Consider the following 56977-nt stretch of genomic DNA (forward strand, 5'->3'; position numbering starts at 1 on the left):
AGTAGGCGCGGCTCAGCGGCAGGTGTTTCAGGGCAAGCAGCCAGCAGAGCATCGACAGCGCGTAGGCGAGCACCGCCCCGGCCAGCACCAGAAGTGCGGCGATGTCGAGTTGCGCCAGGTCGAACGGCCAGTGCGAGGGCAGCCGCGACATGCTCCAGCGCATGCCCAGCTGTGCACTGCTCACCAGCAGCACGCTGCCCAGGGCGAAAGCGATGCCGCGCTTCACGAGTGCATCCCCAGCAGGGCGACGCCGCCGACGATCAGGGCCACGCCGAACCAGTGGCGGCCGTCGATGCGTTCGCCGAACAGGCGGCTCGCCAGTAGCGTCACCAGCACGAAGTTCAGGCTCAGCATCGGGTAGGCGACGCCGACTTCCAGGCGTTGCAGGACCAGCAGCCAGAGCAGCAGGCCGGCGCCCAGGCAGGCGACGGCCAGGATCAGCCAGGGCGAGAAGAGCTTCGCCGTCAGGCTCGAGGGCGCATCGCGCCAGCTTTCCACGGCGAACTTCTGCGCCAGCTGGCCCAGGCAGGTGAGCAGGCAGACGCCCGCCAGCAGCAGGGCAGTCATGGCGCGGCCTGCGGAATCAGCAGGACCACCAGGTGGTTCTGCCGGTAGCTGATGGCGTCGCTGGGCAGCATGGCCAGTTCCGCTTCGTCGCTGGCGCTGTTGACCCGCATGATCACGCCGATGGAGCCCTCGGCGCGGGTCCGGTCGATCCACGCGTGGATGCCCTCGGGCGGGATGCTGCGGCCCTGGCCTTCGGGGTAGCCCAAGCCGAACTTCAGCTCGCCTTCGGTGTTGAACAGCGTGATGTCGCTGCGCCGGGTGCGCCAGGCGAGCGCGGTGGCGGCGCCCAGGTCGTTGCTCAGCAGGCTGCGGGCGTCCTTGAGCTGGTCCAGGTGCTCGGCGATGAACTGGTCGGGCATCTTGCTGTTGACCATCTTGTTCGGCATCGCGTTGGGCACCAGGGCCACCAGCAGCCAGGCCGCGAAGGCCGGCGCCGCCCAGAAGCGAGCGGGGCGCAGCAGTTGCAGCAGGCCGGCGAGCAGCCAGACGATGCACACCAGGGCAACCATCAGCACGCTGGGCAGTTCGTCGTGGTACTGCGGGTGCCGTGCCTGCATGAACAGCAGCCCGGCCAGCGCACTGCTACCCAGCAGAAGATTGAGCGCGCCGTTGAACTTCAGGGCGACTTGCCGGTGCTGCTGCAGCGCACGGCCGAGGGCATCGGCCATCAGCAGGGCGAGCGGGGCAAAGCAGGGCATGATGTAGGTCGGCAGCTTGCCCTTGGCCAGGCTGAAGAACAGGAAGGGCATGACGAACCACAGCAGCAGGAACAGCAGCTTCGAGTCGCGCCAGCCCTGGATTGCGTTACGCAGCGCAGGGAAGACCAGCACCGCCCAGGGCAGTGCGCTGGCGAACAGCAGCGGGACGAAGAACCAGAATGGGCGGCCGTGCTGGGCGTCGTCACCGGCGAAGCGGCGGATGTGCTCGTGCCAGAAGAAGAAGTCCCAGAAGTCCGGCTCGCGGGCGTGGATAAGCAGTACCCAGGGCGCGCAGACCAGCGCGGCCACCAGCACCGCCAGCGGGCCGTAGCGCAGCAGTTCGCCCAGGCGCTTCTGCAGCACGGCGTAGGGCAGGCCGACGATCATCGGCAACAGGAAGGCGAGGAAGCCCTTGGTCATGAAGCCGAAGGCGCAGGCGGCACCCAGCAGGCTCCAGGCAGCCAGGCGCCCGCGCGGGGTGCTGGCATCGAAAGCGAACCACAGGGCACCGAGGCTGAGGTTCACGCAGAAGGTGAACTGTGGGTCGAGGTTGGCGTAGCCGGCCTGCCCCGCGATCAACCCGAAGCTCAGGTACAGCAGACCGGCGGCCCAGGTGCGGCGCGGGTCGTTCCACAGGCGGCGGGCGACCAGGATCACCAGCAGGGTGCTCAGCGCGGTGACCAGTGCGGAGGCAAAGCGCACGCCGAACAGGTTCTGCCCGAACACGGCCTGGCTGGCTGCGATCAGCCAGTAGCCGCCGGTAGGCTTCTCGAAGTAGCGCAGGCCCAGCAGGTGCGGGGACACCCAGTCGCCGCTCTGCAGCATGGCCTGGCTGATCTGCGCGTTGCGCGACTCGTCCGGGATCCACAGGCCGTGGAAAGCCATCGGCAGCAGGATGCACAGGACGAAGGCGGCGAGCAGTGTCGGGTAGGCCAGGCGCTTCATGCGTGCTGCACCCCCAGCCAGCCTTCGCGGCCAGCCAGTTCGCCGCGCACCAGGCTGGCGACGGGCAGGGTGGTCGGGTCGTCCGGCAGCAGCCGGCCCAGCGGGACGAAGCGGATGCCGCCGGCCCGTGCCTGGGCCAGCAAGCGGCGGAAGTCGTGGGCCATGAGAATGCCCTCGACCTCGGCGTGAATGGTGTACAGGTTCAAGGCGTCCATGTCGAAACGGGAAAGGATGTAGTCATTGAAGGCGGACGGCGCCACCTGTGGGCCGACGACTTCGTCGAAGGTGGGCATGTCCACCGGGATCTGCGGGGTGCCGGCGCGACCGTCGGCCAGGCGCGGGCGGAACAGCGAGCGGCCGCGGCAATCGCTGTTGTAGCGAAAGCCGAAGCGCTCCTTGGCTTCCACGGTGCGTTCGTCGGCGCGCCAGCCGGCCACCGCCGAGCACTCCACCGGGTTGCCGAGGATGTCGGCAAGGGTGTCGACGCCACGGCGGATCTGTTGTTCGAGCTGCTCGGTGCTCCAGCGGCCGGCGTTGGCCTGCCAGCCGTGGTGGTCCCACGCATGCAGGCCGACTTCATGGCCGGCGTCCTGGGCGCGCCGCATAAGGTGGCCCAGGTCGCGGCCGATCGGCTTGCCCGGCCAGGCGGTGCCGGCCAGCAGGATGTCCCAGCCATACAGGCCGGCGGCGTTGGAGCGCAGCATCTTCCACAGGAACTGCGGGCGGATCAGGCGCCACAGGTGGCGCCCCATGTTGTCGGGGCCGACGCTGAAGAAGAAGGTCGCCTTCACCTCGGCCTCGTCGAGCATGTCCAGCAGCCGCGGCACACCGTCACGGGTGCCGCGGTAGGTATCGACGTCGATGCGCAGTCCCGCTCTCATCAGGCGATGCTTTTCTGCAGCGGGAAGGCGTGGGGCACCCCACCGGCACGTTCGGCCAGGGCTTCGCGGAGGAAGAAGTCCAGGGTCTTGCCGATGGTGGCGGAGAGCTCCACGCTCGGCTGCCAGTTCAGCAGGCGACGGGCGTTCTCGATGCTAGGCTTGCGGTGCGACACGTCCTGGTAGCCGTCGCCGTAGAAGCTGCGGCTTTCCACTTCGCGGAAGCCGGCGAAGGGCGGGAACTGGTCGCGCAGCGGGTGCGCCTCGAACTGACGCAGCAGCTCTTCGCCCAGTTGGCGGATGCTGGCTTCGTTGTCCGGGTTGCCGATATTGACGATCTGCCCGTCGCAGCGGCTGCCTTCGTTGTCGATGATCCGCGCCAGCGCCTCGATGCCGTCATCCACGTCGGTGAAGCAGCGCTTCTGCTCGCCGCCGTCGACCAGGCGGATCGGCGTGCCTTCCACCAGGTGCAGGATCAGCTGGGTGATGGCGCGGGAACTGCCGATGCGCGCCGAGTCCAGGCGGTCCAGGCGCGGGCCCATCCAGTTGAACGGACGGAACAGGGTGAACTTCAGGCCCTTCTGGCCGTAGGCCCAGATAACGCGGTCGAGCAACTGCTTGGAGACCGAGTAGATCCAGCGCTGCTTGTTGATCGGGCCGACGATCAGGTTCGACTTGTCTTCGTCGAAGTTGGCGTCGGTGCACATGCCGTACACCTCGGAGGTGGACGGGAAGATCACGCGCTTGTTGTACTTCACGCAGTAGCGGACCAGCTTGAGGTTTTCCTCGAAGTCCAGCTCGAACACGCGCAGCGGGTTGCGGGTGTATTCGATGGGCGTGGCGATGGCCACCAGCGGCAGGACCACGTCGCACTTCTTGATGTGGTACTCGATCCACTCGGTGTGGATGCTGATGTCGCCTTCGACGAAGTGGAAGTCCGGGTTGCCTTTCAGGCGCTCGATGGCGTCGGAGCCGATGTCCAGGCCGTAGACCTCGTAGTTGCCGTCGCGCAGCAGGCGCTCGGAGAGGTGGTTGCCGATGAAGCCATTGACGCCGAGGATCAGTACGCGGGTCTTGCGCTTGGGTTTGCCGCTGGCGCCGTGCAGGCGCGAGCCGTCCACCAGGCCCATTTCGCGGGCCAGCTGCGGGCCGGCGAGGAACAGGCCGCTGTCGCCCTGCTGGCCGGAGAGGATTTCCAGCGAGTCAGCACCGCAGGCGATGCGCAGCGGGTCGACCGACAGGACCGAGCCGGCCGGCAGGCCGTTGTTGCCGGCGACCACGCGCGAGCTCCAGACGATCAGCTTGCGATCGCCCACCGGGGCGAAGGCGCCGGGGTACGGCTGGGTCACGGCGCGGACCAGGTTGTGCAGTTCGCTGGCAGGGCGCTTCCAGTCGAGCTGGCCGTCCGCCGGGGTGCGGCGACCGAAGTAGCTGGCGCGGGATTCGTCCTGGGCGACTTCCTGCAGTTCACCCCGAGCCAGGCGGGGCAGGGCAGTGGCGAGCAGCTCGCGGGTGGCTTCGCGCAGCTTGCCGTGCAGCACCAGTGCGGTGTCGTCCGGGCCGATGGCGACGCTCTGCTGGGCGAGGATGCCGCCGGCGTCGGCGCGCTTGACCATGCGGTGCAGGGTCACGCCGGTCTCGCTTTCGCCGTTGACCAGCACCCAGTTGGCCGGGGCGCGGCCACGGTAGCGCGGCAGCAGCGAACCATGCAGGTTGTAGGCGCCCTTGGCGGCGCAGGCCAGCAGCTCTTCGCTGAGCAGGTGGCGGTAGTAGAAGGAGAAGATGTACTGCGGTTGCAGTTCGCGGATGCGCGCAACCCACAGCGGGTGGTTGACGTCTTCGGGCGCGTGCACCGGGATGCCCAGGCGCGCGCAGAGTTGTGCTACGGAACCGTAGAAGCGGTTTTCCTTGGGATCGTCAGCGTGGGTGAACACGGCGTCGATCTGGTAACCGGCGGCGAGCAGCGCTTCGATGCCGGCGCAGCCGAAGTCGTGGTAGGCAAAGACGATGGTCTGCTGGGTCATGGCTGGATGGACTCGAAAGAAGGGGAAGAAGTAGTGATCTGGGCGCGCGGTGCATCGACGCGAACGATGCGCTCGATGAAGAAGCGGGGGCGGGCGCGCACGTCGTTGTACATGCGGCCCAGGTACTCGCCGAGCAGGCCCATGCCGACCAGCTGCACGCCGGTGAACATGAACAGCACGGCGAACAGCACGAACACGCCGTGGCCGGCCCAGGCGGCGCCGAACAGCAGGCGCAGCATCAGCAGCATCAGCGCGAAGGCGAAGCCGGCCACCGCCATGCCGCCGCCGACGAAGGACAACAGGCGCAGCGGCGAAGTGGTCATGCAGGTGACCAGGTCGAACATCAGGTTGATCAGGCGCAGGAAGTCGTACTTCGACTCGCCGTGCTCGCGCTCGGCGTGGGCGACGAGGATCTCGCTGGTATGGCGGGCGAAGCTGTTGGCCAGGATCGGGATGAAGGTGCTGCGTTCGCGGCAGGCGAGCATCGCCTTGACGATGCTGGCGCGATAAGCGCGCAGCATGCAGCCGTAGTCGTTCATCGCCACGCCGGTGGAGCGCTGCACGGCGAGGTTGATCAGCTTCGACGGCCAGCGACGCAGTGCCGAGTCCTGGCGTTGCTGGCGCACGCTGCCGACCACGTCGTAGCCCTTGGCGGCTTCTTCGACCAGGCGCGGGATTTCCTCCGGCGGGTTCTGCAGGTCGGCGTCGAGGGTGATCACCAGGTCGCCCTGGCATTGCTCGAAGCCGGCCATGATCGCCGCGTGCTGGCCATAGTTGCGGTTGAGGATCACCGCCACCACATGGCTGCCGGGCGCTTCGGCGGCTTCCTGCAGCAGGTCGGCGGAGCTGTCGCGGCTGCCGTCGTCGATCAGCACGATCTCGTAGTCGCGGCCCAGTTGCTCGCAGGCGGCGGTGGTGCGGCGCAGCAGCTCGGGGAGGCTGGCCTCTTCGTTGTACACCGGGATGACGATGGACACACGGTTGATCGGATAGGCTTTCACGGTGGCGTTACCGAAGCAGGGTTTCGATGGCGTCGACCACGCGGTCCTGGTCGGCCTGGGTCATGTCGGGGAACAGCGGGATGGAGACGATCCGCGAGGCATTCCACTCGGTGTTGGGCAGGTGCACATCCGGGTAGTGCTGGCGGTAGTAGCTGTGCAGGTGGCTGCCGATGAAGTGGATGCCGCTGCCGATGCCGCGCTCCTGCAGCCCCTGCATGAAGGCGTCGCGGTCGATGCCGCAGCGCTCCTGGTCGATGCGCAGGACGTACAGGTGCCAGGCGTGGTGCTGCGGGTAGTCCGGCAGCGCCAGCGGTTGCACCGGCAGGTGCGCCAGGCGACTGGCGTAGCCGGCGGCCAGTTCGGCGCGGCGGGCGTTGATCGCTTCGAGCCTGGGCAACTGCACCAGGGCGATGGCGGCGTTGATATCGGTGAGGTTGTACTTGAAGCCCGGTTCCACCACCTGCGCCTGCGGCTTGCGGCCGTGGGTCAGGCGGTCGTAGGCATCCACGCCCAGGCCATGGAACTTCAGGGTGCGCACGCGGTTGGCCAGGGCCTCGTCGTCGGTGACGAACATGGCGCCCTCGGCGCAGGTGAGGTTCTTGATCGCGTGGAAGGAGAAGATCGCGGTGCCGCGCGAGCCTACCGGGCGGCCGCGATAGAAGGTGCCGGCCGCGTGGGCGGCGTCCTCGATCACCGGGATGCCGTGGCGCAGGGCGAGCTCGTTGATCGGGTCCATGTCGCAGGCCGCGCCGGCGTAATGCACCGGAATGATGGCGCGGGTGCGCGGGGTGATTGCGGCTTCGATGCGCGCGGCGTCGGTCATCAGGGTGTCACGGTCGACATCGACGAACACCGGCGTGGCGCCCAGCAGGCTGATCATGTTGACGGTGGAGACCCAGGTCTGCGACGGGGTGATCACCTCGTCGCCCGGGCCGATGCCCAGGGCCAGCAGCGCCAGGTGCATGCCGCCGGTGGCCGACGACAGGGCCACCGCGTGACGGCAATCGATGGAGTCGGCGAAGCGTTGTTCCAGTTCATGGTTCTTCGGCCCGGTGGTGATCCAGCCCGAACGCAGGACTTCGTTGACTGCCTGGATCTCTTCTTCACCGATGCTGGGACGGGAGAAGGGGAGGAAGGGCATTTCCATGTGGTGTTCCAAAGGCCATGGCGGCTCTGTCAGGGGGTGAGAGAACGCTACGGGGGTGATCGTTAAGAAGCCGTTAAGTGGATGTCGTGATTCCGTTCGTCGGTCGAACATGCGACAAGCAGCACCCGAAGATGGGAGGGAGGTGAGTGAACGGTCTGAAAACGACATGTCTGATGTCGGAAAACGCTGTTGAACACTCGTTCATCCTTGGCTATGGTGGCCCAACGCTCCTGCGGACCCTTCTGCAGGACATTCCGTCATTCGGATGAGGCCCTTGCATGCGTTATTCGTCGCTTGTGGACAGGATGGTCGGACCCGGCGTTGCCGCCTGGGATATTCACTACGCCGCCATTGCCGCCCAACGCGCCGGCCGCGACGTGATAGTGCTCAGCGTCGGCGACCCCGATTTCGCAACCCCGGACTTCATCACCGATGCCGCCGTTTCCGCCTTGCGCGACGGCGACACCCACTACAGTGATGTGGCTGGCCGCCCGGCACTTCGCCAGGCGATCGCCGCACTGCATGAGCGACGATTCGGCCAAAAGGTCGCCGCCGAGAACGTCATTGTTGTCGCCGGAGCGCAGAACGGCCTGTTCGCCGCCGCGATGTGCCTGCTGGAAAAAGGCGACGAGGTCATCACCTTCGATCCGGTCTACGTCACCTACGAAGCCACGCTGAAGTCCACCGGTGCCGTGCTGGTCGGGGTTCCTACCCGTCCGGAGAACGGTTTCCGCCCTCTGGCCGGTGATATCGCGGCTGCCATCACGGCGCGCACCAAGGCGATCTTCCTCGCCAACCCGAGCAACCCCACGGGCGTCGTGCTGACTCGCGAGGAGTTGCTGGCGATCGCCGAACTGGCGCAGGCCCACGATCTCTGGGTGGTGGTGGACGAGGTCTACGAGGGCCTGACCTTCGAGCGCGAACACCAGAGCTTCGCCGCGCTGCCGGGCATGGCCGAGCGCACCCTGAGCATCGGCAGCCTATCGAAATCCCATGCCATGACCGGCTGGCGCGCCGGCTGGATAGTCGCCAACCCGACGCTGGTCGGGCATCTGGAAAACCTTGCGCTGAACATGTTCTACGGCCTGCCGGGCTTCGTGCAGGAGGCCGCGCTCGCTGCGGTGGAGCGCCATGATGAAGTGGTGGCGTCGATGCGCGAGATCTACCGCCGCCGCCGCGACCTGGTGGTGGCGGCGCTGAGTGATTGTCCGCGGGTGAAGGTCCTGTCGCCCGAAGCCGGGATGTTCGTCATGGTCGATGTACGTGACACCGGCCTCAGCTCGCTGGACTTCTCCTGGCAGCTGTTCCATGCCACCGGCGTCTCGGTGCTCGACGCGGCAGCCTTCGGCCCGCAGGCGGAAGGTTTCGTGCGGTTGTCCTTCGGGTTGAGCGACGAGAGCATGGCGGAGGCCTGTGCGCGGATCATTCGGTTTGTCGAATCCCTTCCCGCACGTGCCGAATCAACTGTAGGAGCGAGGGGGGCGCCTCAGCCATTGCTCGCGAACGCTCTTGATGTTTCTGACGCTGCGGCCGGTTCGCGAGCAAGCTCGCTCCTACGGGAACAGCCCACCACTAAGCCGGTGATCGAAGTGCGAGATATCCACAAGCGCTTCGGCGACTTCGAGGTGCTCAAGGGCGTTTCGCTGTCGGCCCGCGAGGGCGAGGTGATCTCGCTGATCGGCGCCAGCGGCTCGGGCAAGAGCACCCTGCTGCGCTGCATCAACATGCTGGAGATTCCCAACCAGGGCTCGGTCACCGTCAACGGTGAAACCATCCGCCTGGCTCAGAGCCGCCAGGGCGAGCCGATGGTGGCCGACCAGAAGCAGCTCACCCGTATCCGCTCGCAGCTGGGCATGGTGTTCCAGAGCTTCAACCTGTGGCCGCACCGCACCGTGCTGGAGAACCTGATCGAGGCGCCGACCTTCGTCCTCCACGAGAGCAAGGCCGAGGCCCGCGAGCGCGCCGAGGCGTTGCTGGAACGTGTCGGCCTGGCGGAGAAACGCCACGAATACCCGGCCTTCCTTTCCGGCGGCCAGCAGCAACGCGTGGCCATCGCCCGCGCGCTGGCCGTGCGACCGAAAGTGATGCTGTTCGACGAACCGACCTCGGCGCTGGACCCGGAGCTGGTGGGAGAAGTGCTGCGGGTGATCCGCTCGCTGGCCGAGGAGGGGCGGACCATGATCCTGGTCACCCACGAGATGGCTTTCGCCCGCGACGTGTCGAGCCATGTGGCGTTCCTGCACAAGGGCCTGATCGAGGAAGAGGGAACGCCCGAGGAAGTGTTCTCGCGCCCGCGCAGCGAGCGCTGCCGGCAGTTCGTCAACGCGCACCAGAATCGCTGACCGATGCCGCGCTGCCGGCGCATCGATGAGCGTGACCCATAACAAACGAAAACAACGCAGGGGATCACGATGAGCAAGAAAGGTCTGTGCAATCTGATGGTGGGTGCGGCGATGCTGATGGCCGGCGCGGCGAGCGCCCAGGCCGAGACGATCCGCTTCGCCCTGGCCGCCGAACCCTATCCACCGTTCTCGCAGAAGCAGCCCGACGGTAGCTGGGTCGGCTTCGAGCCGGACCTGATCCACAAGGTCTGCGCCGAGATGAAGGCCACCTGCGAGATCGACGAAGTAGCCTGGGACGGCATCATCCCGGCGCTGCTGGCGAAGAAGATCGACGTGATCTTCAACTCCCTGTCGATCACCGACGAGCGCGAGAAGCAGATCGCCTTCAGCCGCCCCTATTACGACACCCCGGTCGCCGTCGCCGCGCCCCAGGCGGTGGATGTGCAGATCAGCCCCGAGGGCCTGAAGGGCAAGGCCATCGGCGTGCAGATCTCCACGGTCAGCTCCAACTACCTGAAGAAGTACTACGAGAAGATCGCCGACGTGCGCTACTACGACACCCAGGACTCGGTGAACGCCGACCTGGTGGCCGGGCGCATCGACCTGATGATGGCCGATGGCATTGCCGTGGCGTCTTTCGTCAAGTCGCCGGACGCCCAGGCTGCCGGCATCGTCAACAAGGGCGAAGTGAAGTACGACCCCCTGTTCGGCCGTGGCGTTGGCGCCGGCATGCGCAAAGGCGACACCGAGCTGAAGGCGAAGATGGACGAGGCCATCGGCAAACTGCTCGCCAGCGACGACTACAAGGCGCTGTCGGACAAATACTTCGGCATGAGCGTCGCGCCCAAGCAGTAACTCTGGCGCGATCCGCTTCAGCGCCCGCGCGCTTGTCCGGCGCGCGGGCACGAACCTGAGCCTCCCTTCCTGGAGACGGCCATGCAAAGCATCTTCGACCTGATCGGCTTCGGTCCTACCGGCTGGGGCCCGGCCCTGCTCAAGGGGTTGCTGGTCACCCTGCAGATTTCCGTCGGGGCCTTCCTGGTCGGCCTGCTGATCGGCCTGGCCGCGGCCAGTGCCAAGATCGGTGGTCCGCGCCCGCTGGCGATGCTCGCGCGCGGCTACACCACGCTGTGCCGGGCGGTGCCGGAGCTGCTGCTGATCCTGTTGCTGTTCTACGTCGGCTCCATGGGTCTGAACCAGTTCTTCGAGTGGCTCGGCTACGGCCAGGTGAAGCTCAACGGCATGATGGTGGCCATCGTCGTGCTTGGCCTGGTGCAGGGCGCCTACGCGTCGGAGATCTTCCGTGGCGCGATCCAGTCGATTCCCTATGGCCAGATCGAAGCGGCGCGCGCCTACGGCATGCACGGCTTCGGCCTGTTCCGCCGGGTGACCTTGCCGATGATGGCGCCCAACGCGCTGGCCGGCATGGCCAACCTGTGGGTCAACCTGATCAAGGACAGTGCGCTGATCAGCGTGGTGGGCACCAACGAGCTGCTCTACACGGCCAAGCAGGCCGCCGGCTCGACCCGTCACTACCTGACCTTCTACCTCACCGCGGCGGCGCTGTACTACGTGCTCACCGTGCTTTCAAACCTGTTCGCGGGCTACCTGGAGCGACGTTTCCGTCGCTGGATTCCGGCGGTCTGAACGAGGCGCGGCGATGAACGAACACTGGCTATTCGTCTATGGGGCCCTGCTGCTCAAGGGCCTGGGCACCACCCTGGTGATCCTGCTGATTTCCGCCATCCTCGGCTTCGCTCTGGCGCTGGTCGTGGCGTTGGCGCGGATGTCGCGCAACTTCCTGGTCTCGCGTCTGGCGCTGGCGTACACCAGCGTGATTCGCGGCACGCCGTTGCTGGTGCAGATCTACATCTTCTACTACGGCCTGGGCAGCCTGTTCGCGCAGTTCCCGCTGATCCGCGGCAGCTTCCTCTGGCCCTACCTGCGCGATGGCTTCTGGTACATCGTGATCGCGCTGATCCTCTCGGTCGGCGCCTACGTCGGCGAGGTGGTTCGCGGTGGCCTCAAGGCGGTGCCGCGCGGCGAGCTGGAGGCCGCTTCGGCGTTCGGCATGAACCGCAGGCTGGTGCTCTACCGTGTGTGGCTGCCGAGGGCGATCCGCCTGCTGCTGCCGACCCTGGCGGGGGAGAGCGTGATGCTGCTCAAGTCCACCGCACTGGCGTCCACCATCGCCGTGGTCGACCTGCTCGGCGCAGCCAACGTGGTGCGCGCGCAGACCTTCCAGGTGTATGAGCCGCTGCTGCTGGTGGCGGCGATCTATGTCTGCCTGACCTTCATCATCGAGGCGCTGTTCGCCGTGCTGGAGCGCACCACGCCGGTTCGCCGCGAAATACAGAAGCCGGCGCAGCGATCATGGTTGGGCAAGCGCAGGGCAAGGACGGCAGTTTGATAATGCACAGTTCGCCTTACGATCTTGCGAGCTAGAGCTGGATTAGGCGGGCGGCGCTCGCCTAATCCAGCCGACGCGCAGCAGATCGTTGCCAAACCTCAGGCGTAGGCGCCGCGACGGAGGCCCTCCACCCAGCAGCGGCTGAGTTCGAGACCGTCGGCGGCGCTGAAGTTGCTCGGGTTCAGGCACCACTCCAGCCACAGCCCGTCGAGCATGGCGGAGAGGCCGATGGCGGCCAGGCGCGGGCGCGCCACGCTGAAGTTTTCGGCGTGGGCGAGCTCGCTGATGAGTGTTTCGAGGATGGCAAGGTAGCTCTGATAGCCGCGCTCGTGCGCCTCGTTCACCGGCGGCGAGTGGCGGATCAGGCTCCAGAACACCACCCAGGGGCTGAGCAGGTCGGGGTCCAGCACTTGCGGTGAGAAGGAGCCGGTGAGGAAGGCTTCCATGCGTGCGGCGGGATCGCTGCCGACGGCGTCCACCTGCTGGTAGAGCGCCTGGGTGACCTCGCTGGCAAGGGTCTCGTAGGCCTGGGCAACCAGCGCGTCGATGCTGCCGAAATGGTGGTTCACCAGGCCCACGGCGACGCCGGCTTCCTTGGCGATGCGGCGCACCGAGATGCCTGCGTGGCCATCGGCGACCAGGCACTTGAGGCAGGCGCGCACTAGGTGGTCGCGACGTTCCTCGGAGGTGGCGCGCTGGGCTTTCTGGCGGGGCATGTCCACGGTGCGAGGTCCTTTTGCGGCGTGCCGGAAACCGGCGACTGGAGTCGATACTAGGAGGCGCCGGCAAAGATTTCCATGGGCTATTCGGACAGAGGAGAGGGCTTGATGATCGAGGATGTGTCCTTCAGCGTGCCGGGTGACTCCGGTGCGGAGCTGCGCGTTCTGGCGTGGCGTATCGACGGCGGCAAGCCGGGGCCGCGGGTACACCTGCAGGCCGGCGTGCACGCCGATGAAATCGCCGGTATGCTGGTGCTCCACGAACTGCTGCCGCGCCTGCGCGAGGCCGTCGAACGTGGCGCGCTCAATGGCAGCGTGACGCTGGTGCCGCAGGCCAATCCCATCGGCATCGGGCAGTTCCGCCAGGGGCGGATTCTCGGCCGCAACCACGATGCCACGTCGCGCAATTTCAACCGTGGCTTCATCGCCTCGGTAGCGGCCAGCGGGACCCTGGACAACCTCACGCTGTGGCAGAAGCGCCTGGCCGAACTGGCCGCGCCGGCGGACATCGTCCTCGACCTGCACACCGACGACGAGGCGCTGCAGTATGTCTACGTCCACGAATGCTTCTGGCCGGCCGCGCAGGACCTCGCCGCGGCGCTGCGCGCGGAATTGGCGATTGTCTGGGAAGGCTATGGCGACGGCGCGTTCGAGGAAGTGGTGATCGCCCCATGGCTGGCCGAACAGCGCTTTACGGAGCGCCTGGTGGCCACTGTCGAATTGCGCGGCCAGGGCGACGTCAGCGACGCGCTGGCGCAGCAGGATGCCGAGGGACTCTACCGTTTCCTCGGCGCCCGTGGCGTGGTCACCGACGCCGGGCCACTGCCGGAGTGGAAGGGCGTCGCTACGCCCATGGGCTTCATGGAAACGGTGTTCGCGCCTGCAGCCGGCGTGCTGGTGTTCGAGCGAGAACTGGGCGAATACCTCGAGGCGGGTGAGCGCTTCGCGCGCATCGTTTCGCGTCCGGGTGACCCTGATAGCGAACACATCCTGCGCGCGCCGCAGAGTGGCTTGTTCGCCACCCGTTACCGTGACCGGCTGATTCCCCAGGGCGCCATCGCGGGCAAGTTCACCGGTACGGCGCCTTCGAGTACCTGGAGCTCCGGCGCGCTCGATCCGTAATCGGCTTCTGTACGGGGCATCCCTCACCCCAACCCTCTCCCAGAGGGAGAGGGGGCAGATTGTGCGGGCTGACGCTGTGGTTTCATCCTGCACCGAACGGTCCCCTCTCCCGCTTGCGGGAGAGGGCTAGGGTGAGGGGCTCTTACCCGCGCATCTCGACTCAAAAGCAAACAAGGAAGAACAAAAAACGCCCGCACAAGGCGGGCGTTTTCGAACAGCGGCGAACTCAGTGGTGTTCGCGGGTGGCGCGGAAGGTGATGTCCGGCCAGCGCTCTTCCATCAGGCTCAGGTTGACGCGGGTCGGGGCCAGGTAGGTGAGGTGGCCGCCGCCGTCCACGGACAGGTTCTCGAAGGCCTTGTCCTTGAACTCCTTGAGCTTCTTCTCGTCCTGGCACTCGATCCAGCGCGCGGACCAGACGTTGATCTGCTCGTAGGCGCACTCGACCTTGTATTCCTCTTTCAGGCGGCTGGCGACCACGTCGAACTGCAGCACGCCGACGGCGCCGAGGATGATGTCGTTGTTGCGCTCGGGGAAGAACACCTGGGTGGCACCTTCCTCGGCCAGTTCCTGCAGGCCCTGGCGCAGCTGCTTGGACTTCAGCGGGTCCTTCAGGCGCACGCGGCGGAACAGTTCCGGGGCGAAGTGCGGGATGCCGGTGAAGCCCAGCGCCTCGCCTTCGGTGAAGGTGTCGCCGATCTGGATGGTGCCGTGGTTGTGCAGGCCGATGATGTCGCCGGCGAAGGCTTCTTCCAGCTGCTCACGCTCGCTGGAGAAGAAGGTCAGCGCGTCGGCGATCTTCACGTCCTTGCCCAGGCGCACGTGGCGCATCTTCATGCCCTTCTCGTACTTGCCCGAGCAGATACGCATGAAGGCGATACGGTCGCGGTGCTTGGGGTCCATGTTCGCCTGGATCTTGAACACGAAGCCGGAGAACTTCTCCTCGGTCGGCGCCACGGTGCGCTCGTGCGCGCCACGTTCCAGCGGTTGCGGGGCCCAGTCGACGATGCAGTCCAGCACCTGGTCGACACCGAAGTTGCCCAGCGCGGTACCGAAGAACACCGGCGTCATCTCGCCCTTGAGGAAGGCGTCCTTGTCGAACTCGTGGCAGGCGCCCTGGACCAGTTCCAGCTCTTCGAGGAAGTTGTCGTAGAGGTCGCCCAGGTGCGCGCGGGCCTCATCCGAATCCAGCTTGTCGATGACCTTGGTCTCGATGCGCTCGTGGCCGTGGCCCGGCACGTAGACGATGATCTTGTCCTGGGCGAGGTGGTACACGCCCTTGAAGTCGCGGTAGCAACCGATAGGCCAGGTGATCGGCGCCGCCTTGATCTTCAGCACGGCCTCGATCTCGTCGAGCAGCTCGATGGGGTCGCGGATGTCGCGGTCGAGTTTGTTGATGAAGCTGACGATGGGCGTGTCGCGCAGCCGGCAGACTTCCATCAGGGCGATGGTGCGCGGCTCGACGCCCTTGCCGCCGTCGAGGACCATCAGCGCCGAGTCCACCGCGGTCAGGGTGCGGTAGGTGTCTTCGGAGAAGTCTTCGTGGCCGGGGGTGTCGAGCAGGTTGATCATGTGCTCGCGGTAGGGGAACTGCATCACCGAGGTGGTGATGGAGATGCCGCGCTGCTTCTCCATCTCCATCCAGTCGGAGGTGGCGTGGCGGTCGGACTTGCGCGACTTCACGGTACCGGCGACGGCAATCGCCTTGCCCATCAGCAGGAGCTTCTCGGTAATGGTGGTCTTACCGGCGTCGGGGTGGGAAATGATCGCGAACGTGCGGCGCTTCGCGACTTCGGCGGCTTGGATGCTCATGGATGGATGCCTGGTCGATTCGGTGAAGACGGGCAGCGAGCGGCCCGAAAAACGCGGGATTATAGCCTGAATCGAGGCGTCGCCGGCAGACCCGGCGACGCAAGGCTCGGGGCTGTCAGTGGTCGCTGTCGGCGACCGGCTCGGCGCCCTTGTAGATGCGCCGCACCAGCGGGCCGATGGACAGGCCCTGGAGCAGGATCGACACCAGCACCACCACGTAGGTCAGGCTGAGGATCAGGTCGCGCTGCTCGCCCAGCGGCAGGGACAGCGCCAGGGCCACCGAGACGCCGCCGCGCAGGCCGCCCCAGACGAGGATGCGGATGGTCCCGGCGGGCACCTGGCGGCGGCCGTTCTCGGTCTGGCGCAGCACGACGATGGCCGGGGCCACGGTGAGCAGGCGCGAGACCAGCACCGCGCCACCCAGGGTGAACGCCGCCACCACGTGCAGCCAGTTGAACGGCAGCAGGAGCAGCTCCAGGCCGATCAGGGCGAACAGCAGGGCGTTGAGGATCTCGTCGATCAGCTCCCAGAACTTGTCGATGTAGCGCCGCGTTTCGTCGGACATGGCGTAGTGGCGCGCCTGGTTGCCGATGATCAGGCCGGCCACCACCATGGCGATGGGCGCCGACACGTGCAGCCGCGCCGCCAACGCCGCGCCACCGATCACCAGGGCCAGGGTCAGCATGACTTCCACCTGGTACTGGTCGATGCCGCGCATCATCAGGAACACCCCGTAGCCCAGCGCCGCGCCGAACAGGATGCCGCCGATGGCTTCCTGCACGAACAGCCAGGCAATCGTCGAGGCGGTGGGCGTTTCGCCGGCCAGGAGGATGCCCAGCAGGATGGTGAAGACCACCACGGCGGTGCCGTCGTTGAACAGCGACTCGCCGACGATGGTGGTGGCCAGCGGCTTGGGCGCGCCGGCGGACTTGAGGATGCCCAGCACCGCGATGGGGTCGGTGGGCGAGATCAGCGCGCCGAACAGCAGGCAGTAGATGAAGTCCACGTGCCAGCCGAAGAGGGCGAAGGTGTAGTAGGCCAGGTAGCCGATCACCGTGGTGGCGATCAGCACGCCGAAGGTGGCCAGCAGGCCGATGGGCCACTTGTAGTTGCGCAGGTCGGCGAGGTTCACGTGTAGCGCACCGGCGAACAGCAGGGCGGGCAGGAACCAGGTCATCAGCACGTCGGAGAAGTCGATGCGGCTGATGATCTGCTGCATCTCGACTTCCAGCACCGGGTAGCCCAGCAGCGACATGCCCTGGGCGATGAAGGAAAAGATCAGCGCGGTGGCCATGACGCCGATGGTTGGCGGCAGGCGGATGAAGCGGTAGTTGACGTAGGTGAGCAGGGTGGTCAGCGCGATGAACGCCGCGGCCAGATCAAGCATGGCGATGGATCTCCGTGGTAGGCAAGAACGCCGGCCCCGAGTGACCTATCCATGGGTCGGGGGCACGCGAAAGGATCCCGATGATAACCGCTGGGCGAAGTCGCGTACGTTTTCACCGGGCGCATCCGCCGTTGGGCAAGCGGCGGGGGCCGATGGTTCAGCCGGATCGGAAGTTTTTTCGAAAGTTTTTTTGTCCGCCACAGCCCCCGGACCATGGGGGCTGAAGCCGAATGCGCGGCCGCGCGATGGCACAAGGATGGCAATTTTATTGAACGTAACGGCGCGCACGGGGGTCCACCGCTTCGCGACGACAATCCGTAGGCGCTTTCGCAAGTACTTGATTCTCGTCGCGTTTAATCGAGGTCCCAGGTAAGTCTCAGGACGGGATCGAGCGTCACGTGAGCGCGGCGATGCCAGTCGCCGCGCACCCGAAGGGAGTCCCCCAACCATGGTGAAGTCCACCACGGGCAAGGCCCTGTTCGGCGTCTGCTTCGCAGTCGTTGTGCTGGCTTTGCTGATCCACTGGATCACCCCCGCCACTCTGTGGCAGTACCGCGAAGACCTGCTGTTCTACCTGCAGGCGCACCTGATCCTGGTGTTCGCGTCCATGTTCGCCGCCATTGTGGTCGGCATCCCCGCCGGCATGCTGCTCAGCCGGCCCGCCCTGCAAGGACAGGCCGAGCGCCTGATGCAGATCTTCAACGTCGGCAACACCATCCCGCCACTGGCCGTGCTGGCCATCGCCCTGGCGATCGTCGGGATCGGCAACGGCCCGGCGATCCTCGCGCTGTTCCTCGCCTCGCTGCTGCCCATCGTGCGCAATACCTACGAGGGCCTGCGCGCCGTGCCGGCGTCGCTCAAGGAAGCGGCCACCGGCATCGGCATGACGCCGCGCCAGGTGCTACTGCGCGTCGAACTGCCCAATGCGGTGCCGCTGATCATGGGCGGTGTGCGCATTGCACTGGCGCTCAACGTCGGCTCCGCCCCGCTGGCGTTCCTGATCGGCGCCAACAGCCTGGGTAGCCTGATCTTCCCCGGCATCGCCCTGGACGACCAGTCCAAGCTGCTGCTCGGCGCCGTGTGCACTGCGCTGCTGGCGCTGGTGCTCGATGGCCTGGTGGTGCTGTTCAGCCGCGGCTTCCTGGAACGGGGGCTGGCGAAATGAACGGGAGTTGTTTGAAAGGAACCCGCATGACACGACGTCTGCTCGGCGCGCTGGGCCTTGTGCTCGCCGCCACAACCGGTCTCGCCCAGGCGGCCGATGTGATCCGCATCGGCGGCAAGCCGTTCACCGAGCAGCGCCTGCTCACCGCTATCACCGCGCAGTACCTGCAAAGCAAGGGCTACGAGGTGAAGGTCACCAACGGCCTGGGCAGCACCCTGGCGCGCAGCGCGCAGCAGAGCGGTCAGCTGGACCTGGTCTGGGAATACACCGGCTCGTCGCTGATCGTCTACAACAAGGTCAAGGACAAGCTGGACGCCGAGCAATCGCTGGCCAAGGTCCGCGAACTGGACGGCAAGAAGGGGCTGGTCTGGCCCACGCCCGCGCCGTTCAACAACACCTATGCGCTGGCGATGCCCGAGGAGCAGGCCGAACAGCTCGGCGTGCGCACCCTCAGTGATCTCGCCCGGGTGATGAAGGAGCAGGGCGACAAGCAGACCCACCTGTTCGCCATGGACCCGGAGTTCGCCGGCCGCCCGGATGGCCTCGCGCCGATGAGCGAGCTGTATGGCTTCCATTTCACCCGCGACGACGTGCGGCAGATGGATGCGGGCCTGGTGTACACGGCGCTGAAGAATCGCCAGGTATTCGTCGGCCTCGTCTATACCACCGATGGCCGTCTGAAGGACTTCAAGCTGCGCGTGCTGCAGGATGACAAGCAGTTCTTCCCGTTCTACAACGCCGCGCCGGTGATGCGTGCCGATCTGCTGCAGAAGCATCCAGAGCTGAAGACGCTGTTCGATCCCATCGCCAGGCTACTCGACGACAAGACCATGCAGGCGCTCAACGCCCAGGTCGATATCCAGCAGGAGCCGGTGCAGCGCGTCGCGCAGCAGTTCCTGCGCGAGCACGATCTGCTGGGCGACAAGGCTCAACCTGAACAGGACCAGCCCACAAAGGAGGAGAACTGACATGGACTTCATGACCGTGATTTCCCGCCTCGACTGGGTGCAGGTCGGCCAGCTGACGCTGCAGCACCTGATGCTGGTGTCCATCGCCGTGGGCCTGGCCATCGTCGTCGGCGTGCCGCTGGGCGTGCTGATGACGCGCTTCAAGTGGCTCGCCGGGCCGCTGCAGGGCGCCGCCACCGTGGTGCTGACCATCCCGTCCATCGCGCTGTTCGGCCTGATGCTGCCGCTCTACTCGAAGATCGGCCAGGGCCTCGGCCCGCTGCCGGCGATCACCGCGGTGTTCCTCTATTCGCTGCTGCCGATCCTGCGCAACACCTACCTGGCGCTGACCAACGTCGAGCCCGGCATCCGCGAAGCCGGCAAGGGCATCGGCATGACCTTCTGGCAGCGCCTGCGCATGGTCGACATCCCCATCGCCGTGCCGGTGATCCTCGCCGGCGTGCGCACCGCCGTGGTGATGAACATCGGCGTGATGACCATCGCCGCGGTGATCGGCGCCGGCGGCCTGGGTGTGCTCATCCTCAATTCCATCAGCCAATCCAACATGCCCATGCTGGTGGTCGGCGCGGTCCTGGTGAGCCTGCTCGCCATCGCTGCCGACCTGCTGCTGCAGTGGTTGCAGCGTGCGCTCACCCCGAAGGGCCTGCGCCCGCAGACAGGAGACTGAACATGATCGAACTCGACCAACTGACCAAGACCTTCACCCTCAAGGACGGCAAGGAATTCCGCGCCGTCGACAAGGTCAGCCTGACCGTGGACAAGGGCGAGATCTGCGTGTTCCTCGGCCCCTCCGGCTGCGGCAAGACCACCACGCTGAAGATGATCAACCGCATCATCCAGCCCACCTCCGGGCGCGTGCTGATCGACGGCCAGGACACCGCCGAACTGGACGAGGTGACCCTGCGCCGGCGCATCGGCTACGTGATCCAGCAGATCGGCCTGTTCCCCAACATGACCATCGAGGAAAACATCATGGTCGTGCCGCGCCTGCTGGGCTGGGACAAACAGAAGTGCAAGGACAAGGCGCGCGAGCTGATGGCCATGGTCAAGCTCGAACCCAGGCAGTACCTGTCGCGCTATCCGCGCGAGCTGTCCGGCGGGCAGCAACAGCGCATCGGGGTGATCCGCGCGCTGGCGGCGGATGCGCCGCTGCTGCTGATGGACGAGCCCTTCGGCGCGGTGGACCCGATCAACCGCGAGTCGATCCAGAACGAGTTCTTCGAGCTGCAGCGCAAGCTGGGCATGACCGTGATCATGGTCAGCCACGACATCGACGAAGCGATCAAACTGGGCGACAAGGTGGCGGTGTTCAAGAGCGGCCGCCTGCTCCAGTTCGACCACCCGGACACGCTGCTGGCGCACCCGGCGGACGAATTCGTCAGTGCCTTCACCGGCCAGGACAGCACGCTCAAGCGCCTGCTGCTGGTGCGCGCCGAGGATGCCGCCGACAGCAGTATCGTCACCGCCAACCCGCAGACCACAGTGGCTGAAGCGCTGGAGAAAATGGAGGAGGACGACCGCCGCTACCTGGTGGTGGTCGATGCCAACGGCAAGGGCCTGGGCTACGTGCGCCGCAAGGACATGCGCCGCAAGGACGGTGTGTGCAGCGACTTCCTCAACGAATTCCGCGTGACCGCCAGCCATGACGAACACCTGCGCATCCTCTTGTCGCGCATGTACGAGTTCAACAGCTCGTGGTTGCCGGTGCTCGATGCGGACGGGCAGTTCCTCGGCGAGGTGACGCAGGAGTCCATCGCGGACTACCTGAGCTCCGGACGCTCGCGGGGGCGCAAGACCAATATCGTGTCGCCGGCTGAAGTCGCCCAGGCATCGTAGGGAGATTACCTGTAGGAGCGACCTTGCTCGCGAATAGCCGTGGTGCGTACGGTTTCCCTCTCCCTAACTCTCTCCCTGAAGGGAGAGGGCGGGGGAGAGGGAGAGGGAGCGCCCAGCCCCGATTCTCCCCGTTCAACCTCTACCAAATCCCACCCGCACCACCCATCCCGAACAGCTGAACTCCCCCCTCTGTCACCGGTCGTTAACTCAGTAGGCCGATGATGCTGAAACCCGTCGAAAGCCCCGTTCTGTGCGGTATTCCGTGCATTTTGTTGAGTATCCAAAACAGTCAACCGGTAGTGCGACAAAGGGATGTAAAAAAGCGGCAATTCAGGGTTGAACTCACGAACTTCAGGTCCTAAAGTTCGCGCCCGAACGTCCATGCTGGAAACGATCCATCCGGCTCAAGTACTGACGACGAGAGATAGCCGGTGCCTTGCCCCGGTATCGGTAATGCTCGGCGACATGCCTTGGGAAGTAGGCGAACCAAAGTGGGGAAACGGATTCGACGTTCAGCTTCACCCCTACGAATAACCTGTTCTGCCATTTGGAGTCCCAACCATGTCCATCAAGGTCGAGGATTACTTCGCCCCCGACACCTTCCAGCGCATGAAGGCGTTTGCCGACAAGCAGGAAACCCCCTTCGTCGTCATCGACAAGCAGACCATCGCCGATGCCTACGACCAGCTGACCGACTGCTTCCCGTTCGCCAAGATCTACTACGCGGTGAAGGCCAACCCCGCCACCGAGATCACCGAGTTGCTGCGCGACAAGGGCTCGAACTTCGACATCGCCTCCATCTATGAGCTGGACAAGGTGATGAAGACCGGTGTGCGCGCCGAGCAGATCAGCTACGGCAACACCATCAAGAAAGCCCGCGACATCCGTTACTTCTACGAGAAGGGCGTGCGCCTGTTCGCCACCGACTCCGAGGCCGACCTGCGCAACATCGCCAAGGCTGCGCCGGGCTCCAAGGTCTACGTACGCATCCTCACCGAAGGCTCCACCTCCGCCGACTGGCCGCTGTCGCGCAAGTTCGGCTGCCAGTCCGACATGGCCATGGACCTGCTGGTACTGGCCCGCGACCTGGGCCTGGTGCCCTACGGCGTGTCCTTCCATGTGGGTTCGCAGCAGCGCGACATCGGCGTGTGGGACGCGGCCATCGCCAAGGTCAAGGTCATCTTCGAGCGCCTGAAGGAAGAAGACGGCATCGAGCTGAAGCTGATCAACATGGGCGGCGGCTTCCCGGCCAACTACATCGCCAAGACCAACAGCCTGGAAACCTACGCCGAAGAGATCATCCGGTTCCTCAAGGAAGACTTCGGCGACGACCTGCCGGAAATCATCTTGGAGCCGGGCCGCTCGCTGATCGCCAACGCCGGCATCCTGGTCAGCGAAGTCGTGTTGGTCGCGCGCAAGTCGCGTACCGCCGTGGAGCGCTGGGTGTTCACCGACGTGGGCAAGTTCTCCGGCCTGATCGAAACCATGGACGAGTCCATCAAGTTCCCGATCCACGTGGAGAAGAAAGGCGAGCTGGAAGAAGTGGTGATCGCCGGCCCGACCTGCGACAGCGCGGACATCATGTACGAGCACTACAAGTACGGCCTGCCGTTGAACCTGGCCGCGGGCGACCGCCTGTACTGGCTGTCCACCGGGGCCTACACCACCAGCTACAGCGCGGTGGAATTCAACGGCTTCCCGCCGCTGAAGGCGTTCTACCTGTAACGCTGAATGCCCCACGAAAAGCCCCGCCGTTGCGGGGCTTTTTCATTCTGCGGCGCTGAAGCTGTTGCGCAGGAGCGGACTTTGTCCGCGAAATCCCGCACCAAGGAGGAAGCCGAAGCGACACACCACCCTGTAGGAGCGAGCCTGTGCACTCTCGTCGGACGGAATGAAGAACGCCCCGCAATGCGAGGCGTTCTTCATGGCATCACCGCAGATTCAACCCTCCTTGGGCTGCGTCTTCACCGGAGCCTGCGCGGTGGCCGGCGCCTTGGCGTCGGTGGCGATTTCCTGCTGCTGTGCGGCCTTGTCCATCGGCAGCTTGTCGAACTCGTGCAGGCCGTCCTTCCTGTACGGGTCGCCGATCCAGCGCGGCGCCGCGGCGAACTTCTGGTTCACCAGGCTTTTGGCGGGTTCGTAGCGATCGTAGCTCAGGCCGGCGAGGTCCGACAGGGTGTGGATCAGGTGCGAGCTGCTGTAGGAGCGATTGGCCACTGCCTGCAGGTCGCGGGGGTGGTCGGCCTGCCAGCTTGGCGAGGTCCAGACCATGAACGGAATGGTGTACATCGGCCGGGTCGGGTCCATCTCGTTGCGGCCCAGGCGGTCGTGGTTGCCCGAGCTGTAGACCTCTTCGCCATGGTCGGAGAGGTAGAGCATGAAGCCGTTGGCGTTGGCCGCCGAGTAGCGCTTGATCAGGCTCGACACCACGAAGTCGTTGTAGCGCACTGCGTTGTCGTAGAAGTTGTAGGTCTCCACCTGGTCATCCGACAGCGCCGAGGGTGCGCCCTGGCGGTCCTTGAAGTAGGCGAACTCTTCGGGGTAACGGTAGCGGTAGTCCATGTGCGTGCCCAGCAGGTGGACGACGATGAACTTCTTCTGCGCCGGGTCCTTCAGGGCCTTCTCGAACGGGTCCAGCACCACGCCGTCGTACTGGCTGGCGTTCTGGTTGCGCTGGTTGTTCAGGTACGCCTGCTCGTCCGTCTGCTGGGAGAAGGTGGTGAGCATGGTGTTGCGCTTGGTCATCGTCTGCTGGTTGGTGATCCAGAAGGTCTTGTAGCCCGCCTGTTTCATCAGGTTGATCAGCGACGGATCAGTGAGGAACTTGTCCGGGTTCTGCTCATCACCGAAGGTGAGGATCTGCTGCATCACCTCGATGGTGTAGGGACGCGGCGCAACCACGTTCTGGAACACGGTCAGGCCCTTGCCGCTGGCGGCGAGGGCGTCGAGGTTCGGCGTGGTATCGCGGCCGTAGCCGTACAGGTGCATGTGCTGGCGGGTGGTGGATTCGCCCAGCACCAGCACCAGCGTGCGCGGGGCTTCGCCGCTGCTGTCCTTGAGGTTCTGCAGGGGCGGCAGGGAGGCGTTCTGCTGCAGCAGCTTCTGCATGTTGTCCAGCTGCTGGCGGTACTGGACGTACCCCACCACCAGTTGCCACGGCACCGCCGGCTCCATGCGCGACTGCACCTTTTCCAGCGCCTGGGCGAAGGTGCGCTCCTGGGTGACCATCTGCTTGTAGAAGGGGTAGAACAGGTTCAGCACCACCAGCAGCACGGCCAGCGGCACGCGGGCATAGGCCGGCATGCTGATCGGGCGGATACGCTTCCACAGCACCACGGCGACCACGGTGTAGGCCAGCAATGCCAGGCATAGCCAGAGGCTGAAGTACTGGCTGAAGTATTCGCCGGCCTCGGCGGTGTTCGACTCGAACATCACGAAGATGACGCTCTGCGAGAACTCCTGCTTGTAGATGCCGAAGTAGCTCAGGCCCACCAGCGAGGCGCCCCAGAGCACCAGGCCGATGACGGCGGCGATGCCCTTGGTGAAGCGCGGCAGCAGCAGCGGCGGCGCGAGCCACAGGCTGCTGAGGAAGAAGGCATCGCGGAAGCCGGCGAAGCCAGTAGTGCCGCTGAACAGGATCAGCGCCTGGGTAACGCCGGAGAAGTACCAGAAGAACAGCAGGAGCCAGCCCAGGGCGGCCCAGTCCACGCGTTTGCGCGCTGCGGGGGATGTGGTGTTCGACACTTGCGCCTCGTCGTTACGTGGCGGCTGCCGAACACTCCGGCAGCCAGGTTAGCCGGCGAAGGTAGCAAGGTTGGCGTGAAAATTACGTCAAGGGGTGTCAGGCGACACCCATCTGCTCGGCGAGTTGATGCAGGTCCGATTCGTCGCCCAACTCGGCGGCGCGCTGGAAGTAGGCCAGGGTCAACTCCCGCAGGCTTGGCGGCATGGAGTCGGCGAGCTGCCGGCGGGCTACGCGCAGGAAGTTGAGGTTGCCGCCTTCCAGCGCCCGTTTCAGCCAGATGCGCGCGGCTGGCAGGTCGCCGCGCTCGGCGAGCACCGAGGCGTGGCTGAACTGGCCACGGAAGTCACCGGCCTCGGCCGACCGACGGTACCACTGGTGAGCCGCGCCAAGGTCGCGGGGCACCACCAGACCTTCCTCGTGGAAGCGCCCCACCAGGTTCATCGACTTGGCATGGCCCAATGCCGCCGCGCCCTCGTAGAGCGATAGCGCGCGGGCATCGTCGCGCGCCACACCGCGGCCGGTGGAAAGCAGGTTGGCGAGGTTGTACATGGCCCAGTCGAGCTTCTGCTGCGCCGCGATGGCGTAATGGCCGGCCGCAGCCGTTTCGTCCTTGGCGCACCCCCAACCGTGCTCCAGGCAGCGCCCGAGCATGTTGCGGGCCATGGCATGACCGCGCTCGGCGGCGATGCCGAACCAGGTCAGCGCCAGGCCGATGTCCTGTTCGATGCCGTGGCCGTCGAGGAGAATCTGCCCGAGTAACGCCTGGGCCTCCAGGTTCCCTTCACGGGCGCCGGCCAGGATGAGCCGGGCGGTCTGCCGCGGATCGTCGGCGAGCTGGCCGGTGAGGTCTTCGACATTGATTTCTTCAGTGCGACGCAGGACGAAGCTCATGGCGGATCAGACGTCCACCCAACGGCGCAGCAGGTTGTGGTAGGTGCCGGTCAGCTCGATCAGCGCAGGGTGGTCCGGCACGTCGCGGGTCAGTGCCTGGATCGACTGGTCCATCTGGAACAGCAGGGCGCGCTGGCTGTCCTCGCGCACCAGGCTCTGGGTCCAGAAGAACGAGGCGATGCGCGCGCCACGGGTCACCGGGTTGACCTTGTGCAGGCTGGTGGCGGGGTAGAGCACCAGGTCGCCGGCCGGCAGCTTCACCTGCTGGGTGCCGTAGGTGTCCTGGATCACCAGTTCGCCGCCGTCGTAGTCGTCGGGGTCGCTGAAGAACAGCGTCGAGGACAGGTCGGTGCGCACGCGCTCGCGGCCACCCTGGGTGTCGCGCACGGCGTTGTCGATGTGGAAGTCGAACGAACCGCCGCCGGTGTAGCAGTTGAACAGCGGCGGGAAGACCTTGCTCGGCAACGCGGCGGACTGGAACAACGGGTTGCTCCACAGGCGCTGCAGCATGGCCTCGCCGATCTCGCGGGCCAGCGGGTGGTCCTGCGGCAGTTGCAGGTTGTGCTTGGCGCGGGACGACTGGTAGCCCGCGGTGACCTTGCCGTCGGCCCACTCGGCCTGTTCCAGGGCGGCGCGGATGCGCGTCACCTCATCGCGGGTGAAGACGCCGGGAATGTGCAGCAGCATGGGCCGGTTCCATCAGGTTCGATAATTTGCCAATGATAATGATTTGCAACAGATCGGTACAACCGCCATACCCCTGCTTCCGACAGGGAGAAAATGTAAAAGTTGTAAATCATCTGCGTATGGTAATGAATGTGAATTGATACAAATTCTTATTTGCAATAGATTGCGCGGCCTTCATGAACCCCTGGGGAGGGAGTTGCGATGTCGCGTCAATCCACCGAGTTCGCCGGCAGCAAGCCGCGCCTGCTGGTTTCCGCCGTCGGTGTGGCGATTACCGCCATGTCCGGCACTCACCTGGCCCACGCTGACGAGGCTATGCCGAAGAAGTCCGGCCAGGACGTGCTGTCTCTGGACGCCGACACCGTTGTCGGGGCGCAACAGCAGGATCCGACGACCTACAACGTCGAGAAGTCTTCCAACGAGAAGTACACCGCGCCGCTGCTGGAGACGCCCAAGACCGTCACCGTGATCCCCCAGCAGGTGATCAAGGATACTGGCGCGCTGACCCTGCAGGACGCCCTGCGCTCCACTCCCGGCATCACCTTCGGTGCCGGCGAGGGCGGCAACCCGGCGGGCGACCGTCCGTTCATCCGTGGTTTCAACGCCGAGAGCGATACATTCCTGGATGGCATGCGCGATGTGGCCTCGCAAACCCGCGAGATCTTCAACATCGAACAGATCGAAGTGAGCAAGGGCCCGGGCTCGGCCTACACCGGCGCGGGGTCCACCGGCGGTAGCCTGAACCTGATCAGCAAGACCGCCAAGCAGGCCGACTTCAACGATGCCAGTATCGTACTGGGCACCGACCAGACCCGCCGCACCACCCTGGACGTCAACCACAGGCTGGGCGACAACGCGGCCTTCCGCCTGAACCTGATGAAGCACGATGCCAACGTCGCCGGCCGCGACGAGGTCAACGTCAGCCGCTGGGGCGTGGCGCCGACCGTCACCTTCGGCTTCGATACCCCGACCCGTGCCACGCTGTCGTACTACCACCTGTCCACCGACGACATGCCCGACTACGGCATTCCGCTGACCCTGGCCGGGCGCAGCGAGCGCAACCCGAGCAAGCCGGTATCGGTGGACAAGAGCAACTTCTACGGCCTGAACGACCGCGACTACCGCAAGAGCACCACCGACACCGGCACCTTCCGCATCGAGCATGACCTGAACGACAACCTGACCCTGTCCAACAGCTTCCGCCTGGTGCGTACCACCCTTGACTACATCGTCACCAACCCCGACGACAGCCGCGGCAACGTCGCCAACGGGCTGGTCTATCGCTCCTCGAAGAACCGTAACTCCACCTCCAAGGGCTGGGTCAACCAGACTGACCTGAAGGCCACCTTCGACACCGGTTTTGTCGGCCACACCCTGGTCACCGGCATGGAGTTCAGCTACGAGGACGTGCACAACCGCCCCTATGTCATTACCCCCGGCGGCGGCAGCGGCAATACCTGCACCCCCGGCTTGCTCGCCAGCGGCGACTGCACCAGCCTGAACAAGCCCACCCCCGGCGACCACTGGACTGGCAGCATCACCGACAGCGCCGCCTTCACCGACACCGACACCAAGACCGCCTCGGCCTACGTGTTCGACACCCTGAAGCTCAGTGAGCAGTGGGATCTCAACCTCGGCCTGCGTTACGACGACTACGAAACCCGCTCCAGCGGCTACTCCACGGGCGGCCGCGGCTCGCCCGCCGGCGATTTCGACCGCCAGAGCAACACCCACTTCTGGAACTACCAGCTCGGCGTGGTCTACAAGCCGGCGCCCAACGGCAGCATTTATGCGGCCTGGTCCACCTCCAGCAACCCCAGCGGCGAAACCGCCGGCGAAGGCGGTGGCGACCTCAGTCTGGCCAACGCCAACCTCGACCCTGAGCGCAACCGCAACTACGAGATCGGCACCAAGTGGGCCTTCTTCGACGAAGCGCTGTCGCTCAATGCGGCGATCTTCCGCACCGACAAGACCAATGCCCGCGTCGCCTCGCCGGACGACTCCACCGTCCAGGTGCTCGATGGCGAGCAGCGCGTGCAGGGCGTGGAGCTTGGCTTCAGCGGCGCACTGACGCCCAAGTGGAAAGTCTTCGGCGGCTACACCTACCTGGACAGCGAGATCCTCAAGTCCAGCGTGGCCAGTGACGAGGGCAACCGCATGCCGCAGACCGCGCAGAACAACTTCACCCTGTGGTCGACCTACGATGTGCTGCAGAACTTCACCGTGGGCGGCGGCGCAACCTACGTCGATGAGCAGTACGGCAACACCGCCAACAGCACCATGATCCCGTCCTACTGGCGCTACGACGCCATGGCCAAGTACGTGATCAGCAAGAACGTCGACCTGCAGCTCAACGTGCAGAACCTGACCGACAAGCGCTACTTCGACCAGGTCTTCAGCACCCACATGGCGCACGTGGCCCCGGGCCGCACCGCACTGCTGGGGGTCAACGTCCACTTCTAAGGGCCGCGTACTCCTGGCGCCCCGCCCCGGCCGATGCTCCTCGGCCGGGGCTTTTCTTTGCGCGGGCCGCCTGCGACGAGGGTAAGGCGAGGGTAAAGATTGTTAAATCGGCTGCGTTTGCGAGCCATTCTCATTAAAATGCCCGCCCTGCGTGATGGGTGTCCGAAGGTGAAGCCGCGGTGTTGAAGAAAGTCCTTTTCCAGTTGCATTGGCTGTTCGGTATCAGCGCAGGACTTGTGCTGGCGCTGATGGGTATCACCGGGGCGATGCTGTCGTTCCAGGATGAGATCCTGCGGGCCATCAACCCCGACAGCCTGGTGGTGGAAAAGCGCGCCGAAGCCGTGCTGCCGATGGACGAACTGATCCGCCGGGTGGAGAGCGCCGAGCCAGGCAAGAAGGTCGCCTTCTTCTGGCTCAAGACCAAGGGCGTGGAGTCCGCGCGCATCTTCTTCACTCCGCCACCGGGCCAGCGCCGTGGCGAATCCCTGTATGTCGACCCCTACACCGCGCAAGCCCTGCCCGCGCCAGTGGGCGAGGGCGCCTTCATGTTCATCATGCAGCTGCATCGCTTCCTCGCCGCCGGTGAAGTCGGTCAGCGGATCACGGCCGCCTGCACCCTGATCCTGATCTTCTTCTGCCTCTCCGGCCTGTACCTGCGCTGGCCGCGCAAGGCGCTGAACTGGCGCACCTGGCTGACCTTCGACTGGCGCAAGAAAGGCCGCGCCTTCAACTGGGACCTGCACGCCGTGGCCGGTACCTGGTGCCTGGCGTTCTACCTCCTGGCCTCGCTGACCGGCCTGTACTGGTCCTACGAGTGGTACCGCAACGGCCTGTTCAAGCTGCTCGACGACGCCCCCGCCGGCCAGGCCAAGGGCGGCCAGCGGGGCGGCGGCAAGCGCGGCCCGGCGCCCGAGGGCCTGCCGCCGGTAGTCGATGCCACCGCCATCTGGAACACCATCCAGCAGACCGGCGGCTCCGCCATGACCGCCTACAACCTGCGCCTGCCGCCGGTGAAGGGCCAGCCGGCCACCGTGTTCTACCTTCTCGATGACGCTGCCCACGAGCGCGCCTTCAACGAGATGACCATCGACCCGGCCAGCGGCAAGCTGCTCAAGGACCGCCGCTACAACGACAGCAGCGCCGGCAAGCAACTGCTCACCAGCGTCTACGCCCTGCATGTGGGCAGCTACTTCGGCCTCACCGGGCGCATCCTGATGATGCTCGCCAGCCTGGCCATGCCGCTGTTCTTCATCACCGGCTGGCTGCTCTACCTTGATCGCCGCCGCAAGAAGCGCGCAGCGCTGGCCGCCCGCGGCGAGCTGGGCACTACGGCTGGTGGTGCCGACTCCTGGTTGATCGGCTACGCCAGCCAGAGCGGCTTCGCCGAACAACTGGCCTGGCAGAGCGCCGGCCAGTTGCAGGCTGCTGGCCTGCCGGTACGCGTCGAGTCTCTGGGCAAGCTGGACCGTGCGCAGCTGGAGCAGACCCGTAATGCGCTGTTCGTGGTCAGCACTTTCGGCGAAGGCGAGGCGCCGGACAGTGCCCGTGGTTTCGAACGCCAGGTGCTCGGCCAATCCCTCGGCCTCAACGACCTGCGCTTCGCCGTACTCGCCTTGGGCGACCGCCAGTATGAGCACTTCTGCGGCTTCGCCCGGCGCATGCAGAGCTGGCTGCAAGGGCAGGGCGCGCGCCCGCTGTTCGACGGCGTGGAGGTGGACAACGGCGATGCCACCGCGCTGCACGACTGGCAGGTACGCCTCGCTGAACTCTCCGGCACCGCACCGCAAGTGGCCTTCACCGCGCCGGCCTTCGAAGTCTGGACGCTGAGTGGCCGTGAACACCTGAACCCCGGCAGCCAGGGCGAATCCACCTGGCTGCTGCGCCTCGGGGCGCCGAGCGACTCCCAGATCGACTGGGCCGCCGGCGACCTGGTGGAAATCGTTCCCCGCCAACCGGAATTCCTCGTCAGCCGTTGGCTCGAACGCCTTGGCCTCGACGGCGCGGCCAAGGTGCAGGTCGACGGCCTGGCCATGCCGCTCAAGGACGCCCTGGCCGGCTGTCTGTTGCCGGCGAACCTGGAGCATCTGGTCGGCCAGCACGGCCAGGCGGTGGTTGATGCGCTGATCAAGCTCTCGGTGCGCCAGTACTCCATCGCCTCATTGCGCAGCGAAGGCGCGATGGAGCTGATCGTGCGCCAGGAGCAGCACGCGGACGGTTCGTTGGGTATCTGCTCCGGCTGGCTGACCCAGTATCTGCCCGAAGGCGGCAGCCTGCTGCTGCGCCTGCGGCGCAACCGCAGCTTCCATCTCACCGAGGACGATCGCCCGCTGATCCTCATCGGTAACGGCACCGGTATCGCTGGCCTGCGTGCTCTGCTGCAAGCGAGCGTTGCCGAAGGCCGTTCGCGCAACTGGCTGCTGTTCGGCGAGCGCAATATCGCCCACGACTTCTACTGCCGCGACGAGCTCGAAGGCATGCTGGCGCGCGGCGAACTGCAACGCCTGGATGTCGCTTTCTCCCGCGACCAGGCCGAGAAGGTCTACGTACAGGATCGCCTGCGCGCCAGCGCCGAAACACTCGCCCAGTGGCTGGAAGAGGGGGCGGTGATCTACGTTTGCGGCAGCCTGCAAGGCATGGCCGAAGGCGTCGACCGTGCCTTGCGCGAGATGCTCGGTGATACCGAGGTCGAGGGGTTGCTGGAGCGTGGGCGCTATCGGCGCGACGTGTATTGATGGGGTGTTGGGTCTAGCCAATCGCGGACGGAGTCCGCTCCCACGCTCAGCGTGACTGGCTTTTCGTAGGACGGATAACGCGCCAGCGCTATCCGCCGATGGGCCGTCAGCGGATAACCTGTTCCAGGTTATCCGCCCTACGCAGGGCTCCTCAAATGACGCAAACAAAAAGGCCCCCGCGAATGCGGAGGCCTTTTTTGATAGCGGAGCGCTTAAATCCAGTCGCTCAGATCCACAGGAACAGCGCCAGTACCGCCGCGAAGAAGCCCCACTTCTGCAGGTAGTACAGCTTGCGGTTGCGCTTCTTCAGGGCCTTGCCCTGCAGGCGGATCTTGTACAGCGAGGCGAACGCGCGGTTGATGCCGCCGGTCTTGTCGCCCGCATCGTTGGGCGAGGCTGCCGCGGCCATCACGTTGCGGCTGAACCAGCGGTTGAAGGCCGTCACCCAGCCGTACTTCAGCGGGCGCTCGATGTCGCAGAAGAGGATCACCCGGTCATGCTCCGTAGTGTTCTCGGCGTAGTGGATGTAGGTCTCGTCGAACACCACCGCCTCGCCGTCACGCCAGTGGTAGCGCTCACCGTCCACCTCGATGAAGCAGCCCGGGTCGTTCGGCGTCAGCAGGCCCAGGTGGTAGCGCAGCGAGCCGGCGTACGGGTCGCGGTGGCGCACCAGGCGCGAGCCCGGCGGCAGTTCGGCGAACATTGCGGCCTTCACCGACGGAATCTGCCGCAGCAGTTCGGTGGTCTTCGGGCACAGCGCATCGGCCGACGGATGGCTGTCGTCGTACCATTTCAGGTAGAAGCGCTTCCAGCCGGTCTTGAAGAAGGAATTGAAGCCGACGTCGTTGAGCTGGTCGGAGCGCTTGATGCTGCCGGCATCGCGCAGGTGCAGCGCTTCGCTGCGGATGGCTTCCCAGTTCTCGGTCAGCAGGCGCATTTCCGGGAACTGCTCGGTCGCCAGGTATGGGCGGCTGGGTACCTTGGAGAACAGGTACATCAGGCAGTTGATCGGCGCCAGGAAGCTGGAGTGGTCGCTCAGCTGGCGCGTGAACTTGTGGCGCACCCGTCCACGCAGGTGGACATAAACGATGCTCAGGCCGAAGGCGGCCAGGATGGCGGCTTTGATCATTCGGGGAGGTATCCGCTACTACAGACCGGGGATAGTACTCCTCCTGAACGTGACTGAGTATTCTCCGAAGGCCAAAGGCCATTGTCTGCTTTACCCTGTAGGAAACTTGGAAGGACGGCGACACCAATGACCGAGAGCACGACGCGAATCCTGCTCAACTGCGACATGGGCGAAAGCTTCGGCGCCTGGCGCATGGGCGACGACACCCACGCCATGCCGCTGATCGACCAGGCCAACCTCGCTTGTGGCTACCACGCGGGCGACCCACTGACCATGCAGCACACCGTGCGCCTGGCGGTGGAGCAGGGCGTCTGCATCGGTGCCCACCCGGCCTACCCGGACCTCGCCGGCTTCGGTCGCCGGCACATGAACTGCTCGCCCGAGGAAGTCCACGCCCTGGTGCTCTACCAGATCGGCGCGCTGGATGCCTTCTGCCGCGCCGCCGGCACCCAGGTGGCCTACGTGAAGCCCCACGGTGCGCTGTACAACGACCTGGTGCGCGACGACGCGCTGCTCTGCGCCGTGCTCGACGCCTGCGCCGCCTATCGCAAGCGCCTGCCGCTGATGGTGCTGGCCCTGGCCGACAACAGTCGCGAGCTGCAACTGGCCGACGTGGCAGATGTACCGCTGATGTTCGAAGCCTTCGCCGACCGCGCCTACCTGCCCGACGGCCAGCTCGCGCCGCGGCGCCTGGCCAATGCCGTACATCACGAGCCGCAACGCATTCTCGACCAGGCCCTGGCCATCGCCCGCGGCGAACCTTTCCCGGATATCGACGGCAACCCGCTGCGGCTGCGCGCCGACAGCCTCTGCGTGCACGGTGACAACCCCGAATCCCTGGCGGTGCTGCGGCGCCTGCGTGGCCTGCTGGACCAGGCATGATCCGTCTCGAGCCTTTCGGCGCCACGGCGCTGCTGATCACCCTGGCCGAACAGCCCGACGACACCTTGCCGCTGCGCATCGCTCGGCTGTCCGAACGCCTGCGCACCGAACTGGGCCCGGCGCTGACCGATTGCGTGGCGGGCTGGACGACCCTGCTCCTTCACTACGACCTGCTGCGCGTGGACTTGCCGCAGTTGCAGCGCCAGGTGCAGGCCGCGCTGGCGCAGTGGCCAGGCGAGGCCGCGACCGGTGAAGTGGAGCGGCTGCATGAAATTGCCGTGTGGTACGCCGGTGAAGACCTCGCCGAGGTTGCCCTTCACTGCGGGCTCACGCGGACCCAGGTGATCGACCTGCACGCTGGTCGCGACTACCGCGTCGGCGCCATCGGCTTTGCCCCCGGCTTCGCCTACCTGGGCGAGTTGGACGAACGTCTCGTCCTGCCGCGCCGGGCCACGCCGCGCACACGGGTTCCCGCCGGCAGCCTCGCCATTGCCGAGCGCCAGACAGCGGTTTATCCACAGGCCTCACCCGGTGGCTGGCACCTGCTGGGACGCACCGCGCAGCGCCTGTTCGATCCCTGCGCGACGCCTCCCTGCCCGCTGGCCGTGGGGGATCGGGTGCGCTTCGTGCCCATCGACGAAGCTGCTTTTCGCGCTGCGGGCGGTGACGCATGAGCCTCACGGTCATCGCCTGCGGCCCGCTGTGCCTGCTGCAGGATGGTGGTCGCCAGGGTTGGCAGCAGCTCGGCATCTCTCCCGGCGGCCCTGTGGATAAACACGCCGCGGCCTGGGCCAATCACCTGCTCGGCAACCCCTACGGCACGGCATTGTTGGAGATCGCGCTGGGCGGCGTGGAGCTGGAGGCGCAGGACGATACCTGGCTGGCGCTGACCGGCGCCGAGCTGCCTGCCCGGCTCGATGGCGCACCGCTTCCCGCTTGGTCGCGTTTTCATGTTCGGGCCGGGCAGCGCCTCAAGCTCGGTTTCGCCCGTGCCGGACAGCGCGCCTATCTCTCTGCTGCCGGTGGTTTCCGTGCGGCACCGGTACTGGGTAGCGTTTCGACCCAGACGCGGGAAAGGCTCGGAGGTCTTGCCGGCAATGGCGAGACCCTGGCCGTGGGGGATGTGCTGGAATGCACCGCTGCGGGCGAGCATTTCTCCCGTGGCGCCGACGTGCCCTGGCTCTATCGGCCGGACTACCGCGAATGCCCGGTCCTGCGCGTTTTGCCTGGCCCGGATGCCTTCACCACCGAACAGCGCCGGGCTTTCTTCACTCAGCCCTGGCAGATCAGCCCGCAATCCGACCGCATGGGCGTGCGCCTGCGCGGCGAAGCCCTGGGCGCGCCCCGCCGGCAGTGGTCGTTGGGAATAGTGGAGGGTGCCATCCAGGTGCCGCCGGACGGCCAGCCAATCATCCTGCTGGCCGACCGGCAGACCATGGGTGGCTACCCGCTGCTGGGCGTGCTGCACCCGCTGGACATCGGCCGCCTGGCGCAATGCCCGGCGCACAGCGAGGTGCGCTTTGTCGAGGCGAGCGTGGAACAGGCGCAGGCGGACCTGCGCGCGTTCCTGAGGTTTTTCGCTACTTAGGCAAGTGCCGTAACGGCAGGGGCGCCGACTCTTTCACCGTCTGGATGGCGAAGTTGCTGCGGATGTCGCTGACGCCCGGCAGCTTGAGCAGGGTGCCGGTGAGGAATTGCTCGTAGGCGCGCAGGTCCGGCAGAACCACCTGCAGGAGGAAGTCCGACTCGCCGCTGACCAGATGCACCGAGATGACCTCCGGCAAGTCGATCACCGCCTGGCGAAAGGCGGCAGCGCTGGTATCGCTGTGGCGCTCGACCTTCACGCCGACAAACACCGTCAAGCCCAGGCCGACTTCGTCGCGGCCCAGTTCGGCGTGGTAACCGCGGATCATCCCGGCCTCTTCGAGGATGCGCACGCGCCTCAGGCAGGGCGAAGGGGAGAGCCCGATTTCCTCGGCAAGCTGCACGTTGGTCAGGCGGCCGTCGCGCTGCAGGGCGGCGAGGATGCGGTGGTCGTAGGTGTCCAGTTTTGGGCTTGGCATGATTGGCTGATCAAGTGGCTTCAGATTGGCAGAGTATGCCAATTGTCAGCTTTGTGCTGGTGGAATACGCAAGCACCTGCTCCAAGCTTCAGGCATAGAATCCTTATCCACAATGTCTTCTTCGGAGTGGCTCCTGTGGATATCGGCGTCTTCCTGCTGGCCCTGGCGATGGTCTACCTGCTGCCCGGGCCGGACATGATTCTCCTGCTGCACACCGGTGCCCGCGAGGGCTGCCGCGCGGCATTGGCGACCGCGCTCGGCCTGGGCCTGGCGCGTGCCTGCCATGTGGCGCTGGCGGCGACCGGGCTGGCACTGCTGTTCCGTTCGGCGCCGTGGACGTTCGATGCGGTGCGCATCGGCGGTGGCCTTTATCTGGCGTGGATTGGCTTGCAGTTGCTCCGAGCGCCGGTTGGCGTGCCGCTGGCGGAGGGGAGCGCCGGGTTATCCACAGTGAGCTACCGGCGGGCGTTTCGGCGTGGCCTGCTGACCAATCTGCTCAACCCCAAGGCGCTGTTGTTCTGTTCGGTGCTGTTGCCGCAGTTCATTCATCCGCAGAACGGGCCGCTGGCACTGCAATTCGCGCTGCTGGGTGGTGTGCTGGTGGTGGTCGGGCTGGGCTTTGATAGCTTCTACGCCGTCAGCGGCGAGCGCATGGGCCGCTGGCTGGCGCGGCACAGGGCGATGCAGCGGGTGCAGCAGTGGGGCTTCGGCGGCATTCTGCTGGGCTTCGGCGTGCGCCTGGCGCTGATCCGTGATCTGTAGGGACAGTTTCGGTGCGGTGGTGAGCAAGTTGCAGAACAGCGCAAACGGCTCTTCGTGAGAGCGGGCGTGCTCGCGAACTGACTCCGCCGCTCGGCCTGTTCGCGAGCAAGCTCGCTCCTACAGGTCTTCTGGGAGGATTTTCCACAGCCGTGCCACGGACGGCTTCTGCGGATTGCGCGCGACCACCAGCAGGCCGAGTTCCTTGCCGCGCAACTCGCGCAGCAGCTGCGCGCCCTTGCGCTGTTGCAGGCTCTCGGCGAGATGCCCGAGGGCGATCGCCGCCGCGGCTGGGTGCGTGGCGACCGGCACGTAGCTGCCGCCGTCCATGTCCAGCACCACATGCTTTTCTCCGGGTTCCGGAGTGGGGATATGCAGGCTGGCCTTGAGCAGTTGTGCCATGGCTTCGTCGCGTTGGGCAGCCGTCAGCTGTCCCGGTGGCAGTGCCCGTTCCAGGGGAAAGAACTCGTCCCGGGGCTCGACTGTCGGTTTGACCTCGGCGGACGGCTGGGCAGGAGCCGTGGCACGAACCGACGCGGGCGGCGGCTTTGGCGCTGGCGAGGGCGGTGCGCTGAAGTCCAGTTCATCCTGGTCGAGCCCACTCCAGTCGATCTCGTCGAGATCGACGTCCCCCGGCGCCTTTTTCTTCGTCGTCGACGATTTCTTCCGTGATTTCACTGCCGCGCGCACGTCCATCCGCTGTTGCCGCTTCCACTTGTGCAACTGCACATTGGCGACGATGGCGGTGACAAAGATCAGCAGGAGGAAGAACAGCAGCATGTGGAGTGTGGCCCTGTGGATAACGGCCACTGCGGTGCGGGACAGTGGCGGGACGCCACCCTAGCGGGACGTTCTGGATCAGGCCGTAGGCCTGTTCCCGCTACGCTGTAGGACGCAGCTGTATCCGAAAGAGGGCCGGCCTATGACCGGCCCGTTTCGCATCAGTTCAGGAACTGCTCGGCGTGATGACAGGCGACTTGTCGCTCATCCAGCAGCCGCAGCTCCGGTACCTCGGTCCTGCAGCGCTCGGTCGCGTAGGGGCAGCGCTTGTGGAAGGCGCAGCCGCTGGGCGGGTTGAGAGGGTTGGGGAGCTCGCCCTGGATCTTGATCTTCGGCTTGCTCGGGTCGGGGTGGATCGCCGGGGTGGCCGAGAGCAGCGCCTGGGTGTAGGGATGCAGCGGGCGCTCGTAGAGCTTGTCCGCCGGGCCCATTTCCGCCGGGCGGCCGAGGTACATCACCAGCACATCGTCAGCGACATGGCGGACCACGGCGAGGTTGTGGGAGATGAACACGTAGGCGGTGCCGAACTCCTGCTGCAGGTCCATGAACAGGTTGAGCACCTGGGCCTGGATCGACACATCCAGCGCGGAGGTCGGTTCGTCCGCCACCAGCACCTTGGGCCGCAGCATCATCGCGCGGGCCAGGGCTATGCGCTGGCGCTGGCCGCCGGAGAACATGTGCGGGTAGCGCTGGTAGTGCTCGGGGCGCAGGCCGACCTGCTTCATCATCGCCTGCACGCGCTCGCGGCGTTCGCTGCGGGAGAGGCTGGTGTTGATCACCAGCGGTTCGGCCAACTGGTCACCGATCTTCTGCCGCGGGTTGAGCGAGGCGTAGGGGTTCTGGAAGACCATCTGCACGTCGCGGCGCAACTGTTTGCGCTGCTCGTGGTTGGCGCCTTTCACTTCCTGGCCGGCGATCTGCAGCGAGCCGGAGGTGGGTTCTTCGATCAGGGTCAGCGCGCGGGCGAGCGTGGACTTGCCGCAGCCGGATTCGCCGACCACGGCCAGGGTCTTGCCGGCCAGCAGGTCGAAGGACACGCCGTTGAGCGCGCGGACCAGGGCGTGGGGCTTGAACAGGCCCTGGGAGATTTCGTAGTGACGGGTCAGGTCGCGGGCGGTCAGAACGGCGTTCATCGGGCCACCTCGGTGTTCAGGTTGAGCGGGTAGAAGCAGCGCACAGCGCCGCGCTCATGGGCTTCCAGCGCCGGGCGTACGCTGCGGCAGTTGTCCTGCACGTAGGGACAGCGTGGCGACAGCAGGCAGCCCTGAGGGCGATCGTATTTGCCGGGAACGATGCCGGGCAGGGTAGCCAGGCGCTCTTCACCGGCACTGTGTTCCGGGATCGCCTTGAGCAGCGCTTCGGTATAGGGATGGGTCGGCAGGTCGAACAATGCCGGCACCTGGCCGATCTCCACCGCCTGGCCCGCGTACATCACGCAGACGCGCTGGGCGGTCTCGGCGACCACGGCGAGGTCGTGGGTGATCAGGATCAGCGCCATGCCCTGGTCGCGCTGCAAGTTCAGCAGCAGCTCCATGATCTGCGCCTGGATGGTCACGTCCAGCGCGGTGGTCGGCTCGTCGGCGATCAGCAGCTTGGGCTCGCCGGCAATCGCCATGGCGATCGCGACGCGCTGGCTCATGCCGCCGGACAACTGGTGCGGGTAGGCGTCCAGGCGTTGGGCGGCGCCGGGGATTTCCACCCGTTCGAGCAGCTCCAGGGCGCGCTGGCGAAGGGCCTTGCCGCGCAGGCCGAGGTGCAGTTTGAGCACTTCCTCGATCTGGTAGCCGACGGTGAAGCTGGGGTTGAGGGCTGTCATCGGGTCCTGGAAGACCATGGCGATGTCCTTGCCGACGATGCGCCGACGCTCGCGGCCTTTCAGACGCAGCATGTCGATGCCGTCGAACTGCATGGTGTCGGCGGTGATGATGCCGGGGGCGTCGATCAGGCCCATCAGGGCCATCATGGTCACCGACTTGCCGGAGCCGGATTCGCCGACGATGGCCAGGACTTCACCCTTGTCCACCGAGAGGTCGAGGCCATCCACTACCGGGATGGCATTGCGGTCGCCGAAGCGCACCGAAAGATTGCGCAGGTCGAGGAGGCTCATACGGCGGTCTCCATCAGGCTTTTGTTCTTCTTGTGGGAACGAGAGGGACGCTTCAGTCCTACGAAGAGCACGGGGGTATCCATCTGCATGCTCCTCACGCCGCATTCTTCAGCTTCGGGTCCAGCGCATCGCGCAGGCCGTCGCCCATCAGGTTGATCGCCAGCACGCTGAGCAGGATGGTCAGGCCGGGCAGCGAGACGACCCACCAGGCGCGCTCGATATAGTCGCGCGCGGAGGCCAGCATGGTGCCCCACTCGGGCGTCGGCGGTTGCACGCCCAGGCCGAGGAAGCCCAATGCGGCGGCGTCGAGGATCGCCGAGGAGAAGCTCAGGGTGGCCTGCACGATCAGCGGCGCCATGCAGTTGGGCAGCACGGTGACGAACATCAGGCGCAGGGTGCCGGCACCCGCCAGGCGCGAGGCGGTGACGTAGTCGCGGTTCAGTTCGCCCATGACCGCGGCGCGGGTCAGGCGCACGTAGGCCGGCAGCGAGACGATGGCGATGGCGATCACGGTATTGATCAGGCCCGGGCCGAGGATGGCGACGATGGCCACCGCCAGCAGCAGCGAGGGCAGCGCCAGCATGATGTCCATCAGGCGCATGATCACCGGGCCAAGGCGGGTCGGCGAGAAGCCGGCGAGCAGGCCGAGGAAGATGCCGGGGATCATCGAGATCAACACCGAAGTCAGGCCGATCATCAGCGACAGCCGCGCGCCGTGCATCAGGCGCGAGAGCAGGTCGCGGCCCAACTCGTCGGTGCCCAGCAGGAACTGCGCGTTGCCACCTTCGAGCCAGAGCGGCGGGGTGAGCAGGAAGTCGCGGAACTGCTCGCTCGGATCATGGGGCGCGACCCAGGGCGCGAACAGCGCGCAGAACACGATGACCAGCATGAACAGCAGGCCGCCGACCGCGCCCTTGTTGCGCGAAAAGGCGTGCCAGAATTCTTTCAGCGGGGAGGGGTAGACCAGGCTCGGGTCGCTGGCGGGAGTAAGAGAATCTGTATTCATTGCAAGCTCCGTAGAAGCTGCTCAGGGCCTCGCGAGCTGGAGCGAGACGAGGAAGAGTCCGCCGAGAAAGCGCAGTTTGCATGAAGCAAATGAGCATTTATCGGTGGAGTCTGACGCTGTATCGCCGACGCGCAGCAGGCCATGGGCAGTTTCTCAGCGTTGGTGGCGGATGCGTGGGTTGGCGAGGCCGTAGAGGATGTCCACGATGAAGTTCACCAGGATCACCAGGGTCGCCACCAGCAGGATGCCGTTCTGCACCACCGGGTAGTCGCGGCGGCCGATGGCGTCGATCAGCCATTTGCCGATGCCGGGCCAGGAGAAGATGGTTTCGGTCAGGACCGCGCCGGCCAGCAGCGTGCCGACCTGCAGGCCGAACACGGTGAGCACCGGGATCATGGCGTTGCGCAGGGCGTGCACGAACACCACGCGCGCTGGCGACAGACCCTTGGCGCGGGCGGTGCGCACGTAGTCCTCGCGCAGCACTTCGAGCATCGAGGAGCGGGTCATCCGGGCGATCACCGCCAGCGGGATGGTGCCCAGCACGATGGCCGGCAGGATCAGGTGGCGCACGGCATCGATAAAGGCGCCGTCTTCATCCGAGAGCAGGGTGTCGATGAGCATGAAGCCGGTTTTCGGCTCGATGTCGTAGAGCAGGTCGAGGCGCCCGGACACCGGCGTCCAGCCCAGGCTCACGGAGAACAGCATGATGAGGATCAGGCCCCACCAGAAGATCGGCATCGAGTAGCCGGCCAGGGAGATGGTCATCACCCCGTGGTCGAACAGCGAGCCGCGCTTGAGCGCCGCGATCACCCCGGCGAGCAGGCCGAAGACGCCGGCGAACAGCAGGGCCGCCAGCGACAGTTCGAGGGTGGCGGGGAACAGGGTGAGGAATTCGTGCCAGACGCTGTCGCGGGTGGTCAGCGATTCGCCGAGGTTGCCCTGGGCGAGGTTGCCGATGTAGTCGAGGTACTGCTGGTAAAGCGGCTTGTCGAGGCCCAGGCGGTGCATGGCCTCGGCGTGCATCTGCGGGTCGACGCGGCGTTCACCCATCATCACTTCCACGGGGTCGCCCGGAATCAGGCGGATCAGCGCAAAGGTGAGCAGGGTGACGCCGAAGAAGGTCGGTATCAGTAACCCGAAGCGCCGGGCAATGAAGGACAGCATTGTGGGGAGTTCTCCACATGGGATGGTCACGGTTGGGCCGCGTCATGGGCGGTCCGTTCTTGTCGACATCGACCCTTTTGAGGTCTGGTCCTTGTCGTTATGGTCCCGGCGAGCCCTGTAGCTGCACACGGGAAAAATTGTTCGAACCCAGCGGGCTCAGGGTAAAGCCTGTTACGCCAGGCCGCACCACGGCGAACTGCTTCGGGTAGGCCAGGGCGATCCACGGCGCCTCGCGCTGGTAGACCGCCAGCGCCTGGCGGTAGAGGTCCGCGCGGGTTTCCTGGTCGGTAATGGCGCGGGCCTTGCGCAGTAGTTCGTCGAACTCCGCATTGCACCAGCCGGCCTGGTTCTCGCCGCTTTTCGCCGCCGCACAGGACAGGTTCGGCGTGAGGAAGTTGTCCGGGTCGCCATTGTCGCCGGCCCAGCCCATGAAGATCAGGTCGTGCTCGCCCTGCTTGGCGCGCTTGATCAGCTCGCCCCATTCGAAGACGCGGATGTCCGCCTGGATGCCGATCCTGCCCAGGTCGTCCTGCAGCATCTGCGCGCCGATGCCGGGGTTGGGGTTGGTCGGGCCGCCGCCGGGGCGGGTCCAGATCGACAGTTTCAGGCCGGGCTTGATGCCGGCTTCTTCCAGCAGTTGCCTGGCGCGCGCCGGGTCGTGGGGCCAGACCTTGAGCTGCGGATCGGAACCCCACAGTGTCGGCGGATAGGGCGCCACAGCCAGCGTTGCGGCACCTTCGCCGAACTGTGCGCGCAGGTAGGCATCGCGGTCGAAGGCGAGATTGATCGCCTGGCGCACGCGCACATCGTCCAGCGGCTTGTGCCGGGTATTGATGCCGACGTAGGCGACCAGCAGGGAGTCCAGTTCCTCGACCTTGAGTTTCGGGTCCTGGCGCAGCGCGGGCACGTCGGTGGGCTTGGGGTAGACAGCTATCTGGCAGTCGCCGGCCTTGACCTTCTGGATGCGTACGTTCGGGTCGGGAGTGATCGCCAGCAGCAGGCGGTCGATCTTCGGCTTGCCGCCCCAGTAATCAGGGTTGGCGGTGAAGCGCACCTGAGCGTCCTTCTGGTAGCGCTGGAAGATGAAGGGGCCGGTGCCGATGGGCAGGTTGTTCAGCTGGTCGGCCTTCTCGGCAGCCAGCAGCAGGTCACCGTACTCGGCGGAATAAATGGAGGCGAAACCCATCGCGAGGTCGGCGAGGAAGGGCGCCTCGGGATGCCTGAGGGTAAAGCGCACGTGGTAGTCGTCGAGCTTTTCCACCGCGCCGATCAGGCCGGGCAGGCCCATTGCCTCGGCATAGGGAAAGCCGCGCGGGGCCAGCCTGTTCCATGGGTGCTTCGGGTCGAGCTGGCGCTGGAAGCTCCAGAGCACATCGTCGGCGTTGAACCCGCGAGTCGGCGTGAAGTAGTCGGTGCTGTGGAATTTCACGCCCTGGCGCAGGGCGAAGGTGTACTGCAGTCCGTCGTCGCTTATCTCCCAGCTCTCTGCCAACGCAGGTACCACGCGGGTACTGCCGGGGGCGAACTGCACCAGGCGCTCGAAGACCGTCTCGGCGGAAGCATCGGCGGTGGTCGCGGCGGTGTACTGGGTGATGTCGAAGCCCTCGGGACTGGCCTCGGTGCAGACCACCAGGGGCTGGGCGAATGCCGAGGTGCAGCCGAGCAGGCTCGCCAGGATCATCCCGGAGAGCCGTTTGCGGAAATGGCTGGGCATGGGGCTGGCGGTCGGGGCTTTGGCCGCCGGCGGTTGCCGGCGGCCATTGGCCTTACTTGCCGACGCCGACGCCGTAGAACGAGTTCAGCGCGAACGGGCTGATCTTGAAGTCCTGCACCGTCTTGCGCATCGGCTGGTACACGGTGGAGTGGGCGATCGGGGTGATCGGCACCTGCTCCTTGAGAATGTGCTGGGCCTGCTTGTACAGCTCGGTGCGCTTGGCCTGGTCCGGGGTGCGCTTGGCATCCTTGATCAGCTTGTCGTAGGCCGGGTCGCACCATTTGGAGAAGTTGTTGCCGTCCACGGCATCGCAGCCGTAGAGGGTGCCCAGCCAGTTGTCCGGGTCACCGTTGTCGCCGCTCCAGCCGATCAGCATGGCGTCGTGCTCGCCGCCCTTGGCGCGCTTGATGTACTCGCCCCACTCGTAGGTGACGATCTTCGCCTTGATGCCGACCTTGGCCCAGTCGGACTGCAGCATCTCGGCCATCAGCTTGGCGTTGGGGTTGTATGGGCGCTGCACCGGCATGGCCCACAGGGTGATCTCGGTGCCTTCGGCGACGCCGGCCTTCTTCAGCAGCTCCTTGGCCTTCTCCGGGTTGTAGCCGGCGTCCTTGATGCTGTCGTCGTAGGACCACTGGGTCGGCGGCATGCCGTTCACGGCGAGCTGGCCAGCGCCCTGGTAGACGGCGTCGATGATCGCCTTCTTGTTCACCGCCATGTCCAGCGCCTCGCGCACTTCGAGCTTGTCGAACGGCTTGTGCAGGACGTTGTAGGCGATGTAGCCGAGGTTGAAGCCCGGCTGAGACGGCATGTTCAGGTTCGGGTCCTTCTTCAGCGCCTCCAGGTCGGCCGGGCGCGGGAAGAGGGTGATCTGGCACTCGTTGGCCTTGAGCTTCTGCATGCCATGCGCACCGAGGCGTCGGTGTTGATGGCGAAGATCAGGTTGTCGATCTTCACCTCACCCTTGTTCCAGTAGTCCGGGTTGGCCTTGAAGCGGATCATCGCGTCCTTCTGGTAGCGATTGAACACGAACGGGCCGGTGCCGATGGGCTTCTGGTTGATGTCGCTGGCCTTGCCCTGCTTGAGCAACTGGTCGGCGTATTCGGCGGACTGGATCGAGGCGAAGCTCATGGCGAGGTTCTGGATGAACGCCGCGTCAACTTCGTTGAGGGTGAACTTGACGGTCTTGTCGTCGACCTTCTCCACCTTGGCGATGTTCGCGTCCATGCCCATGTCGGTGAAGTAGGGGAATTCGGTCTGGTACGCCTTACGGAACGGATGGTTCTTGTCGAGCATGCGGTTGAAGGTGAACAGCACGTCGTTGGCGTTGAACTCGCGGGTCGGCTTGAAGTAGTCGGTGGTGTGGAACTTCACGCCGGAGCGCAGGTGGAAAGTGTAGGTCTTGCCGTCATCGGATACGTCCCACTTTTCTGCCAGGCCCGGGATGACCTGGGTGCCGCCGCGCTCGAACTGGGTGAGGCGGTTGAACACGGTTTCCGCCGAGGCATCGAAGTCGGTGCCGGTGGTGTACTGGCCGGGGTCGAAGCCCGCGGGGCTGCCTTCGGAGCAGTAGACCAGGTTGTTGGCGGCGTGGGCGAGCGGAGCGCTGGCGATCAGCCCAGCGGCAATCATGGCGCGGATGACGGCGTTCTTACGCATTGGGACCTCTGTTTATTCTGGTTGTCATCGAGGGGCAGCCTCGTGAGCTGCGTTGCGTGAAGCTACGCACGGCACATGCCGGGTGCAAGCGTCTAACCGGGATGAGTGTAGAAGTTGTGACGCGGGTGCAAGGGAATGTCGCAATTTCGACAATGGGAACCGTGCGGTCGAGCGGCGGCGCCCCGGTCCCCCAAGGCGCCGCGCTGGAAAAGGCCGTAGGTGTTACGGCATCTGCACCTCAATCGTGCCGTCGGCGCTGACGGTGACCTGGCTGGTGCCGGCTTCGATTTCCTGCGCCGGTGCCGAATCCATGGAGGCGAACTTGGCGGCGGCCATGCGCATCACCGGCATCGGCCGTGGCGCGCCGGAGGTGTTCAGGCTCAGGCTGACCAGCCTGTAGCCCTTGCCGCCGAGCGCGTCGGTGAGTACCTGGGCGCGGGCCTTGAAGGCATCCACGGCGCCCTTCATCATCGCGTCCTCGTTCTTCGCGCGAGTGGCGTCGGCGATGCTGAAGTCCATGCTGCCCATCTTCAACTTGCCCAGCAGGTCGGCGGTGAGTTGCGAGAGGGCGGCGAAGTCGGTGCTCTCCAGACGGATTTCCGCGCGCTCGCGCCAGGCCGTGATCTTCTGGCCCTTGTCGTCATACACCGGGTAGCTGTTGCGGCTGCCCAGGCTGACGGTCACGCCTTTCACCTTGCGTGCCTGCTCCACGGCTGCATTCAGCGCGGTGGTGGTCTCGCTGGCCAGCTTGGCCGGATCGCTGGCCTGGCCCTCGCTGAACAGGGTCACGTGCATCAGGTCGTGGGCAACTTCCTGGCTGACCTCGGCGCGCAGCGAAACCTGGTTGTAGCGAGGTTCGTCTGCCAGGGCTCCCAGGCTGGTGGCGCACAGGGCGATAGCGGCGGCGATGGCGGTGAAGGGGTTCTTCAGTACAGACATGGATGACTCCTTGCTCCAGAAAATGTCCCGGCCACAGCTTAGTAGAGCCAGTGGCGAGGACTGTCAGACCCTTTGACGAGGATTCGTTCCGATCCGGGTTATTGACGGATGTCACCAATTGTTTCGGTGCGAGGCGGCCGACGCGGGCCGCGCTGGAGTATGCTGTGGCGCTATGCCGCATAAAGGAGAGGGGGCTCTTGGCTATACTCGCGCAAATTCCGGAATTCACCATGCGCCCACCGGTTTTCCAGCTTTCCGCCAGTCGTCAGAACCTTCTGCATCTGACGCTCATCCGTATTCTCGTGCTTGCCGCCCAGGCCGGTTCGGTCGGGCTCGCCTACAAGGCCCAACTGATTCAACTACCCTGGCTTGCGCTGGGCGTGACCCTCGGTGTCTCCCTTGTGCTCTGCCTGGGCACGGCGTTGCGCCTGCGCGGCCCGTGGCCGGTCACGGAGCTGGAGTACGCCGTCCAGCTCGCCTGCGACCTGGTCATCCACAGTGTGCTGCTGTACTACTCCGGTGGTTCGAGCAACCCCTTCGTCTCTTATTACCTGGTGCCGCTGACCATCGCCGCCGCGACCCTGCCATGGCTCTACACCATCGCCCTGGCAGGCTTGGCGCTGGCCAGCTACACGGTGCTGCTGGTGTGGTTCCACCCGCTGGAGATGGCTGCGGGACAACGCGACAACCTCCTTATCTATGGCATGTGGCTGAGCTTCGCCCTGGCCGCCGCACTGATCACCTTCTTCGTCGCCCGCATGTCCGAGTCGCTGCGCCGCCAGGAGCAGTTGCAGGCGCAGCGTCGCGAGGAAGGCATGCGTGACCAGCAACTGCTGGCCGTGGCCACCCAGGCCGCCGGCGCCGCCCATGAACTGGGCACGCCGCTGGCGACCATGAGCGTACTGCTCAAGGAATTGCGCCAGACCAATGCGGACCAGCCGATGTTGCAGGAAGATCTCGCCCTGCTGCAGGAGCAGGTCAAGCTTTGCAAGACCACCCTGCAGCACCTGGTACGCGCCGCCGAAGCGGATCGTCGCCAGGCGGTGGAAGAGCAGGGCGCCAACGAGTGGGTCGAAGCGGTGCTGCGGCGCTGGCATTTGATGCGCCCGGAGGCGAGCTATCGCTACCAGACGCTCGGCAAGGGCAAGGCACCGCGGATGACTCCGCCGACCGACCTGAGCCAGGCGCTGCTGAACCTGCTCAATAATGCGACGGACGCCTGCCCGGACGACCTGGATATCCGCCTGGACTGGGATGCCGGGGAAATCTGCCTGAGCATCCGCGACCAGGGCCCGGGCGTGCCGCTGGCGATTGCCGAACAGCTCGGCAAGCCGTTCTTCACCACCAAGGGCAAGGGGTTCGGCCTGGGATTGTTCCTGAGCCAGGCCAGCGTGACCCGCGCAGGTGGAACGGTGAAGTTGTATAACCATGAAGATGGCGGCACTCTGACCGAGTTGCGTCTGCCCAGAAGCTATGGCGTGGCCTGATCGCCGCGCCCGCGAGGAAGTACCATGAGCGAAGAGATCCTGTTCGAAGGCGAAGAGCAGCCCCACCTGCTGCTGGTGGACGACGATGCCACCTTTACCCGCGTCATGGCCCGCGCCATGGCCCGTCGCGGGTTGCGGGTGTCGGTCGCCGGCTCCGCCGAGGAAGGCCTGGCCATGGCCAAGGACGATCTGCCCGACTACGCCGTGCTGGACCTGAAGATGGACGGCGACTCCGGCCTGGTGCTGCTGCCTAAGCTGCTTGAGCTCGACGCCGAGATGCGCGTAGTGATCCTCACTGGCTATTCCAGCATCGCCACCGCGGTGGAAGCCATCAAGCGCGGCGCCACCAACTACCTGTGCAAACCGGCCGACGCCGACGATGTGCTCACCGCACTGCTGTCGCAGCACGCCGACCTGGAGACCCTGGTGCCGGAAAACCCCATGTCGGTCGACCGCCTGCAGTGGGAACATATCCAGCGCGTGCTTGCCGAACATGACGGCAACATCTCCGCGACTGCCCGAGCGCTGGGTATGCACCGGCGCACATTGCAACGTAAGCTGCAGAAGCGCCCGGTGAGGCGTTAAGCGATCGATAACACAAAGGAGCGCCAATGAGCGCTCCTTTTTTGTATGTACAGCCGTGCGAGCCCATTCCATGACCGACAGCGCCGAGTACCGCGCCGCGAACGATGCCGTTCGCAGCCGCTTCTTCCACCGAGTCTGGCACCTCACCGCGCCTTACTGGCGCAGCGAAGAGAAGGGCATGGCCTGGTTGCTGCTGATCGTGGTCATCGCCCTCTCGCTGGTGGGTGTGGCCGTCTCGGTCTGGCTCAACAGCTGGTACCGTGACTTCTACAACGCCCTGCAGAACAAGGATGTCGACTCCTTCATCCGGCTGGTCCTGTACTTCTGCGGCATTGCCGCCGCCGCGATCCTGATCGCCGTCTACCGCCTCTACCTGACCCAGATGCTGACCATCCGCTGGCGCCGCTGGCTGACGGAGAAGCACTTCGCCGCCTGGCTGGGCGACAAGAACTATTACCGCCTCGAGCAGCGCGGCCATACCGACAACCCCGACCAGCGCCTGACCGAAGACCTCAACAACTTCACCGATACCACCCTGACCCTGGGTCTTGGCCTGATCCGCAACGTCGTCAGCCTGGTGTCCTTCTCGGTCATCCTCTGGGGCGTTTCCGGCAGCATCGAAATCCTCGGCATCACCATTCCCGGCTACATGTTCTGGGCAGCGCTGCTCTACGCGGCGGTTGGCAGCTGGCTGACGCACCTGATCGCGCGCCGCCTGATCACCCTGAACAACCAGCAACAGCGCTTCGAGGCGGATCTGCGTTTCGGCCTGGTCCGGGTGCGCGAGAATGCCGAGAGCATCGCCCTGTACAACGGCGAGGCCAACGAGAACGAACGGCTGATGACGCGCTTCCGCAATGTCTGGGGCAACTTCTGGGAGCTGATGAAGGTGCAGAAGCGCTTGACCTTCTTCAGCTCCGGCTATGCCCAGATCGCCATCATCTTCCCCCTGGTGGTCGCCGCCCCGCGTTATTTCGCCGGCAAGATCCAACTCGGCGAGCTCATGCAGATCAACTCCGCCTTCGGCAACGTGCAGGACGGCCTGAGCTGGTTCATCGATGCGTACGCCAGCCTCGCCAATTGGCGCGCCACCTGCGACCGTCTGCTGAGCTTCCGCGGAGCCATGGCCGACATCGCCCAGGAGTCGGCGAACATCGACGTGCGCAAGTCCGGCGACTTGCTGCAACTGCAGAACCTTACCCTGAGCCTGGGCAACGGTCGCGAGCTGCTGCAGCCCACCAGCCTGGCGATCAACAACGGGGAGCACGTACTGATCGGTGGCCCGTCCGGCGGTGGCAAGAGCACCCTGCTGCGCGCCATGAGCGGCCTGTGGCGCTACGGCAGCGGCGTTGTGCAGATGCCTGAGGCGCGCAGTCTGTTCGTCCCGCAGAAACCCTACCTGCCCATCGGCACCCTCGCCGAGGCGCTCTGCTATCCGGAGCAGGGCGATCGTCACGATCCCGAGCAACTGAAACAGGTGCTGCACCTGTGCCGCCTGGATTCGCTGGTGCCGCGCCTGGGTGAAGCCGACCATTGGCAGCGTGTGCTGTCTCCGGGCGAGCAGCAGCGTCTGGCCATCGCCCGTGCACTGCTTTATGCGCCGCAGTGGTTATTCCTCGACGAGGCGACTTCCGCACTGGACGAAACCGACGAAGCTGCGCTCTACCAGGTGCTGCTGGACCAATTGCCAGGCGTCACCCTGGTCAGCATTGGCCACCGTCTCAGCCTGAAACGATTCCACCCGCGCCAGCTGCGCCTGGAAGACCATCGATTGCAGGAGATCGAGGCTGTTCTGCCGGTGTAGTGGCAGTTTGATTCACTGGGATACTGTGAAGGTGTTAGTGGGAAACATCTGAAAGTCTTCTCAGATGGGATGATTTCTTCTTATTTATTTACATTTTTCAGTGTTTCGCCGCTGCGAAGCTTTCAATAACAGGTACCCTGTGCAGCCCGGTCCGACCAGGATCGGGTTTCGAAAGATTCAACGGTACCTCCCATGAGCTTCCTTTCACCAACTCGGCAGGCATTGACCCGTTCGGACCTGCAGCTGATCGATCGGCGCCGGTTCCTGCTGGTGGCCGGCTGCACGGCGCTGCTATTCGCTGTGGTGGCCTTCGTGGTCGGTGTCTGGGTGGGCCGGACCAACGTCGAGCCGGTGCCGATGCCCGTCGTCGCGAGCGTACCCGCCCCCTCGGAAGATGATTCCGCCGAGCGTTTCGCAGCGGAGCGGATAGGGGAGCTGGCCGGTCGCCTGCAAGTGCTGGAGAAAGACGCCACTTACCTGCTCAAGGCCGTCGACAGCCACGAGGAAATCGCGCGCAAACTGTCCAAGGTCGACCCTGAGCTCGCGCCAAAGCCCCAGGCGCCGACCACCAAGGGCAAAGGCGGCATCCTGCTGCCACCGCGCCCTTGTGCAGAACCGCTGCCCGCTTCCGACGTCGATCTGGAGCGGAGCGAGCGCTCGGCAAAATGCCTGCGCCGGGTATTCGACCTGTTGATGGACCAGGTGGCGCGGCGCAACGCCGACTTCATGGCCATTCCCGCCCGTCGCCCGATGGAGCAGGCGCGCCTGGGGTCGCCTTTCGGCAACCGGCTCGACCCCTTCAATCACCACCTGGCGTTCCACTCCGGCCAGGACTTCTCGGCGCCGACCGGCAGCCCGATCCATGCGGCCGCTGGTGGACGCGTCATCGTCGCAGGGCCGAATCCCTCCTATGGCAATCGCGTGGAGATTGACCATGGCAACGGCCTGGTCACGCGCTATGCCCACGCCTCGAAACTGCTGGTGAAAGTGGGCGACGTAGTGCTGCCGGGGCAGGAAATTGCCAAGGTGGGTTCCACCGGCCGCTCCACGGGGCCGCACCTGCATTTCGAAGTGCTTTACCACGGCGAATTCGTCGACCCACAGAACTTCCTCTCTCTGGGAGGCATGGAGATCGATAGCGATGGTATGGCCTCGGACTAGGAAGCCCTCCACCCGCGACCTGCTGCGCGCCGAGCACCGCCCCCATGTTCCTCGTGGTTCCGCGGCGTTGGGCCGCGCGGCCTTGCTCCTGGTTCTCTTGCTGGCAGCGGCGCTGGCGGGCGTCTGGCTGATGCGCCACCAGGGTGAGGTGGCGGGCCGTGTACAGGCTGATGAACTCCAGGCGCTGCGTGTGCAGGTCGAGCAGTTGACCGCCGAACTGGAGGACAAACGCCTGCAGGGCGACGAGGACCGCGCCAATCGAGAACAGCTGATGCAGCGCATCGATTCGATGTCCGCCGAAATCAAGAAACTCAAGACTGAGCTGGCCTTCTACCGCCAGCAGAAACCTGGCAAGTAGTACGCGCGAGGAATTGCGATGTTCAGCAACAGCAAGAAGAAAGGCCCGCAGGTGTCGGTGGACAAGTTCTCCAGCCTGCTCTCGGGCAACGTCGATCTGGTCGGCGATATGCAGTTCCAGGATGGCCTGAAGATTCTCGGTACCGTGAAAGGCAATGTCTGCCACAAGCCCGGCGCCGCCAGCCTGCTGGCGCTCAGTGCGGAAGGTCGGATCGAGGGGAATGTCAGCAGTTACGACGCGCTGATCGATGGGACCATCATTGGTGACCTGTATGTCGAACACCTGCTGGAGCTGCACTCCAATGCACGCGTGGTCGGCAATATCCAGTATCGCCAGTTGAGCATGGAGAACGGCGCCACCGTGGACGGCAAGCTGACTCGCCTGGCCGAAGGCGAGTCGCCCAAACCGCTGGAACTGCCGGCGCCGCTCTGGGGCGAAGCGACCGACGCGCAGGTGTGATTCATCCTGTGGGGCGGGTACATAGCTTGCTATGATTCTGCCCCCGTCGCCCTGATGCCTGCTTCCCATGCTTGCCCTGCTGCTCCAGACCTTCGCCATCACCGCCCCGGTCTTCGCCATGCTGTTCCTGGGCGTGCTGTTGCGCCGCGTCGGGGCGATCAATCCGGAATTCATCCAGACCGCCTCGGCACTGGTGTTCAACGCCACCATGCCGGCGATGCTGTTCCTCGGCATATATCACTCCGACCTGCATAGCGCGGCGCGCCCCGAGGTACTGTTGTATTTCTGCGCAGCGACCCTGGCGGGCTTCCTGCTGGCCTGGGGTTGGGCGGCCTGGCGAGTGCCGCGTGCCGAGCGCGGCGTCTACGTGCAGGGCTCGTTCCGCGGCAACAACGGCATCATCGGTCTGGCGCTGGCCACCAGCCTCTATGGTGACCATGGCCTGGCGCTCGGCTCAGTCCTCGCAGCCCTGGTGATCCTCTGCTACAACACGCTGTCCTCAGTGGTGCTGGCGATCTACAGCCCGAGCATGAAGTCCGACCCGCTGAGCATCGCCCGCAACGTCATCTGTAATCCGCTGATCATCAGTGTGCTGGCCGCGCTGCCGTTTTCCTGGTTCGGTATCGGCCTGCCGACGTGGCTGCTGACCTCGGCCGACTACTTTGCCCAGATGACCCTGCCGCTGGCGTTGGTGTGCATCGGCGGCACCCTGTCGCTGGCTTCCCTGCGTGAGAGTGGTGGTCTGGCGATCAGCGCGAGCCTGATGAAGATGATCTGGCTGCCGCTGATCTGCACCACTGCAGCCTGGTTGCTGGGGTTCCGCGGCGCAGAACTGGGCGTGCTCTTCCTCTATTTCGCCAGCCCCACGGCGGCGGCCAGCTATGTCATGGCCCGTGCGGCGAATGGCAACCACGAACTGGCGGCGTCGATCATCGTCATCACCACCCTGGTGGCGGCGCTGACCACCAACGTCGGCATCTTCGTCCTGCAATGGGGCGGCTGGATGTGACTCGGTGGAAGGCGAGACTCTCCAATCGGGGTGCGCCAAAAGCCAATCGGTTTGTAGGAAATTTCTGAAAGATCGTCCTGCGTCGCACGGTCATGCGAAGGTCGTTCCGCACGTCGACAAGACCGGTTACATTTGGCTCCCCCGCTATGCACGATCAAGGAATGTTCATGCAGCTCACGCGTCGGATGGTTCGTGCCGTCTTTGTTCTGTCAGCCAGTCTCCTGGCTGCGACGGTCGCTGCCGCGCCGGGTGCGGACCTTTCCAGCCCCACTGCCGGCTGGCGTTACTCCGGCCTGACCGATGATCCCAGCGTGCCGCGCGTGGCCTATCCCACGCCTCCCATCGACCGTGGCGGTGTTCGTGGCCGCAGCCTGATCGAAGGGCACCTGCGCGAAGTCTCCGGCGTCGATCGTGCCCAGCGCCTGGTGGTCAACGGCAATCCGCTCCCGCTCTACACCGACGCCGAAGGCAAGTTCGTGCGCCCCTACAACTTCGGCGCCGGTAGCAACAGCGTCGCGGTCAGCAGTGACCAGGGCAAATCCCTCAAGCGCGTGCAGTTCTATGAAGCCAACAACGCTCGCATCCCGCCGCGCATCCGCCTGGCACTGGGCTGGAACGACCCCAAGGCCGAACTCGACCTGCATATCGTCACGCCCGACGGCCAGCATGCCTTCTGGGCCAACCCGCGCCTGAGCAACGGCGGGGGCCTGGACCCCGACGGGGTCGACGGCCCAGGCCCGGAAATGTTCACCATGGCCGCGCCGCTGCACGGCACCTACCTGGTCTATGTGAACTACTGGGGCAACTACAGCGCCAGCCAGGGATACAACTTCCAGGAAGGCAATCATGAGCAGGACGTGATCACCGCCGAGATCAACCTGGTGTTCAACGAAAATACCGTCAACGAGAAGCGCGAGACCTTCGTGGTGCCCATGCGCACCATCGGTGATCTGGTGCTGGTGAAGACCTTCAATTACTGAATTCGCCCCTCGCAGGGATGACACGGGACAAGCGATCCATGAGCGACAATACGCCCTCCAGCAGTCAAGACAGCACTCCGACGCCGCCGGCAGCACAAGCGCCGCGCCGTGGGCCGCTGATCGCCATCGGTGTGGTGGCTGCCGCACTGGTCGCCGGCGGCCTGGCCCTGGCCTTCGGCCTGATCCCCGCCTTCCACTCGGCACCGGTGGGCACCCTGGAGGCGCCGGAAAGCCCGGAGGTGGTGCGCGACCTCAAGCGCCCGGACGCGTTGATCGAAAGCGCCTCCCTCAGCCAGTTGCCCAAAGCGGTGCTGGAAGTGCCGTTGCTGCGCGACGTGCTGACCGAGGATTTCGTCTTCTACTACGAGAATAACGCCGACCGCCTGGGCCTGACCGGCACGCTGCGGCGCATCGTCTACGAGCATGACCTGACCCTGAAGGACAGCGTGATCGAGGAACTGCTCGACCAGCCGGCCCAGGTCGCCCTGTGGCGCGGCGCCGATGGCCGCCTGCGCGACTTCATGGTGGTCCTCAAGCGCGGTGGCCTGGCCAAGGTCCTGGAGCCGCTGGCCAAGGTGGCTGCCGACGATACCCAACTGAAGAAGATCTCGGAGATCCAGGTGAAAGGCGCCGCCACGCCGGTCTACAGCCTGCGCTACGGCGCGGAGAAGACCTTGCTGTTCGTCTCCCGTGGCGACCAGATGCTGGTGCTGTCGAACCCGAAGATGCTCTTCCCCAATCCGGACTACGACAACCTCGGTGAGCCCGATGCGGCAGTTGCCAAGGACCTGGGCAGTGCGCTGGAGGGCGAGCCGCTGTTCGCCAAGGACTTCGCCCTGGAGCCGCGCGGCGAGCTGAAGCAGCGTATTACCCTGAGCGCCGGCGTGCTCGCCATGGGCTACCAGCGCTTGATCCCGACCTTCGCCGGTGTGCGCTTCGAGCAGGGCAAGGACGGTTGGCACAGCTACCTGGCGCTCAATGAGGTGGCACGTCAGCCGGACCTGGATTTCACCCCCGTCTGGCAGGCCATGCCCATGGGAGCCAGCGCCTGCGTTGCTCTTCCGGTCACGCCGGGGCTGTACGACAACATGCTGGTCAAGCTGGGCGCCGAGCAGAAGATGGCCGCCGCCTTCTCCGAGCATCTCTCCGGTGCCGCCGGCCTCTGCTGGTACCCGGAGTCGCGCCTGCACTCGCCGCTGCTCGCGGTGAAGCTCGACGCACCCGCCAGCCCCGAGCTGGACGATCAACTGGGCAAGCTGTTCGGCAGCATGATCGGCGCCTACGAAGCCAATGTGGAGGCGGGCGCCTTCGAGGTGGAAAGTCGTGCCGAAGGCGATGGTCGCCTCTGGCAGCGCCAGGTCAGCTCGCGCTTCGGCCAGTACCCGGCCAGCGCGGCGGAGAATCCCGACCAGGTCAGCGGCAACGGTTTCTTCCGTGTCAGCCTGCTGCGCGATGGCAACACCCTGCTGTTCTCCATCGACGACAAGCTCCTCGACAAGGCGCGCAATACCTTGGCCAAGCGCTACCCGCCGCTGGCCGACGTGCTGCCCAAGGATGCATTGGTGCCGGCCTACCTGGCGCCCAAGACGCTGTCCGAGCTGCTCAAGCGCGAAACCCTCGACAGCCTGCCGCAGGACCTCGAGCCGGTGTTCCGCAACGCCGCCGATACGCTGCTCCTGCCACGCCTGAAGACCCTCGCCGGTAACGGCTCCTACGCCTTGACCCTGCCGGCCGGCAGCGAGCCGAGCGGCGAATGGGAGTGGCTGCCGCTGGACTGGAAGGCGCTGTGATCCGCAAACCCCTCACACTGCTCGCCGGTCTGCTTGTCGCCACGCTGGCGCATGCGGCTGAGCCGGCACTGGATGCGCAGCAGACCCAGGTGTTCCGCGCCTGGTTCGTGCGCATCGCCGAGGAACAACTGCGCCGTGGGCCGAACCCGCGCTGGTACCAGCAGGACTGCGCGGGCCTGGTGCGCTTCGCTGCCAACGAGGCGCTGAAGGTTCACGACGCCAAGTGGCTGCGCGCCAACGGCATGTCCAACCGCTACCTGCCGCCGGAGCTGGAGCTTACCGACGCGCAGCGCAACCTCGCGCAGAGCTGGCAGCAGGGCGGTGGCAAGACCGGCCCCTACGTCAATGCGATCAAACTCATTCAGTACAACAGCCAGCTGGTTGGCCGCGACCTCAACCAGGCGCGCCCCGGCGACCTTATGTTCTTCGACCAGGGCGATGACCAGCATCTGATGATCTGGATGGGCCGCGACATCGCTTATCACACCGGCACTCGTACGGCGACCGACAACGGCATGCGCTCGGTCAGCCTGCAACAACTCATGACATGGAAGGACACCCGATGGATACCCGACGAATCCAATCCCAACTTTATCGGCGTCTATCGCTTGTCCTTCCTGACCCGATGAACGCGCTGCGCGGAATTGCCGCAGCCCTGGCCTGCGCCGGCCTGATCGCCGCCGCACCCACACTTGCGCGGGCGGACGACGACGTTCCGGCGAGCAACTACACGCCCATGGCCGGCGAGTCGTTCTTCCTGCTGGCCGACTCCAGCTTCGCTTCCGACGAAGTGGCCAAGGTGCGCCTGGAAGCGCCGGGCCGCGACTACCGTCGCTACCGCATGGAGCCTTACGGCGGAGCGGACATCCGCGTCTACCGTATCGACCAGCCGCTGGACTTCCTCAAGCGCCAGAAGAACCTGCACCGCGTGCTGTCCGAGGGGCAGTTCAAGGGCGAGGGCCTGTCCAACACGCTGGCTTACCTGTGGGACAACTGGTACCGCAAGTCGCGTCGGGTGATGCAGCGGACCTTCTCCTACGAGTCACGCCAGCAGGTCACCGAAGTGGTGCCCGAGCTGAAGATGGGCAATGCCATGCGCGCCCCGACGCCGTATGACGCCCAGCCGCAATACGCGCCGATCCCCGGCCTGCCGATGGTCAGCCAGTTCCGCTATCCGCTGTGGGACGCCAAGCCGATCCAGCCGCCTAAGGAAGTCACCCTGGCCGGCTCCTCCAGCGAATTCATCAACGTCGCGCCGGGCAACGTCTACGTGCCGCTGGGCAAGTTGAAACCCGGCCTCTATCTGGTCGAGGCGCTGGTCGGCAAATACCGCGCCACCACCGTGGTGTTCGTCTCCAACAGCGTTGCGGTGAGCAAGATCGCCGGCAACGAGCTGCTGGTCTGGACCGCGCGCAAGCATGAAGGCACGCCGGTGGGCGGCGCCAAGGTACTGTGGACTGACGGCCTGGGCGTGATGAGCAGCGGCAGCAGCGACGCCAATGGCTTGCTGCGCCTGCAGCACGTCAGCCCGGAGCGCTCCTTCGTGATCGGTGAGGATGAGGAGGGCGGTGTCTTCGTCTCCGAGAACTTCTATTACGACAGCGA

Annotated in this window: 49 protein-coding genes and 1 pseudogene (2 of these 50 cut by a window edge); 27 read left to right on the forward strand and 23 right to left on the reverse strand. The window is 65.4% G+C overall.

Annotation, left to right across the window (positions count from 1 at the left end; genetic code table 11):
* The 7 genes in view from arnF to arnB are tightly spaced (at most 7 nt apart) and all read right to left on the reverse strand, a layout consistent with a single transcriptional unit that may run on beyond the window.
* Positions 1–226, reverse strand: the 5' portion of a protein-coding gene (gene arnF / locus PNI01S_RS10900) for a 4-amino-4-deoxy-L-arabinose-phosphoundecaprenol flippase subunit ArnF (RefSeq protein WP_084358227.1). 203 nt of this gene lie to the left of the window's left edge; only the first 226 of its 429 coding nucleotides appear in the window; its start codon is at positions 224–226; its stop codon lies beyond the left edge, outside the window.
* Positions 223–567: a 4-amino-4-deoxy-L-arabinose-phosphoundecaprenol flippase subunit ArnE gene (arnE, locus tag PNI01S_RS10905; protein ID WP_024765620.1), complete on the reverse strand. Its 345-nt coding sequence runs from the start codon at positions 565–567 to the stop codon at positions 223–225. Before arnE ends, arnF begins: the two co-directional genes overlap by 4 nt.
* Positions 564–2210, reverse strand: coding sequence for a lipid IV(A) 4-amino-4-deoxy-L-arabinosyltransferase (gene arnT, locus PNI01S_RS10910; RefSeq protein WP_084358229.1), 1647 nt, complete (start codon positions 2208–2210; stop codon positions 564–566). Before arnT ends, arnE begins: the two co-directional genes overlap by 4 nt.
* Positions 2207–3094 (reverse strand): 4-deoxy-4-formamido-L-arabinose-phosphoundecaprenol deformylase, encoded by an 888-nt coding sequence (arnD, locus tag PNI01S_RS10915; protein WP_414602894.1) that lies wholly within the window; start codon positions 3092–3094, stop codon positions 2207–2209. Before arnD ends, arnT begins: the two co-directional genes overlap by 4 nt.
* Positions 3091–5112, reverse strand: coding sequence for a bifunctional UDP-4-amino-4-deoxy-L-arabinose formyltransferase/UDP-glucuronic acid oxidase ArnA (gene arnA, locus PNI01S_RS10920; protein ID WP_024765617.1), 2022 nt, complete (start codon positions 5110–5112; stop codon positions 3091–3093). Before arnA ends, arnD begins: the two co-directional genes overlap by 4 nt.
* Positions 5109–6113 carry an undecaprenyl-phosphate 4-deoxy-4-formamido-L-arabinose transferase gene (gene arnC / locus PNI01S_RS10925; protein WP_084358233.1) on the reverse strand — a complete coding sequence of 335 codons (1005 nt, stop codon included), beginning with the start codon at positions 6111–6113 and terminating at the stop codon, positions 5109–5111. Before arnC ends, arnA begins: the two co-directional genes overlap by 4 nt.
* A gap of 7 nt (positions 6114–6120) precedes the next feature.
* Positions 6121–7260 (reverse strand): UDP-4-amino-4-deoxy-L-arabinose aminotransferase, encoded by a 1140-nt coding sequence (gene arnB, locus PNI01S_RS10930; RefSeq protein WP_084358235.1) that lies wholly within the window; start codon positions 7258–7260, stop codon positions 6121–6123.
* A 278-nt stretch (positions 7261–7538) separates the two neighbouring features.
* On the opposite strand from arnB, the gene PNI01S_RS28735 reads away from it, so the two are divergent.
* From PNI01S_RS28735 to PNI01S_RS10950, 4 genes are all read left to right on the forward strand, one after another.
* Positions 7539–9602 (forward strand): aminotransferase class I/II-fold pyridoxal phosphate-dependent enzyme, encoded by a 2064-nt coding sequence (locus PNI01S_RS28735; protein ID WP_084358238.1) that lies wholly within the window; start codon positions 7539–7541, stop codon positions 9600–9602.
* Positions 9603–9671: 69 nt separating this feature from the next.
* A complete protein-coding gene (locus PNI01S_RS10940; protein ID WP_054906669.1) occupies positions 9672–10457 on the forward strand; it encodes a transporter substrate-binding domain-containing protein in 786 nt (261 codons plus the stop codon).
* Between the two features lie 81 nt (positions 10458–10538).
* Positions 10539–11249, forward strand: a complete 711-nt coding sequence (locus PNI01S_RS10945) for an ABC transporter permease (protein ID WP_015475765.1) — start codon at positions 10539–10541, stop codon at positions 11247–11249.
* A gap of 13 nt (positions 11250–11262) precedes the next feature.
* Complete coding sequence (locus tag PNI01S_RS10950) at positions 11263–12012, forward strand: ABC transporter permease (RefSeq protein ID WP_084358240.1); 750 nt, start codon at positions 11263–11265, stop codon at positions 12010–12012.
* 98 nt (positions 12013–12110) lie between these two features.
* On the opposite strand, the gene PNI01S_RS10955 is transcribed toward PNI01S_RS10950, so the two are convergent.
* Entirely contained in the window at positions 12111–12734 is a 624-nt protein-coding gene (locus PNI01S_RS10955; RefSeq protein WP_024765611.1) for a TetR/AcrR family transcriptional regulator, read from the reverse strand.
* Positions 12735–12839: 105 nt separating this feature from the next.
* Between PNI01S_RS10955 and PNI01S_RS10960 the strand changes: the two genes are divergently transcribed.
* Positions 12840–13853: a M14 family metallopeptidase gene (locus PNI01S_RS10960; protein WP_084358242.1), complete on the forward strand. Its 1014-nt coding sequence runs from the start codon at positions 12840–12842 to the stop codon at positions 13851–13853.
* Between the two features lie 226 nt (positions 13854–14079).
* Here PNI01S_RS10960 and PNI01S_RS10965 read toward each other — a convergent pair whose 3' ends face one another.
* Together PNI01S_RS10965 and PNI01S_RS10970 are read right to left on the reverse strand one after the other, a co-directional pair.
* Positions 14080–15663, reverse strand: coding sequence for a peptide chain release factor 3 (locus tag PNI01S_RS10965; RefSeq protein ID WP_024765609.1), 1584 nt, complete (start codon positions 15661–15663; stop codon positions 14080–14082).
* Between the two features lie 115 nt (positions 15664–15778).
* Positions 15779–17050 carry a cation:proton antiporter gene (locus tag PNI01S_RS10970; protein WP_038803231.1) on the reverse strand — a complete coding sequence of 424 codons (1272 nt, stop codon included), beginning with the start codon at positions 17048–17050 and terminating at the stop codon, positions 15779–15781.
* A gap of 448 nt (positions 17051–17498) precedes the next feature.
* On the opposite strand from PNI01S_RS10970, the gene PNI01S_RS10975 reads away from it, so the two are divergent.
* The 5 genes from PNI01S_RS10975 (at position 17499) to PNI01S_RS10995 (ending at position 22744) form a co-directional block, all read left to right on the forward strand.
* A complete protein-coding gene (locus tag PNI01S_RS10975; RefSeq protein ID WP_038803232.1) occupies positions 17499–18215 on the forward strand; it encodes an ABC transporter permease in 717 nt (238 codons plus the stop codon).
* 26 nt (positions 18216–18241) lie between these two features.
* The gene (locus PNI01S_RS10980; protein WP_051445684.1) at positions 18242–19183 is read left to right on the forward strand and encodes a glycine betaine ABC transporter substrate-binding protein; all 942 of its coding nucleotides are present in this window, start codon (positions 18242–18244) and stop codon (positions 19181–19183) included.
* A gap of 1 nt (position 19184) precedes the next feature.
* On the forward strand, positions 19185–19850 hold the full coding sequence (locus PNI01S_RS10985; RefSeq protein ID WP_024765896.1) for an ABC transporter permease: 666 nt from the start codon (positions 19185–19187) through the stop codon (positions 19848–19850).
* Positions 19851–19852: 2 nt separating this feature from the next.
* On the forward strand, positions 19853–21019 hold the full coding sequence (locus tag PNI01S_RS10990) for an osmoprotectant ABC transporter ATP-binding protein OsmV (RefSeq protein ID WP_024765897.1): 1167 nt from the start codon (positions 19853–19855) through the stop codon (positions 21017–21019).
* Positions 21020–21580: 561 nt separating this feature from the next.
* On the forward strand, positions 21581–22744 hold the full coding sequence (locus PNI01S_RS10995; RefSeq protein WP_065083946.1) for a type III PLP-dependent enzyme: 1164 nt from the start codon (positions 21581–21583) through the stop codon (positions 22742–22744).
* Positions 22745–22960: 216 nt separating this feature from the next.
* On the opposite strand, the gene PNI01S_RS11000 is transcribed toward PNI01S_RS10995, so the two are convergent.
* From PNI01S_RS11000 to PNI01S_RS11010, 3 genes are all read right to left on the reverse strand, one after another.
* Positions 22961–24763, reverse strand: a complete 1803-nt coding sequence (locus tag PNI01S_RS11000) for a phosphoethanolamine transferase CptA (protein ID WP_065083945.1) — start codon at positions 24761–24763, stop codon at positions 22961–22963.
* A 97-nt stretch (positions 24764–24860) separates the two neighbouring features.
* Entirely contained in the window at positions 24861–25655 is a 795-nt protein-coding gene (locus PNI01S_RS11005) for a tetratricopeptide repeat protein (protein ID WP_084358245.1), read from the reverse strand.
* Positions 25656–25661: 6 nt separating this feature from the next.
* On the reverse strand, positions 25662–26342 hold the full coding sequence (locus tag PNI01S_RS11010; protein WP_065083944.1) for a Fe2+-dependent dioxygenase: 681 nt from the start codon (positions 26340–26342) through the stop codon (positions 25662–25664).
* A 201-nt stretch (positions 26343–26543) separates the two neighbouring features.
* On the opposite strand from PNI01S_RS11010, the gene PNI01S_RS11015 reads away from it, so the two are divergent.
* On the forward strand, positions 26544–28805 hold the full coding sequence (locus tag PNI01S_RS11015) for a TonB-dependent receptor (RefSeq protein WP_065083943.1): 2262 nt from the start codon (positions 26544–26546) through the stop codon (positions 28803–28805).
* Positions 28806–28987: 182 nt separating this feature from the next.
* Positions 28988–31537 (forward strand): sulfite reductase flavoprotein subunit alpha, encoded by a 2550-nt coding sequence (locus tag PNI01S_RS11020; RefSeq protein ID WP_084358342.1) that lies wholly within the window; start codon positions 28988–28990, stop codon positions 31535–31537.
* A gap of 226 nt (positions 31538–31763) precedes the next feature.
* Here the strand turns inward: PNI01S_RS11020 and lpxO are convergent, their stop codons facing one another.
* Positions 31764–32663 (reverse strand): lipid A hydroxylase LpxO, encoded by a 900-nt coding sequence (gene lpxO, locus PNI01S_RS11025; RefSeq protein WP_089285829.1) that lies wholly within the window; start codon positions 32661–32663, stop codon positions 31764–31766.
* 129 nt (positions 32664–32792) lie between these two features.
* Between lpxO and PNI01S_RS11030 the strand changes: the two genes are divergently transcribed.
* From PNI01S_RS11030 to PNI01S_RS11040, 3 genes are read left to right on the forward strand one after another with little or no spacing between them, the layout of a single operon-like run.
* The gene (locus PNI01S_RS11030; protein ID WP_084358246.1) at positions 32793–33548 is read left to right on the forward strand and encodes a 5-oxoprolinase subunit PxpA; all 756 of its coding nucleotides are present in this window, start codon (positions 32793–32795) and stop codon (positions 33546–33548) included.
* Positions 33545–34222, forward strand: a complete 678-nt coding sequence (pxpB, locus tag PNI01S_RS11035; protein WP_084358248.1) for a 5-oxoprolinase subunit PxpB — start codon at positions 33545–33547, stop codon at positions 34220–34222. Before PNI01S_RS11030 ends, pxpB begins: the two co-directional genes overlap by 4 nt.
* A complete protein-coding gene (locus tag PNI01S_RS11040) occupies positions 34219–35136 on the forward strand; it encodes a 5-oxoprolinase subunit C family protein (protein WP_084358250.1) in 918 nt (305 codons plus the stop codon). Before pxpB ends, PNI01S_RS11040 begins: the two co-directional genes overlap by 4 nt.
* Here the strand turns inward: PNI01S_RS11040 and PNI01S_RS11045 are convergent.
* Positions 35129–35611 (reverse strand): Lrp/AsnC family transcriptional regulator, encoded by a 483-nt coding sequence (locus PNI01S_RS11045; RefSeq protein ID WP_065083938.1) that lies wholly within the window; start codon positions 35609–35611, stop codon positions 35129–35131. The two genes, PNI01S_RS11040 and PNI01S_RS11045, sit on opposite strands and share 8 nt — an antisense overlap.
* A gap of 135 nt (positions 35612–35746) precedes the next feature.
* Between PNI01S_RS11045 and PNI01S_RS11050 the strand changes: the two genes are divergently transcribed.
* Positions 35747–36373, forward strand: a complete 627-nt coding sequence (locus tag PNI01S_RS11050) for a LysE family translocator (protein ID WP_083195969.1) — start codon at positions 35747–35749, stop codon at positions 36371–36373.
* A gap of 117 nt (positions 36374–36490) precedes the next feature.
* Here PNI01S_RS11050 and PNI01S_RS11055 read toward each other — a convergent pair whose 3' ends face one another.
* From PNI01S_RS11055 to PNI01S_RS11090, 8 genes and pseudogenes are all read right to left on the reverse strand, one after another.
* Positions 36491–37150 carry a hypothetical protein gene (locus PNI01S_RS11055; RefSeq protein WP_037013636.1) on the reverse strand — a complete coding sequence of 220 codons (660 nt, stop codon included), beginning with the start codon at positions 37148–37150 and terminating at the stop codon, positions 36491–36493.
* 161 nt (positions 37151–37311) lie between these two features.
* Positions 37312–38283, reverse strand: a complete 972-nt coding sequence (locus tag PNI01S_RS11060; protein ID WP_084358251.1) for a peptide ABC transporter ATP-binding protein — start codon at positions 38281–38283, stop codon at positions 37312–37314.
* Positions 38280–39257 carry an ABC transporter ATP-binding protein gene (locus PNI01S_RS11065; RefSeq protein WP_024765909.1) on the reverse strand — a complete coding sequence of 326 codons (978 nt, stop codon included), beginning with the start codon at positions 39255–39257 and terminating at the stop codon, positions 38280–38282. The genes PNI01S_RS11060 and PNI01S_RS11065 overlap by 4 nt, the downstream gene beginning before the upstream one ends.
* A gap of 94 nt (positions 39258–39351) precedes the next feature.
* Positions 39352–40263 (reverse strand): ABC transporter permease subunit, encoded by a 912-nt coding sequence (locus tag PNI01S_RS11070; protein ID WP_054906647.1) that lies wholly within the window; start codon positions 40261–40263, stop codon positions 39352–39354.
* 153 nt (positions 40264–40416) lie between these two features.
* Positions 40417–41427: an ABC transporter permease subunit gene (locus PNI01S_RS11075; protein ID WP_065083933.1), complete on the reverse strand. Its 1011-nt coding sequence runs from the start codon at positions 41425–41427 to the stop codon at positions 40417–40419.
* A gap of 97 nt (positions 41428–41524) precedes the next feature.
* Positions 41525–43141, reverse strand: coding sequence for an ABC transporter substrate-binding protein (locus PNI01S_RS11080; RefSeq protein ID WP_024765912.1), 1617 nt, complete (start codon positions 43139–43141; stop codon positions 41525–41527).
* A gap of 52 nt (positions 43142–43193) precedes the next feature.
* Positions 43194–44800, reverse strand: a pseudogene (locus PNI01S_RS11085) (ABC transporter substrate-binding protein).
* A gap of 222 nt (positions 44801–45022) precedes the next feature.
* Positions 45023–45739, reverse strand: coding sequence for an SIMPL domain-containing protein (locus PNI01S_RS11090; protein ID WP_084358252.1), 717 nt, complete (start codon positions 45737–45739; stop codon positions 45023–45025).
* Positions 45740–45969: 230 nt separating this feature from the next.
* On the opposite strand from PNI01S_RS11090, the gene PNI01S_RS11095 reads away from it, so the two are divergent.
* The 11 genes from PNI01S_RS11095 to PNI01S_RS11145 form a co-directional block, all read left to right on the forward strand.
* Positions 45970–47226: an ATP-binding protein gene (locus PNI01S_RS11095; protein ID WP_024765915.1), complete on the forward strand. Its 1257-nt coding sequence runs from the start codon at positions 45970–45972 to the stop codon at positions 47224–47226.
* Between the two features lie 24 nt (positions 47227–47250).
* Positions 47251–47811 (forward strand): response regulator transcription factor, encoded by a 561-nt coding sequence (locus PNI01S_RS11100; RefSeq protein WP_037013643.1) that lies wholly within the window; start codon positions 47251–47253, stop codon positions 47809–47811.
* A gap of 70 nt (positions 47812–47881) precedes the next feature.
* A complete protein-coding gene (locus PNI01S_RS11105; protein WP_024765916.1) occupies positions 47882–49615 on the forward strand; it encodes an ABC transporter ATP-binding protein/permease in 1734 nt (577 codons plus the stop codon).
* Between the two features lie 192 nt (positions 49616–49807).
* A complete protein-coding gene (locus PNI01S_RS11110; RefSeq protein WP_084358253.1) occupies positions 49808–50776 on the forward strand; it encodes a M23 family metallopeptidase in 969 nt (322 codons plus the stop codon).
* Positions 50757–51134 (forward strand): hypothetical protein, encoded by a 378-nt coding sequence (locus tag PNI01S_RS11115; protein ID WP_024765918.1) that lies wholly within the window; start codon positions 50757–50759, stop codon positions 51132–51134. Before PNI01S_RS11110 ends, PNI01S_RS11115 begins: the two co-directional genes overlap by 20 nt.
* Positions 51135–51152: 18 nt before the next feature.
* Positions 51153–51593, forward strand: a complete 441-nt coding sequence (locus PNI01S_RS11120; RefSeq protein ID WP_024765919.1) for a bactofilin family protein — start codon at positions 51153–51155, stop codon at positions 51591–51593.
* Positions 51594–51660: 67 nt separating this feature from the next.
* A complete protein-coding gene (locus tag PNI01S_RS11125) occupies positions 51661–52602 on the forward strand; it encodes an AEC family transporter (RefSeq protein WP_084358254.1) in 942 nt (313 codons plus the stop codon).
* A 185-nt stretch (positions 52603–52787) separates the two neighbouring features.
* Positions 52788–53582, forward strand: a complete 795-nt coding sequence (locus tag PNI01S_RS11130; protein ID WP_037007438.1) for a YfaP family protein — start codon at positions 52788–52790, stop codon at positions 53580–53582.
* A gap of 38 nt (positions 53583–53620) precedes the next feature.
* Entirely contained in the window at positions 53621–55372 is a 1752-nt protein-coding gene (locus tag PNI01S_RS11135; protein WP_084358255.1) for a DUF2138 domain-containing protein, read from the forward strand.
* Positions 55336–56001, forward strand: coding sequence for a DUF1175 domain-containing protein (locus tag PNI01S_RS11140; RefSeq protein ID WP_037007436.1), 666 nt, complete (start codon positions 55336–55338; stop codon positions 55999–56001). The genes PNI01S_RS11135 and PNI01S_RS11140 overlap by 37 nt, the downstream gene beginning before the upstream one ends.
* Positions 55998–56977, forward strand: partial view of an alpha-2-macroglobulin family protein gene (locus PNI01S_RS11145; RefSeq protein ID WP_084358256.1) — the 5' portion only. 3574 nt of this gene lie beyond the right edge of the window; the window shows 980 of its 4554 coding nt (coding positions 1–980); the start codon lies at positions 55998–56000; its stop codon lies beyond the right edge, outside the window. The genes PNI01S_RS11140 and PNI01S_RS11145 overlap by 4 nt, the downstream gene beginning before the upstream one ends.

This window comes from Pseudomonas nitroreducens NBRC 12694, from assembly GCF_002091755.1.
In the GTDB taxonomy this organism is placed as follows: domain Bacteria; phylum Pseudomonadota; class Gammaproteobacteria; order Pseudomonadales; family Pseudomonadaceae; genus Pseudomonas; species Pseudomonas nitroreducens.

Bases quoted from the DNA above. Each gene is read 5' to 3' on its own strand.
- arnE (WP_024765620.1), bottom strand. From the start codon at position 567: ATGACTGCCCTGCTGCTGGCGGGCGTCTGCCTGCTCACCTGCCTGGGC.
- arnT (WP_084358229.1), bottom strand. From the start codon at position 2,210: ATGAAGCGCCTGGCCTACCCGACACTGCTCGCCGCCTTCGTCCTGTGC.
- arnA (WP_024765617.1), bottom strand. From the start codon at position 5,112: ATGACCCAGCAGACCATCGTCTTTGCCTACCACGACTTCGGCTGCGCC.
- arnB (WP_084358235.1), bottom strand. From the start codon at position 7,260: ATGGAAATGCCCTTCCTCCCCTTCTCCCGTCCCAGCATCGGTGAAGAA.
- PNI01S_RS28735 (WP_084358238.1), top strand. From the start codon at position 7,539: ATGCGTTATTCGTCGCTTGTGGACAGGATGGTCGGACCCGGCGTTGCC.
- PNI01S_RS10940 (WP_054906669.1), top strand. From the start codon at position 9,672: ATGAGCAAGAAAGGTCTGTGCAATCTGATGGTGGGTGCGGCGATGCTG.
- PNI01S_RS10945 (WP_015475765.1), top strand. From the start codon at position 10,539: ATGCAAAGCATCTTCGACCTGATCGGCTTCGGTCCTACCGGCTGGGGC.
- PNI01S_RS10950 (WP_084358240.1), top strand. From the start codon at position 11,263: ATGAACGAACACTGGCTATTCGTCTATGGGGCCCTGCTGCTCAAGGGC.
- PNI01S_RS10960 (WP_084358242.1), top strand. From the start codon at position 12,840: ATGATCGAGGATGTGTCCTTCAGCGTGCCGGGTGACTCCGGTGCGGAG.
- PNI01S_RS10965 (WP_024765609.1), bottom strand. From the start codon at position 15,663: ATGAGCATCCAAGCCGCCGAAGTCGCGAAGCGCCGCACGTTCGCGATC.
- PNI01S_RS10970 (WP_038803231.1), bottom strand. From the start codon at position 17,050: ATGCTTGATCTGGCCGCGGCGTTCATCGCGCTGACCACCCTGCTCACC.
- PNI01S_RS10975 (WP_038803232.1), top strand. From the start codon at position 17,499: ATGGTGAAGTCCACCACGGGCAAGGCCCTGTTCGGCGTCTGCTTCGCA.
- PNI01S_RS10980 (WP_051445684.1), top strand. From the start codon at position 18,242: ATGACACGACGTCTGCTCGGCGCGCTGGGCCTTGTGCTCGCCGCCACA.
- PNI01S_RS10985 (WP_024765896.1), top strand. From the start codon at position 19,185: ATGGACTTCATGACCGTGATTTCCCGCCTCGACTGGGTGCAGGTCGGC.
- PNI01S_RS10990 (WP_024765897.1), top strand. From the start codon at position 19,853: ATGATCGAACTCGACCAACTGACCAAGACCTTCACCCTCAAGGACGGC.
- PNI01S_RS10995 (WP_065083946.1), top strand. From the start codon at position 21,581: ATGTCCATCAAGGTCGAGGATTACTTCGCCCCCGACACCTTCCAGCGC.
- PNI01S_RS11005 (WP_084358245.1), bottom strand. From the start codon at position 25,655: ATGAGCTTCGTCCTGCGTCGCACTGAAGAAATCAATGTCGAAGACCTC.
- PNI01S_RS11010 (WP_065083944.1), bottom strand. From the start codon at position 26,342: ATGCTGCTGCACATTCCCGGCGTCTTCACCCGCGATGAGGTGACGCGC.
- PNI01S_RS11015 (WP_065083943.1), top strand. From the start codon at position 26,544: ATGTCGCGTCAATCCACCGAGTTCGCCGGCAGCAAGCCGCGCCTGCTG.
- PNI01S_RS11030 (WP_084358246.1), top strand. From the start codon at position 32,793: ATGACCGAGAGCACGACGCGAATCCTGCTCAACTGCGACATGGGCGAA.
- pxpB (WP_084358248.1), top strand. From the start codon at position 33,545: ATGATCCGTCTCGAGCCTTTCGGCGCCACGGCGCTGCTGATCACCCTG.
- PNI01S_RS11040 (WP_084358250.1), top strand. From the start codon at position 34,219: ATGAGCCTCACGGTCATCGCCTGCGGCCCGCTGTGCCTGCTGCAGGAT.
- PNI01S_RS11045 (WP_065083938.1), bottom strand. From the start codon at position 35,611: ATGCCAAGCCCAAAACTGGACACCTACGACCACCGCATCCTCGCCGCC.
- PNI01S_RS11055 (WP_037013636.1), bottom strand. From the start codon at position 37,150: ATGCTGCTGTTCTTCCTCCTGCTGATCTTTGTCACCGCCATCGTCGCC.
- PNI01S_RS11060 (WP_084358251.1), bottom strand. From the start codon at position 38,283: ATGAACGCCGTTCTGACCGCCCGCGACCTGACCCGTCACTACGAAATC.
- PNI01S_RS11065 (WP_024765909.1), bottom strand. From the start codon at position 39,257: ATGAGCCTCCTCGACCTGCGCAATCTTTCGGTGCGCTTCGGCGACCGC.
- PNI01S_RS11070 (WP_054906647.1), bottom strand. From the start codon at position 40,263: ATGAATACAGATTCTCTTACTCCCGCCAGCGACCCGAGCCTGGTCTAC.
- PNI01S_RS11075 (WP_065083933.1), bottom strand. From the start codon at position 41,427: ATGCTGTCCTTCATTGCCCGGCGCTTCGGGTTACTGATACCGACCTTC.
- PNI01S_RS11080 (WP_024765912.1), bottom strand. From the start codon at position 43,141: ATGCCCAGCCATTTCCGCAAACGGCTCTCCGGGATGATCCTGGCGAGC.
- PNI01S_RS11090 (WP_084358252.1), bottom strand. From the start codon at position 45,739: ATGTCTGTACTGAAGAACCCCTTCACCGCCATCGCCGCCGCTATCGCC.
- PNI01S_RS11095 (WP_024765915.1), top strand. From the start codon at position 45,970: ATGCGCCCACCGGTTTTCCAGCTTTCCGCCAGTCGTCAGAACCTTCTG.
- PNI01S_RS11100 (WP_037013643.1), top strand. From the start codon at position 47,251: ATGAGCGAAGAGATCCTGTTCGAAGGCGAAGAGCAGCCCCACCTGCTG.
- PNI01S_RS11105 (WP_024765916.1), top strand. From the start codon at position 47,882: ATGACCGACAGCGCCGAGTACCGCGCCGCGAACGATGCCGTTCGCAGC.
- PNI01S_RS11110 (WP_084358253.1), top strand. From the start codon at position 49,808: ATGAGCTTCCTTTCACCAACTCGGCAGGCATTGACCCGTTCGGACCTG.
- PNI01S_RS11115 (WP_024765918.1), top strand. From the start codon at position 50,757: ATGGTATGGCCTCGGACTAGGAAGCCCTCCACCCGCGACCTGCTGCGC.
- PNI01S_RS11120 (WP_024765919.1), top strand. From the start codon at position 51,153: ATGTTCAGCAACAGCAAGAAGAAAGGCCCGCAGGTGTCGGTGGACAAG.
- PNI01S_RS11125 (WP_084358254.1), top strand. From the start codon at position 51,661: ATGCTTGCCCTGCTGCTCCAGACCTTCGCCATCACCGCCCCGGTCTTC.
- PNI01S_RS11130 (WP_037007438.1), top strand. From the start codon at position 52,788: ATGGTTCGTGCCGTCTTTGTTCTGTCAGCCAGTCTCCTGGCTGCGACG.
- PNI01S_RS11135 (WP_084358255.1), top strand. From the start codon at position 53,621: ATGAGCGACAATACGCCCTCCAGCAGTCAAGACAGCACTCCGACGCCG.
- PNI01S_RS11140 (WP_037007436.1), top strand. From the start codon at position 55,336: ATGGGAGTGGCTGCCGCTGGACTGGAAGGCGCTGTGATCCGCAAACCC.